The 57671-nt window shown below is 57.8% G+C and carries 49 protein-coding genes, 1 tRNA gene and 3 pseudogenes (1 of these 53 running past the window's edge); 36 read left to right on the top strand and 17 right to left on the bottom strand.

Annotation, left to right across the window (positions count from 1 at the left end; translation table 11 throughout):
- The 7 genes from TU80_RS26990 to TU80_RS32175 form a co-directional block, all read left to right on the top strand.
- Window positions 1-1235, top strand: partial view of a TolC family outer membrane protein gene (locus TU80_RS26990; RefSeq protein ID WP_046385019.1) — the 3' portion only. 118 nt of this gene lie to the left of the window's left edge; 1235 of the gene's 1353 nt are visible here — the last part of the coding sequence; its start codon lies beyond the left edge, outside the window; its stop codon occupies window positions 1233-1235.
- A gap of 46 nt (window positions 1236-1281) precedes the next feature.
- Window positions 1282-3435, top strand: a complete 2154-nt coding sequence (locus TU80_RS26985; RefSeq protein ID WP_046385020.1) for a type I secretion system permease/ATPase — start codon at window positions 1282-1284, stop codon at window positions 3433-3435.
- Complete coding sequence (locus TU80_RS26980; RefSeq protein ID WP_046385021.1) at window positions 3425-4801, top strand: HlyD family type I secretion periplasmic adaptor subunit; 1377 nt, start codon at window positions 3425-3427, stop codon at window positions 4799-4801. Before TU80_RS26985 ends, TU80_RS26980 begins: the two co-directional genes overlap by 11 nt.
- Window positions 4802-4931: 130 nt before the next feature.
- A tRNA-Thr gene (locus tag TU80_RS26975) sits at window positions 4932-5007 on the top strand.
- Window positions 5008-5179: 172 nt separating this feature from the next.
- The gene (locus tag TU80_RS26970) at window positions 5180-6502 is read left to right on the top strand and encodes a tyrosine-type recombinase/integrase (protein WP_057005793.1); all 1323 of its coding nucleotides are present in this window, start codon (window positions 5180-5182) and stop codon (window positions 6500-6502) included.
- Between the two features lie 910 nt (window positions 6503-7412).
- Window positions 7413-8393, top strand: a complete 981-nt coding sequence (locus TU80_RS26965) for an integrase domain-containing protein (RefSeq protein ID WP_057005792.1) — start codon at window positions 7413-7415, stop codon at window positions 8391-8393.
- 14 nt (window positions 8394-8407) lie between these two features.
- Complete coding sequence (locus TU80_RS32175) at window positions 8408-8707, top strand: hypothetical protein (protein WP_234427158.1); 300 nt, start codon at window positions 8408-8410, stop codon at window positions 8705-8707.
- A 37-nt stretch (window positions 8708-8744) separates the two neighbouring features.
- On the opposite strand, the gene TU80_RS32820 is transcribed toward TU80_RS32175, so the two are convergent.
- The 4 genes from TU80_RS32820 to TU80_RS26955 form a co-directional block, all read right to left on the bottom strand.
- Window positions 8745-10040, bottom strand: coding sequence for an HAD family hydrolase (locus TU80_RS32820; protein ID WP_134939836.1), 1296 nt, complete (start codon window positions 10038-10040; stop codon window positions 8745-8747).
- Window positions 10021-10899, bottom strand: a complete 879-nt coding sequence (locus tag TU80_RS32170; RefSeq protein WP_234427159.1) for a DNA-processing protein DprA — start codon at window positions 10897-10899, stop codon at window positions 10021-10023. Before TU80_RS32170 ends, TU80_RS32820 begins: the two co-directional genes overlap by 20 nt.
- Before the next feature lie 324 nt (window positions 10900-11223).
- Window positions 11224-13839 (bottom strand): DEAD/DEAH box helicase, encoded by a 2616-nt coding sequence (locus tag TU80_RS26960; RefSeq protein WP_057005791.1) that lies wholly within the window; start codon window positions 13837-13839, stop codon window positions 11224-11226.
- A gap of 1 nt (window position 13840) precedes the next feature.
- A complete protein-coding gene (locus TU80_RS26955) occupies window positions 13841-14782 on the bottom strand; it encodes a HamA C-terminal domain-containing protein (protein WP_057005790.1) in 942 nt (313 codons plus the stop codon).
- Window positions 14783-15169: 387 nt separating this feature from the next.
- Between TU80_RS26955 and TU80_RS32815 the strand changes: the two genes are divergently transcribed.
- Together TU80_RS32815 and TU80_RS26950 are read left to right on the top strand one after the other, a co-directional pair.
- Window positions 15170-15337, top strand: a complete 168-nt coding sequence (locus TU80_RS32815; RefSeq protein ID WP_090234743.1) for a YhfG family protein — start codon at window positions 15170-15172, stop codon at window positions 15335-15337.
- Window positions 15334-15957 (top strand): Fic/DOC family protein, encoded by a 624-nt coding sequence (locus TU80_RS26950; RefSeq protein WP_057005789.1) that lies wholly within the window; start codon window positions 15334-15336, stop codon window positions 15955-15957. The genes TU80_RS32815 and TU80_RS26950 overlap by 4 nt, the downstream gene beginning before the upstream one ends.
- Window positions 15958-16360: 403 nt before the next feature.
- Here the strand turns inward: TU80_RS26950 and TU80_RS33575 are convergent.
- Window positions 16361-16507: pseudogene (locus tag TU80_RS33575) on the bottom strand (phage portal protein); the annotation flags it as partial.
- Window positions 16508-16561: 54 nt separating this feature from the next.
- Here TU80_RS33575 and TU80_RS32160 point away from each other — a divergent pair.
- Window positions 16562-16711, top strand: a pseudogene (locus TU80_RS32160) (Arm DNA-binding domain-containing protein); the annotation flags it as partial.
- 93 nt (window positions 16712-16804) lie between these two features.
- On the opposite strand, the gene TU80_RS26940 reads toward TU80_RS32160, so the two are convergent.
- Both TU80_RS26940 and TU80_RS26935 read right to left on the bottom strand, forming a co-directional pair.
- Window positions 16805-17260 (bottom strand): hypothetical protein, encoded by a 456-nt coding sequence (locus tag TU80_RS26940; RefSeq protein WP_017848534.1) that lies wholly within the window; start codon window positions 17258-17260, stop codon window positions 16805-16807.
- 310 nt (window positions 17261-17570) lie between these two features.
- On the bottom strand, window positions 17571-18140 hold the full coding sequence (locus tag TU80_RS26935; RefSeq protein WP_046488718.1) for a TetR/AcrR family transcriptional regulator: 570 nt from the start codon (window positions 18138-18140) through the stop codon (window positions 17571-17573).
- Between the two features lie 146 nt (window positions 18141-18286).
- Between TU80_RS26935 and TU80_RS26930 the strand changes: the two genes are divergently transcribed.
- The 10 genes from TU80_RS26930 to TU80_RS26885 all read left to right on the top strand — a co-directional run bounded on the left by TU80_RS26930 (window position 18287) and on the right by TU80_RS26885 (window position 29660).
- A complete protein-coding gene (locus TU80_RS26930) occupies window positions 18287-19387 on the top strand; it encodes an alkene reductase (RefSeq protein WP_057005787.1) in 1101 nt (366 codons plus the stop codon).
- A gap of 66 nt (window positions 19388-19453) precedes the next feature.
- The gene (locus TU80_RS26925; protein WP_057005786.1) at window positions 19454-20242 is read left to right on the top strand and encodes an SDR family NAD(P)-dependent oxidoreductase; all 789 of its coding nucleotides are present in this window, start codon (window positions 19454-19456) and stop codon (window positions 20240-20242) included.
- Between the two features lie 47 nt (window positions 20243-20289).
- Window positions 20290-21159: an alpha/beta fold hydrolase gene (locus TU80_RS26920; protein WP_057005785.1), complete on the top strand. Its 870-nt coding sequence runs from the start codon at window positions 20290-20292 to the stop codon at window positions 21157-21159.
- A 68-nt stretch (window positions 21160-21227) separates the two neighbouring features.
- Entirely contained in the window at window positions 21228-22226 is a 999-nt protein-coding gene (locus TU80_RS26915) for an NADP-dependent oxidoreductase (RefSeq protein ID WP_057005784.1), read from the top strand.
- A gap of 331 nt (window positions 22227-22557) precedes the next feature.
- Window positions 22558-23544 carry an AraC family transcriptional regulator gene (locus tag TU80_RS26910; protein ID WP_057005783.1) on the top strand — a complete coding sequence of 329 codons (987 nt, stop codon included), beginning with the start codon at window positions 22558-22560 and terminating at the stop codon, window positions 23542-23544.
- A gap of 159 nt (window positions 23545-23703) precedes the next feature.
- On the top strand, window positions 23704-24738 hold the full coding sequence (locus TU80_RS26905) for a DUF1254 domain-containing protein (RefSeq protein ID WP_057005782.1): 1035 nt from the start codon (window positions 23704-23706) through the stop codon (window positions 24736-24738).
- 72 nt (window positions 24739-24810) lie between these two features.
- Window positions 24811-25653 carry a MipA/OmpV family protein gene (locus tag TU80_RS26900; protein ID WP_057005781.1) on the top strand — a complete coding sequence of 281 codons (843 nt, stop codon included), beginning with the start codon at window positions 24811-24813 and terminating at the stop codon, window positions 25651-25653.
- 37 nt (window positions 25654-25690) lie between these two features.
- Window positions 25691-26506, top strand: a complete 816-nt coding sequence (locus TU80_RS26895) for an acid phosphatase (RefSeq protein ID WP_057005780.1) — start codon at window positions 25691-25693, stop codon at window positions 26504-26506.
- 13 nt (window positions 26507-26519) lie between these two features.
- The gene (locus TU80_RS26890) at window positions 26520-27314 is read left to right on the top strand and encodes a hypothetical protein (RefSeq protein ID WP_057005779.1); all 795 of its coding nucleotides are present in this window, start codon (window positions 26520-26522) and stop codon (window positions 27312-27314) included.
- 216 nt (window positions 27315-27530) lie between these two features.
- A complete protein-coding gene (locus TU80_RS26885) occupies window positions 27531-29660 on the top strand; it encodes a M48 family metallopeptidase (RefSeq protein WP_057005778.1) in 2130 nt (709 codons plus the stop codon).
- Between the two features lie 73 nt (window positions 29661-29733).
- Here TU80_RS26885 and TU80_RS26880 read toward each other — a convergent pair whose 3' ends face one another.
- The 4 genes from TU80_RS26880 to TU80_RS26865 form a co-directional block, all read right to left on the bottom strand.
- Window positions 29734-31020: an OprD family porin gene (locus TU80_RS26880; protein WP_046385033.1), complete on the bottom strand. Its 1287-nt coding sequence runs from the start codon at window positions 31018-31020 to the stop codon at window positions 29734-29736.
- Window positions 31021-31607: 587 nt separating this feature from the next.
- Window positions 31608-31823: a hypothetical protein gene (locus TU80_RS26875; RefSeq protein WP_017848546.1), complete on the bottom strand. Its 216-nt coding sequence runs from the start codon at window positions 31821-31823 to the stop codon at window positions 31608-31610.
- Between the two features lie 234 nt (window positions 31824-32057).
- Window positions 32058-33164 carry an agmatine deiminase gene (gene aguA, locus TU80_RS26870; RefSeq protein ID WP_057005777.1) on the bottom strand — a complete coding sequence of 369 codons (1107 nt, stop codon included), beginning with the start codon at window positions 33162-33164 and terminating at the stop codon, window positions 32058-32060.
- A 120-nt stretch (window positions 33165-33284) separates the two neighbouring features.
- Entirely contained in the window at window positions 33285-36194 is a 2910-nt protein-coding gene (locus tag TU80_RS26865; protein WP_057005776.1) for an aminotransferase, read from the bottom strand.
- Between the two features lie 153 nt (window positions 36195-36347).
- Between TU80_RS26865 and rfbB the strand changes: the two genes are divergently transcribed.
- Genes rfbB through TU80_RS26830 form a run of 7 tightly spaced genes read left to right on the top strand, consistent with a single transcriptional unit; the run spans window position 36348 to window position 43434 of the window.
- On the top strand, window positions 36348-37430 hold the full coding sequence (gene rfbB, locus TU80_RS26860; RefSeq protein ID WP_017848549.1) for a dTDP-glucose 4,6-dehydratase: 1083 nt from the start codon (window positions 36348-36350) through the stop codon (window positions 37428-37430).
- Window positions 37427-38302, top strand: coding sequence for a glucose-1-phosphate thymidylyltransferase RfbA (gene rfbA, locus TU80_RS26855; protein WP_057005775.1), 876 nt, complete (start codon window positions 37427-37429; stop codon window positions 38300-38302). The genes rfbB and rfbA overlap by 4 nt, the downstream gene beginning before the upstream one ends.
- Window positions 38299-38844 (top strand): dTDP-4-dehydrorhamnose 3,5-epimerase, encoded by a 546-nt coding sequence (gene rfbC / locus TU80_RS26850; protein WP_057005774.1) that lies wholly within the window; start codon window positions 38299-38301, stop codon window positions 38842-38844. The genes rfbA and rfbC overlap by 4 nt, the downstream gene beginning before the upstream one ends.
- Window positions 38841-39722, top strand: coding sequence for a dTDP-4-dehydrorhamnose reductase (rfbD, locus tag TU80_RS26845; RefSeq protein ID WP_057005773.1), 882 nt, complete (start codon window positions 38841-38843; stop codon window positions 39720-39722). The genes rfbC and rfbD overlap by 4 nt, the downstream gene beginning before the upstream one ends.
- A gap of 36 nt (window positions 39723-39758) precedes the next feature.
- Entirely contained in the window at window positions 39759-41567 is a 1809-nt protein-coding gene (locus tag TU80_RS26840) for a sensor histidine kinase (RefSeq protein WP_046385040.1), read from the top strand.
- Window positions 41564-42949 carry a sigma-54-dependent transcriptional regulator gene (locus tag TU80_RS26835; RefSeq protein ID WP_046385041.1) on the top strand — a complete coding sequence of 462 codons (1386 nt, stop codon included), beginning with the start codon at window positions 41564-41566 and terminating at the stop codon, window positions 42947-42949. Before TU80_RS26840 ends, TU80_RS26835 begins: the two co-directional genes overlap by 4 nt.
- Window positions 42950-42975: 26 nt before the next feature.
- Entirely contained in the window at window positions 42976-43434 is a 459-nt protein-coding gene (locus TU80_RS26830; RefSeq protein ID WP_057005772.1) for a YiiD C-terminal domain-containing protein, read from the top strand.
- 60 nt (window positions 43435-43494) lie between these two features.
- Here the strand turns inward: TU80_RS26830 and cysQ are convergent, their stop codons facing one another.
- Both cysQ and nudE read right to left on the bottom strand, forming a co-directional pair.
- The gene (gene cysQ, locus TU80_RS26825) at window positions 43495-44331 is read right to left on the bottom strand and encodes a 3'(2'),5'-bisphosphate nucleotidase CysQ (protein ID WP_057005771.1); all 837 of its coding nucleotides are present in this window, start codon (window positions 44329-44331) and stop codon (window positions 43495-43497) included.
- Window positions 44328-44894 (bottom strand): ADP compounds hydrolase NudE, encoded by a 567-nt coding sequence (gene nudE / locus TU80_RS26820; RefSeq protein WP_017848557.1) that lies wholly within the window; start codon window positions 44892-44894, stop codon window positions 44328-44330. Before nudE ends, cysQ begins: the two co-directional genes overlap by 4 nt.
- An 87-nt stretch (window positions 44895-44981) precedes the next feature.
- Between nudE and yrfG the strand changes: the two genes are divergently transcribed.
- The gene (gene yrfG, locus TU80_RS26815) at window positions 44982-45644 is read left to right on the top strand and encodes a GMP/IMP nucleotidase (RefSeq protein ID WP_017848558.1); all 663 of its coding nucleotides are present in this window, start codon (window positions 44982-44984) and stop codon (window positions 45642-45644) included.
- 42 nt (window positions 45645-45686) lie between these two features.
- On the opposite strand, the gene lysM is transcribed toward yrfG, so the two are convergent.
- Entirely contained in the window at window positions 45687-46130 is a 444-nt protein-coding gene (lysM, locus tag TU80_RS26810) for a peptidoglycan-binding protein LysM (RefSeq protein WP_046385045.1), read from the bottom strand.
- Window positions 46131-46261: 131 nt separating this feature from the next.
- On the opposite strand from lysM, the gene TU80_RS26805 reads away from it, so the two are divergent.
- The 4 genes from TU80_RS26805 (at window position 46262) to TU80_RS26790 (ending at window position 51107) form a co-directional block, all read left to right on the top strand.
- On the top strand, window positions 46262-47149 hold the full coding sequence (locus TU80_RS26805) for a LysR family transcriptional regulator (protein ID WP_017848560.1): 888 nt from the start codon (window positions 46262-46264) through the stop codon (window positions 47147-47149).
- A gap of 97 nt (window positions 47150-47246) precedes the next feature.
- Window positions 47247-48086, top strand: coding sequence for a formate dehydrogenase accessory sulfurtransferase FdhD (gene fdhD / locus TU80_RS26800; protein ID WP_046385046.1), 840 nt, complete (start codon window positions 47247-47249; stop codon window positions 48084-48086).
- Window positions 48083-50431: an FdhF/YdeP family oxidoreductase gene (locus TU80_RS26795; protein ID WP_057005770.1), complete on the top strand. Its 2349-nt coding sequence runs from the start codon at window positions 48083-48085 to the stop codon at window positions 50429-50431. Before fdhD ends, TU80_RS26795 begins: the two co-directional genes overlap by 4 nt.
- A gap of 199 nt (window positions 50432-50630) precedes the next feature.
- The gene (locus tag TU80_RS26790; protein ID WP_057005769.1) at window positions 50631-51107 is read left to right on the top strand and encodes a glycine zipper domain-containing protein; all 477 of its coding nucleotides are present in this window, start codon (window positions 50631-50633) and stop codon (window positions 51105-51107) included.
- An 86-nt stretch (window positions 51108-51193) separates the two neighbouring features.
- Here the strand turns inward: TU80_RS26790 and TU80_RS26785 are convergent, their stop codons facing one another.
- From TU80_RS26785 to TU80_RS26775, 3 genes are all read right to left on the bottom strand, one after another.
- Window positions 51194-51625 (bottom strand): acyl-CoA thioesterase, encoded by a 432-nt coding sequence (locus TU80_RS26785; protein WP_046385048.1) that lies wholly within the window; start codon window positions 51623-51625, stop codon window positions 51194-51196.
- A gap of 23 nt (window positions 51626-51648) precedes the next feature.
- Window positions 51649-53586, bottom strand: a complete 1938-nt coding sequence (locus TU80_RS26780; RefSeq protein ID WP_057005768.1) for a RecQ family ATP-dependent DNA helicase — start codon at window positions 53584-53586, stop codon at window positions 51649-51651.
- A 286-nt stretch (window positions 53587-53872) separates the two neighbouring features.
- A complete protein-coding gene (locus TU80_RS26775) occupies window positions 53873-55048 on the bottom strand; it encodes a tetratricopeptide repeat protein (protein ID WP_057005767.1) in 1176 nt (391 codons plus the stop codon).
- Between the two features lie 160 nt (window positions 55049-55208).
- Here TU80_RS26775 and TU80_RS32155 point away from each other — a divergent pair.
- The 4 genes and pseudogenes from TU80_RS32155 to TU80_RS26760 all read left to right on the top strand — a co-directional run.
- A pseudogene (locus tag TU80_RS32155) lies at window positions 55209-55367 on the top strand (cell filamentation protein Fic); the annotation flags it as partial.
- A 365-nt stretch (window positions 55368-55732) separates the two neighbouring features.
- Window positions 55733-56215 carry a hypothetical protein gene (locus TU80_RS26770; protein ID WP_046385050.1) on the top strand — a complete coding sequence of 161 codons (483 nt, stop codon included), beginning with the start codon at window positions 55733-55735 and terminating at the stop codon, window positions 56213-56215.
- A 212-nt stretch (window positions 56216-56427) separates the two neighbouring features.
- Window positions 56428-56856: a DUF1493 family protein gene (locus tag TU80_RS32150; protein WP_231590006.1), complete on the top strand. Its 429-nt coding sequence runs from the start codon at window positions 56428-56430 to the stop codon at window positions 56854-56856.
- A gap of 269 nt (window positions 56857-57125) precedes the next feature.
- Window positions 57126-57482, top strand: coding sequence for a DUF1493 family protein (locus TU80_RS26760; RefSeq protein ID WP_017848567.1), 357 nt, complete (start codon window positions 57126-57128; stop codon window positions 57480-57482).
- The last annotated feature ends 189 nt before the right edge of the window (window positions 57483-57671 follow it).

Raw genomic sequence — 57671 nt, 5'->3', positions numbered from 1 at the left:
GTGTCAATGCGCGCATTGCTGCTGACTACCAAGTCGACGCAGCCAAAGGCGGCTACTTGCCTAAAGTCGACTTGCTGGGCGGTTATGGCCGTGAAAGCTCGGACAACACCACCACCCGCGCGGCCAGCAACAGCCACGATTGGAAAACCATGAACCGCGGCGAATCGACCATTCGTCTGCAGCAAAACCTGTTCCAGGGTTTTGGCACCCAAAATGAAGTAGGCCGCCAACAAGCCACCGCCAATTCCCGCGGTTATGCGCTGCTCAACACGACCGAGCGCACCGCCCTGACGGTCGCCCAGGTTTATCTGGATGTCTTGACCCGTCGCGAGATGGTGCAACTGGCAGAAGAGAACCTGAAAAGCCACGAACGCATTTTTGACCAGATCAAATTGCGCACCAGCCGTGGCGTCGGAAGAATGGCGGACATGGACCAGGCCGAAGCCCGTCTGGCTCAGGCTCGAAACAACCTGATCACCGAACAGACCAACCTGGCTGACGCCAATACCAACTACATGAGCGTTGTCGGCCAAGAGCCTGACCAACTGGAAAAGCCAGCGGGCATCGTTACCTTGCTGCCAGCCAGCCTGGATGACGCACGCCGCCAGATGATTGCCGACAGCCCGGTATTGCGCTCTGCCGAATCGGATATCACCGCCGCTGAAAAGCAGTACGAATCCGCCAAGTCGACCTTCTACCCGCGCTTCGATGCGGTACTGCAACGTTCAGCCAACGACAACATCGCCGGCGACCCAGGCCATGACAACAGCTATTCCGCCATGCTGAACATGCAGTTCAACCTGTTCAACGGCGGCACCGACAAGGCCAACCTGCAGTCCAAGGCTTCCCAGGCCTCCCAGGCGCTGGACATCCGCAACAACGCCCTGCGTCAGCTGAACGAAGAGCTGGGCCTGGCGTGGAACGCCTACAACAACGCCACCCAGCAGGTGCCGATCGCGCAGGAATACGTGGACCGCAGCACGCGAGTACGTACCTCGTATCAACAGCAGTTCAGCCTCGGTGAGCGTACACTGCTCGACTTGCTCGACAGCGAGAATGAACTGTTCACCGCTCAGCAGCGTCTGGCGCAGATCAAAAACCTGCAGATCTACACGCAGTATCGAATCAAGGCCGACATGGGCCAACTGCTGAGAAGTCAGGGCGTGGTAGCGCCGATGGCATCGGTTGTGCAGAACGATATTAAACCGTCGGTAAACCTGCCAGGGATGAACTGATTCTTGACGGCGTTGGACCACTCAACTGCAGTAAGAGAGAGTCAGCTTGGATTCTGAAATAGGTGTGGCGCAACTCAACCATGACCCGCGCAGTCAGCATGACGACCCCTTGCTGGACGGGTTGTTGACACTCTGCTCACTGCATTACAAACCCGCCAGCCGCGCAATGCTGACCACTGGGCTGCCACTCGCGGCCCAGCGTCTGAGCGCCGAGCTGCTGCCGCGTGCAGCCGCTCGGGCGGGTTTGCAGGGGCGGTTGCTGCAGCGCAAGCTGGAACAGATTCCATCCATCGCACTGCCCGCCATGCTGCTGCTCAAGGAAGGGCGCAGCGCGGTGCTGTTGGGCTGGGAAGGCGACACGGCGCGACTGCTGCTCAGCGAAAGCGACGGCGGCGAAGTACAGGTCAGCCGTGAAACCTTGAGTCAGGATTACAGCGGTCGGGTATTTTTCGCCCAACCGCAGCATAAATTTGACATCACCAGCGGCACGCTGATCCCGCGCGCACGCTCGTGGTTTCGAGACACCCTCAAGCGCTCGCGCTGGCTCTACGCCGACGCAATCGCCGCGAGCCTGGTGATCAACCTGATCGCCCTGGCCGCACCACTGTTTGTGATGAACGTGTATGACCGCGTGGTCCCCAACCAGGCCACCGCCACCTTGTGGATGCTGGCCATCGGTATCTGCGGCGCGTACCTGTTCGATCTGCTGCTCAAGAGCCTGCGCAGTTTATGCCTGGACCTGGCGGGCAAAAAAACCGACCTGATCATCTCCGCGACGCTGTTCGAGCGCATCGTGGGCATGGCCATGAAAGTGCGCCCGGCGCGGGTCGGCAGCTTTGCGCAGAACATCCATGAATTCCAGGGGATGCGCGACTTCCTCACCTCGCTGACCCTCGCGAGCCTGATCGACCTGCCCTTCACCCTGATCATCCTGGTGGTGATCGCCATGCTCGGCGGCCACCTGGTGTGGATTCCGATCATCGCCTTCCCGCTGGCCCTGGGTATCGGCCACATGCTCCAGAAACCGCTGACTGCGACACTGGAGCGCACCATGGCCCTGGGCGCCGAGCGTCAGTCGAGCCTGATCGAAACCCTCGCCGGGCTCGATGCGGTCAAGGTCAATAACGCAGAAAGCGAGCGCCAGTATCAATGGGAACAGACCATTGGCACCCTCAGCCGCCTGGAACTGCGGGTCAAGGTGTTGTCCGGCCTGGCCATGAACATCACCTTGCTGATCCAGCAAGTGGCCGGCGTGGCGATGATCATTTTCGGCGTGTACCAGATCATTGATGGCGCCCTCAGCATGGGCGGCCTCGTTGCCTGCTACATGCTCAGCGGCCGCGCACTGGGCCCGTTGGCGCAACTGTCGGGGCTGCTGACGCGTTACCAGCAAGCCAAGGTGACGATGGTCTCGGTCGACCAGATGATGGAGTTGCCGCAAGAACGCAACTACGACGAACGCCCGCTCAGCCGCAAGGCGCTGCAAGGCGCGATGACGTTCCGCGAAGTCGACTTCACCTACCCGAACCAACAAAACCTGGCGCTGCGCGGCATCAACCTGAATGTGCGGGCGGGCGAGAAGATCGGCATCATCGGGCGCAGCGGCTCGGGCAAAAGCTCGCTGGCCAAACTGCTGGTCGGTCTTTACCAGCCGGATTCGGGCTCGTTGCTGGTCGATGGCGTGGACATTCGCCAGATCGATGTCAGCGAATTGCGCCACAACATCGGCTACGTGGCCCAGGACATCCAACTGCTGGCCGGCACCTTGCGCGACAACCTCGTCTCGGGCGCACGCTACGTGGACGACGAAATGGTGCTGCAAGCCGCAGAACTGGCCGGCGTGCATGAATTTGCCAGACTGCATCCGCAAGGTTACGAACTGCAAGTGGGCGAACGCGGGCAAAACCTCTCCGGCGGCCAGCGACAAAACGTCGCCCTCGCCCGTGCATTGCTATTGAACCCACCGATCCTGCTGCTGGACGAACCGACCAGCGCCATGGACAACACCGGCGAAGAGCGCCTGAAACAGCGCTTGCAGTCGGTGATCGAAAACAAGACGGTGATTCTGGTCACCCACCGCGCCTCGCTGTTGAGCCTGGTGGATCGCCTGCTGGTGATCGACCGTGGCCAGATACTCGCGGACGGTCCAAAAGCGGCCGTCATGGAAGCGCTGAAAAAGGGGCAGATCAGTGTTGCTTAAATCCGGCCCACGCCGCTTGAAAGACGTCATCTTCGGCTATTTCAGAGGCACCGACTCGCTCGAAGACCAGCCCTTGCCCGAAGTCGAAAAAGCCCTGGTCGACGACGCCCCGCGCATCGTGCGCCTGACCATTTGGGGCGTGATCGGCTTCTTCGTGTTCCTGATACTGTGGGCGCACTTTGCGATCATCGATGAAGTGACCAAAGGCGAAGGTAAGGCGATCCCCTCCTCGCGCATCCAGAAAATCCAGAACCTGGAAGGCGGCATCGTCGCCCAGATCTACGTGCATGAAGGGCAAATCGTCGACGCCGGTGCGCCGCTGGTACGCCTGGACGACACACGCTTTGCCTCCAACGTCGGCGAAACCGAAGCCGACCGCGTGGCCATGGAACTGCGCGTGGAGCGCCTCAGCGCCGAAGTCGAAAATCGCCCGCTGAACATTACCGAAGACGCGCGCAAAGCCGTGCCCAACCAGGCTTCGAACGAAGAGTCGCTGTACCTGAGCCGACGCCAGCAACTGTCGGACGAAATCGGCGGGCTGCAACAACAACTGCTGCAACGCCAGCAGGAACTGCGTGAATTCGCCTCCAAGCAGGACCAATACCGCAACAGCCTGAACCTGCTGCGCCAGGAGATCGGCATGTCCGAACCGCTGGTCCAACAGGGCGCGGTCTCGCCGGTAGAAGTGCTGCGCCTCAAACGCTCCGAAGTGGAAACCCGCGGCATGCTCGATGGCACCACCCTGGCCATCCCCCGCGCCCAGGCCGCCATCAACGAAGTGCAACGCAAAATCGACGAGACCCGCGGCAAATTCCGCAGCGAAGCCCTGGCTCAACTGAACGAAGCGCGCACCAACCTGAGCAAGGCCCAAGCCACCTCCAAAGGCCTGGAAGACCGCGTCAGCCGCACCATGGTCACCTCCCCCGTGCGCGGTATCGTCAAGCAAATGCTGGTCAACACCGTAGGCGGCGTGATCCAGCCCGGCAGCGACATCGCCGAAGTCGTACCGCTGGACGACACCTTGCTGGTAGAAGCCAAGATCCGCCCGCAAGACATCGCCTTCCTCCACCCCGGCCAGGAAGCAATGATCAAATTCACCGCCTACGACTACACCATCTACGGCGGCCTCAAAGGCAAACTCGAACAGATCGGCGCCGACACCGTGATGGATGAAGAGAAGAAAAACACCTTCTACGTCATCAAACTGCGCACCGACCGCAGCCACCTCGGCACCGACGACAAACCCCTGCTGATCATCCCCGGCATGGTGGCCTCTGTGGACATCATCACCGGCAAGAAGAGCATCTTGAGCTACCTGCTCAAGCCAATCATCAAATCCCGCGCAGAGGCCATGCACGAGCGCTGATCGGGGCATTTGGCTGCGGGAGAAGCAGGTAAATGCAGGGCGAAGGGCGAAAACTTGGGTTTTCGCAAAAATAGTCAGATTTCAGGGGTTTACAGAACTTTTTCAATCGCTATAATCGTCGCCCTAACACGCCGGTATAGCTCAGTTGGTAGAGCAACTGACTTGTAATCAGTAGGTCCCGGGTTCGACTCCTGGTGCCGGCACCATACAAGGTTCCAAAGAAGGCTTTCAAAATCTCTGGAACCCCCGAAAAACCCGCCTTCTGGCGGGTTTTTTCGTTTTGGCGTTCCATCGGTTTCCGTCAGAAACTGGTAGATTCCAACCGTTTTAAGGGTAGAGTTTGGGATACAGGTCACTTCGATAAAAGGGAGTACCCTTATGTCGCGCACCACAGCTCCGCTCTCCGACGCAGCTTGCCGCTTGGCAAAACCTACAGACCGCGCCTACAAGCTTTTCGACGGCGATGGCCTCTACCTCCTAGTCCAGCCCAATGGCCGCAAAGGCTGGCGGCTCCGTTACGTCAAACCTGACGGACGCGAAGGACTGACCTCGTTCGGCAACTACCCCGTCATTGGCCTCGCCGATGCGCGCCGCAAGCGCTTGGAAGTTAAGCGAATGCTGGCGGATGGCGTTGATCCTATAGAGACCAAGCACCAAGCCAAGGCGGAAGCCGTAATCAAAGGCAGAACCTTTGAAAGCGTTGCGCTCGACTGGCATACGGAAATGTCGGCCAAGTGGGCACCAGGCCATTCCAAGACTGTGATGAGTCGCCTCAAAACCCACGTGTTCCCGCTGATCGGCACCCGCGCCATTGTCGACCTCGACACCCATGACCTCATGCAGCCCTTGGAAGCGATCAAGAAGCGCGGAACGATAGACGTAGCTTTAAGGGTACAAAACTACCTGCAGAGCATCATGCGCGAGGCAAAACGCCTCCGGCTTATCACCGCCAACCCTGCATACGACCTCGAAGGCTTGATCAAAGCCCCGCGGGTGGTACATCGCCCCGCTCTACCCTTATCGCGACTGCCGGAACTACAGGAGCGGATCGACACCTATAAAGGCCGCGCACTTACCCGCCTGACGGTGATGCTATCGCTGCATGTGTTTGTACGCTCCAGCGAACTGCGTTTCGCCCGCTGGAGCGAGTTCGACCTCAAGCGTGGCACCTGGGAGATACCGGACACTCGACCCGCGTTGGAGGGAGTACCCTTTTCCACAAGGGGTACGAAGATGGCAGGGGATATCCATTTAGTACCCTTATCGCCGCAAGCAGTAGCGCTACTCGAAAAAATCCATGCACTCACAGGCAAATTCGCATTGGTCTTCGCAGGGGATGCCAAACCCTGGAAGCCCATGTCCGAAAATACCGTGAACAACGCGCTTCGGACGATGGGATACGACACCAAAACCGATATCTGCGGGCATGGATTTCGTTCGATGGCCTGCAGCGCACTGATCGAGTCAGGATTGTGGTCGGAGACAGCCATTGAACGGCAGATGAGCCACAAGGAGCGCAACAACGTCCGCGCCGCTTACATCCACAAGGCCGAGTTCATCGAGGAGCGCAGGCTGATCATGAACTGGTGGAGCCGGTACCTAGAGGCCAACCGGCAGGAGCATGTCACTCCGCACGAATTCGCGAATCAGACAGGAGCGAACGTCACTCGCCTAAAAGCAAAACGTGGCGCAACCGAGTAAGCGCTCGGTCTTCATATCTCAGCGATCCGCTTGTCCACGCGGGTCCATCCAAGCAGGGCTGCAAAGCCGCCCTGCTTGGATGGACCTCACTTAAAAAATCTAAAGCCCACACAACTGTCTGTGGAAAACCACTGATTTCCACCGGTGGATAATTTCATCCACAGCCGCAGAGCTCCCGAAAATTGGAGTCTTGACCCGAATTATCCACAGGCGTAGAAAAGATCGGGCAAAGCGCTGTCGTCGACAGCAACCCAGGTAGCCAGAACCTTTAAGGCTACGCCACACGGTGGTGGTTCTCCCAAAGTGCGATTAGCGTCCGGCGGCTCGCACGGTCACAGCGATGTGATGGATGCCTACTTTTACCAGTGCGCCCACTGCGGCAACTCATCCCCTTTCATAGCTGCCCTGCAGCAACCTATCCGCTTGGCCATTTCATTGCGCCAACCTGCGCCCGTCTCTTTCTCCCGGAAAGAGACGGGCGCTCCTACTGCTGCTGCAGGCCACCTCGTACAAGGCTTTGCGGCATTCCCCCTCGTGACAATCGACGTGACAAACACCGAAGTCACCAGCAACAGCGATGCCGATGATGGTGCCGCAGCCCACGGAATGGACTGCACCTGACTGACAGTCAGGCATGCCCCGATCATCGCTTCACTGCCGTCACCCGACTCAGGATCTCGCGGCGTTGGTCTCGTCAGCCAGCGCAGCCTCTACCCGCCCACTTCTTCGGAAGTGTTCAGGAGGCCAGATCATGAGGTGCCCAAGCTCCCGGCCGTAAAGAGCCGCCAGTCCCGCGTCAGTGGACAACCCTCACAGGCCGCAGGGGCCTTGATCCCTGATAACACTCAGCATTCTTGGCGGGATGACGTGGGGATGGTTTCAAAGGTTTAGCTTCGAGAGGAGTTTGATCATGACACTGGTAGGTAGACGCAACGGACGCAATTTTGGCTATGGCCGACAACTGAGTTATGCCGGCCCGCAGGCGCTCCGCGACTTGTTTGGCGGGGGGCATTACGGCACGGTCAAAGCGCACAGTGATCGCTGGCTGGCGTTTGTGCGGTGGTGTCGGTCGGAGGATGGGCCAGGATTCAACGATGCGCGGCAGATTGATCGGCAGACCTTGTTGGACTATGCCGAACATCTGCGTCAGCAAGTTGAACAAGGTGAGCTCGCCATAGCCACTGCGCAAAACCGATTGTGCAGCGTGAACCGAACCATGGCTGCGCTTCGCGGTGATCAGTATGTGAAGGTGCCGAGTCCGAGCAAGGCGCTGGGAATGCGGCGCACCAGTATCCGCACCGTGCCGCCGCAAGGCCAAGACCGCGAACACGTGAAGCGGATCGTCGAGGCGCTTTACGAACACCAACTGCCGCGTGCGGCGGCCATCGTGCAGTTGGCGCGAGCCACCGGCATGCGATTACGCGAGGCCATCTTAGCCGACCTTCCGCGCCTAAAACGCGAAGCCGAACACTACGGCAAGATCAACATCCAGGATGGCACCAAAGGTGGCCGATCCGGCGCGTCGGCACCTCGCTGGATCACGGTGGATGATCATATTCACGAAGCACTGAGATTCGCCAAACAGGTCTCACCCGACGGCAGCCACAATCTGCTTGCGCCGAACGAAAGCTACCTCGATTTCCAACGGGATATCGTCCGCGCCGCACGGGACCTCCTCCATCAGCAGAACCTCAAAGGCTTTCATGAATTACGGGCGGCCTTTGCATGCGAACGCTATGAGCAAATCACAAAGCATCCCGCGCCTATCAACGATGGCCATTGCTACCAACTCGACCGACACCTCGATCAGGAGGCCCGAGTGAAAATCAGCTATGAGTTAGGGCATGGTCGCATAGAAGTAGTATCAGCTTATATTGGTGGTCGAGCATGAGGGAGCCTTTCGATATGGAGCTTTTTTTGGCGGGCATAATGTCAGGGGCGAACGCAACGAAGAAGCGTCATGTTCATCAAGCAGCGATTATTCAGCAAGAAATAAACAAACACTGGAAAGAGTGCAACCCATGGAGATGGAAGAAAAAACACTTAACTTGGTTTATAAACGAAAAACTAAAAAACCATAGCAATTATACCCGCTACCACTACGGACTAACGATGAAGCTAATTATCAAACGACTTGAAAGAAATTGGCGCATCAAATTAAAAACAACACCTCCGAGCAATACGCAAAAAAATCCAGCCTCCTAGAAGCTGGATTTACTAAAGAAAACCGATCAAACATCCATTAAAAATCGCCTAGATCAACAGCCTCAGGATGGACAGTTCTGTATAGCGCATAACCGTGAATAACTGCCGTAGCTGGAACAAGTCCAACCGCTCGTATAAATGTTGCCATCGCATCTATATGCGATCCGGAAGTCACAACATCGTCAACAATAACAACGTGATTAACATCGTCAATTGAATCCGTACCCTTGAATATTCCGAGAGTATCAAAATGATCGTCCATGTCCCTTCTGCCGCCGGTCAAGTGCGAAGGCGATCTCGGCCAAAAACGTTCGAAAGAGCTACACACCTCGATATTCAACCCGGCTTCATTTCCGTTAATCCAAAGTTTCCACCAATCACAAATCAAATCCATAGTGTATGTAAGATTGCATTCCCTTGGTACTGATGAAGGCACCGGCACAAGTAAAATCTTCCCTTGTATATTTCTCGAACGGCACCATTCGACGAAACTTCTTTTATAATGCCCTGCCTTACTCATTAACGGCGCTGTTTGATAAAGACCATTCACACCAAATGACGGAACTCCACGCTTGGCGTTATGGTGGCTGATAGGCAAATCTTTTGCGCGCTTGACGATAGATCGAAGATCTAATGACGCATATCTATCGGTATTATTACGGTACTGTGTTCTGTCTGGAACATATTCCTGGCCGTGTCCAATATTTTCGGGGGGCACGTGGATTCGATCAACAACATTTATATCGATAGTATGGTAGTCAGAATCAAATGCATAAGCCGTATGGGACATATGACCATTTAAAAAATTCGTTATATGACTCTGAAGCTCTTCAAACGTCCGGGCAACAACCGTAGGCCTTGACCATCGAGTTACTACATCAATATCATGTCGAGAACCCCATGCAGCCAAGATCGAAGGTACGCCTAAAGCGTGAGCCATATATATGTCTTTAGGACTGTCCCCAACAACTAAGAACTCAATATTCGCAAAGGCAAAAAGTGCCGAGATTTGCGTTCTAAGGTTAAGTATATTGGTGATGGGCTTCGATTGTGATCCGAAAATCAACCGATTATCAATATTGTAGCCCGCTTGTCGTAACACATGAGCGCAATATTCAGCAGGAGAATCGGAGACGATTGCCACTGCGAGGTTCGGAGTCTCAGCAAGCACATTAATATACGCAGGAAGCCGAGTATCATAAACTGGCAAGCCAATCCTGCCACTTGCTATTTCTTCTAAAACCGCCTGCCTCCCAGCACTTGACCGCATATAAGCCTGGCAGTCACTGGTATTTACAAGTGTAAGATCCAAATCAAGAAGTAGTACCCGCATCAAAATTCTCCCTTATAACCTTAATTCTATCCTTATATTTCAAAACCCAACTGTATGTGCTTTCGCGAATGTTATTCTCAAGCACATAAAGTTGCTTATTTTGCTCTAAACAAATTCTAATAGCATATTGGGTACCGCTTTTATCACCGGCGCGAGCAACAACAACTCCGTCAGTAGATAAAGCGACAGTTGTTCTATTTCGATTCGCAAAGTACGATCCAAATGAACCTACACCTATAGGGTATTCACTAACCAATAGATCGCTTTCTGCAATTTGCGATTGAAGCTCTCGATTTTCTTTCGGGTAAAACATATCGAGTGGCGTACCTAATACCGCGATAGTTCGACCTCCAAAGCGAATCGCTGCTTTATGTCCCAGAGTATCTGAGCCGGAAGCCAAGCCACTAACTATCGCGTCAACTCCGGAGCTCAATAGTCTTTTAATCACACGTGTTCCGTGATCAATATGATTAGAGTCTACTAACTCCCTAGTCCCTACAAAAGCTATTGATTTTTTGACATCAAGGAGAGAAATATCGCCCAACGTGTAAACTATAGGTGGAGTACCTGGATGCGCACCAAGTTTAATTGGATATATAGAATCAAAAATAGTTACAGCTTTAAAAACCCCAGAAAACTTAATAAGCTTCGCATACACTTTCTTTGCTATATCTTCATCTACTGCAACTAGAGCAAATATATCATTATATAAATTTTCAACCGAGCCAGCTTGCTCAAGCATTTTACGAAAATCATCATTTCCCTTCGCACTGCCAATGGTGATTTTTTTGGAAAGTGCGAGCACCGCATGAATCCATGCCGTTCTCAAGTCAGAGGAGTCGAGATTTTCGAGATACACAGTAAAATCCTTAACAAACCAATGATCACCGGACAATCCGGGTTTTGCTCCAATCGAAAGACCAATGGTGCAGCTCCATATATGATGGCACATTAACACCATTATAGGCACGATAGGAAGTTATACGTTGGTATAACATGGCGTCAGCCGTGCAGCCACTCTGAACCGCGCTCAGCAACTCGTCGCTGAACGGTGAGCGGCTTGTAATCCCGGTCGCCCAACAGGCCATCACTCCGCAGCTCAAAGGTTTTCATAGATCAAAACCTTTCCTTTAAACCGCGGCATAAGCTCGCAAAAAGGGCGATTATGGGTTAGCCCATAGCATTAGGTTCGGTACCCACTACGCTTCAGATACCTAGAAAACAGTAGAGGTAGTCCACGAAGTGGCGCTCTTTTCACCCACTCCTCTAGGTCAACGACCTCGCTAGGAATCATTTTTCGCAACCTGAGCGCAATACTCCTGTTGATACCAAGCGACATGAGCTCAAGAACCTTAGGATCAAAACTGCCAAGTTCAATCATCGCAGGTAAGCTTAAGGAGTATGCGTTTTCCTCTTTTTGCTCTTCCGTAAGCGTGTGACTAACAATATCAGACCACAAAGAAAAATACTTAACCATAATAAATGTAATATTTCTACTTATATGATCCGTAACAAATCGCGCAGCACTATCCACCTTTGGGTCTTCTTGTTCATCTTCTCCGACCGCCTCATTTAAAATTCTTTCGATAAAATACCTATGAGACTTACCGGCCATCCAATAATAAGCATCATAGACTAAACGCCTAATCGATATATATGATCCCCACCGATTCGAATTAATCTCGTGCTCAATATTAAAAACATCATTCAGCTTCTGCGCTATAGATTCAAACTGTGAATAAAATGTTGGCTCGTCAGAACTGTCAACTCCCCCCTTAGATTTACGACTGACGGCAAATTTTGTGGTAATCCAATCTTCCAGTGGCTCAGCAACAATTAGCTTATAAAGCTTATTTTGCAACAATGGATCAATATATGGATTCCTTTGCAACAGTTCAGAAGGTATTGATAGAGACGAACTAACAGGCGCTAGTTTTTTAGCGATAGCATCTCTGTACTTATCGGGAATCTGTGCACTTTCAAGTATGCGCTGATAATGCGTTGAATCAGCAGCATGGAGTTGACGTATGTAAGAGATTGTAGGGTAAAGCTTTTCTCCATTTTCAACCTCCACAATATGAGAGCGTTCCTTATCAACAAGCTGATAAATTCTTTCAAAGTTATCTTCTAATGCAGACACTACCGAAGGACGTATCGTTTTCTGTTTATTGTCGGTTATACGTCCAGCAGCCCACTCTTCATCGATAATATCTAAACAATAAACTTCACCATAAAGATTGGTACTCGCTCGCCCGGCACGCCCAATGAGATTCATGAACTCAAATTGAGTAAGTGCCGTAGCTCCCACCTTAGGATTTATAACTATTAATTTATCTGCAGGAAGATTGACTCCCTGAATCAACGTGGAGGTACAAACCAAATTCTTGATGTGATTATTTGTATATAACTCCTCGATTTCCATTCGAGCGATGTCAGGGAGTCCCGCATGGTGAAACCCGACACCAAGACGTAAAGTTTTTATTAGACAATAATCAGGATGAATTTCGTCAGCCAAATACTCGAGCAAATCTTTTATATCCTGTGATGCTCCCTCGGTAATCGACGCATTAGACATACCAACTATGGGAGCAATTTTATTAGCCCACTTCTCTGCGGAGCTTTTACTAGGTGAAAACACAATACAACTATCATTCTTGTCAATATTATCCATGAACGCGGCAATTGCTTCGCCGTGGTTGTTTTTTGCTTTAGAGTATATAGACCTTTTAAGCTTCAACTCCCCTCCAATCACCTTACCGGTCTGGCTAAACAATCTGTAGCTGGCTATTTTTTCCCTCGGCTTAAATGTAATTGAGGCCTTGATCTGAAATACAGGACTAGAAATTGTTGCTGCCTCAACAAGTTTAATCTTAGCAACCTTTTTTATAGGGTCTGCCACATTATGAATGAAAGGTCCTGCAAACATAAACTGAGTATTGCGCCACTTCGTAACCATTCGGTAAAGCGCATTCTCGAACACGATACCTCGGCTGGCATCTTCTAAATTGTGAATCTCATCAAAAAACACAATTTTTGGAGGCTTAGACATTTCATCTTGAAGGGTCTTAATACAGCGTTCCGGAGTAAGTACAAACACCACTGATTTATCGAATTTTTCCAGCTCTCTATATGTAGTATAGATGTGAGCCGACTCACCCAGCGCGATCTTAAGTTCGGAGCTAGCCTGATTAATCAACGCTTTAGTAGGAACTATATAAAAAGCAACGGATGGCTTCTGCAGAAGCATCTCTACTATATACTTCTGAATAATAAACGACTTTCCCGCTGAGGTCGGTGCCGATATAGCTGTATTATGTCCAGCTATCAATGTATCCCACAATTTCCGCTGAAAATCAGTAAATGTTGCAGTGGTGCTATCAAAAAACTCCTGCGTCAAATAACTCCGCTTAGCCGACAGTTCAAAATCAAGCACCGTGCTGAAATTACTTTGATATTGTCCGCTGCTAAATATATTCGGAACATGCTTGCTGGATAATAAATTTCCAGTTCTAGATTGAAGTATGTAGCAAGCTTTACGGTAGACTTCGTTACCGGGGTCATTTAGAAACAGAAGTGCCCCGTAAGAATTTGCTAAATTTTTAAGTGCCTCTGAGCTTCCTGTTGCGACTATTGATGCCAACCACGTCGCTTTTCGTAGTTGCTCTACCGATAACGAAAGGTGCTCAGGAATGCTGATACCTTTCTTTTTCAAAAATAGGCTTTCTAAAAGCGTATCATATACTGAACAGAAACCCGGGTGCTTAGAGGCATCCTCCGATAGCTTTGTACTCTGGCTCATATTATTTATCTTCCTTGAACTCTATATTATGAATTGCCTTGTACAAGGACTTCTTAAAACCTCCAACATCTGACATTGGAATAAGAAAAAAATCTAAATGAACTTTTTTTAGCTTCTTATAGCCGTCCACCTTTCCATTAATAGACTCAGACAGCTTCAACCCATTCTTAGAAATCCATTTCTCCACAAGTTGTTCCGCGTGACTTTTACTTGTGCATTCATCTTCAATTTTTGATATTCCTGCATCATCGTATACAAGAAGAACCGGGTGAGTTTTGATACAGCTTTGATATTCATCCGTCCCTGGCAAAAATGCATTGTAAATTGTCTCTAACTGATCCAACGAGAAATTTTCAGATATATTTGAACGCGCGATAAACAACTCATGCGACAGGGCGCTAGAGGAGTAATTTTGGTGAAACCGATCTAGCGATTCCAAGGAACTATCCGTGGCCTTACTAAAACTCTGATGAATTTTTGACTCTCCGATGAAGATTGACATTTCATCACCATACTTGCCAAAAAATACACCATCACCGCCTTTTACTTGATCATTGACATTGGTCAGAAGCCTCAATTTATGAGAGACCATAGGAGCTTTAAGAACAGCCTCTACCAACATGTAGAGCATCAATTCCCCGTACTTCCCATCCATCACGGGATTAGTACTACCAAAATGGGCCGCCGCGCGTCTAAATGGTTCAACGCCCTCAAGTTGAAATTTCTGAATTTCCGAACGCCCAAAGATAAAGTGCTTGATAGAGTCAGCCAAATACTCGACAAGAGCTAAAGTTTCTTGTTCAGTACCAGAGAACTTCACTGAAAGGACTCTAACTTTCGTCTTTATTTTCTCTTGAGATGGATGCTGGATAAAAAACTTATCAACCCATTTTAGGTCCGTTGATATGTATTTTTCCCATTTTTCGGACTTCAGATCTTCCATTTTTTCCTTCCCTGAACAAACGCGACAAATCAAACCGCAAAGAGTGGTCTAGCTCGTGACGCCATTATGCCACCACTCTTGAGAAGGTAGGCACTGGTAGTTTGGGTAAGGCTGAGAAAGCTCATTAGGGTAAGTGAAGAGGTAGAATTGAAAGTAAACTTCAATAACGTATTGATTATAAAGAATTTTATTTCAGATTCGACTCCTGGTGCCGCACCATATTAAAAAGCCTCGCAGCGATGCGAGGCTTTTTTTTGCCTGACGAAATGTCCTTCCAGCCCGGCCTTCGGTGGGAGCATCTCCCAAGGCGACGAGTAGCGCTGATGCAGAGCCAAACAGCTAGTTGAATAAGCTATACTCTCGGGCACACATCCGTGGAGAGCAGACGTGGAAAAGCTGAGTTTTCAAGCCAAAAAAGCCTACTTCGCCAAACACCGTAAATCCAACTTCGCGGCCAGCTTGCGCCTCGAGGGTTTTACGACCTCTCCAAATGACGATCACAAGCTTCCCACTCGCGAAGCTGCGCTCATGGCCGTTCGGCAAATCAAAGCTTGAGTAGTAATGACAAATACGGGGTCGATCAGGATCCCTACTGTTACCGGGGAACAGGTACCCTCAAAAACCTACTTGATTTGCATGATGAGGACGACCTCAACGAGGCCGAACGCTATCTCACCGAAGCTGCCGCAGAGCGGCTTGAGTTCATAGAGCCGCCATACAGCCTGGATACTCTGAAACAAATTCATCGTACCCTATTCTCGGCTATCTATAGTTGGGCCGGCGAGATCCGGACGGTAAAGATCAGCAAAGGTGGAAATCAGTTCTGCGTCCCTGACCGCATAGAGCCGGAAGCCGCCAGAGAATTCCGAAAAGTCGAGTCCAACGGCTGGTTTGAAGGCTATTCACGCGACTTACTGCTCAAAGCCGTCGCCGAGTCCTACAGTACGTTGAACGTCGCACATCCCTTCCGAGAAGGTAACGGACGAGCCCAGCGGATGCTGTTCGAATGGATCATCATCAACGCGGGTTACGAGATCAATTGGTGGGAAGTCGACAAACAAGAATGGATTAAAGCGAATCATCAGTCATTTCATGGCGACGATGGCCCGCTGATCCAGATATTTGATCGTTGCATTGGTCTGCCGATCATGGAAGACAATGCAGACGACGCCTGATGGGGAGTGAACAAGCCCCATGAAAAAAGACAGGACAGCGTTTCCCCCGGCGACCAGCTATACAAGCGCTACACACTTTTGTGACAGGTAAAGAAAAGGGCCACCATTGCCGGCAGCCCTTGAAAGTACGCTTGATATTCATATACACACCCTCAAGCAGGGGTGTGGGGGTCTCACCCTACGCTGATGATCCAACCATCGACGGGGTTCCTACGCCAGTTATAGCCGCTGGATGGCAACTGGTTTCGCGCTCACGGCTAAATTAGGAAAATAGGGGTCAAAGCATGTTTTCAATAATGGTGGTCTGACCCCTGTTTCCCGACAAATCATAAAAATCAGGCCTATACTTTGGCAATTGAAAAACACACGCGCACACTTCTACCTATATATGCCCCCTACGAGCTCATCTATCAATCCATTCTATGCCTCGATCCATACGCAACCGCCCATTCACCTGTAAAAACAACTGCCTGATCGACCGTATTTCATTATTCATATACACCCGATCAATCTTTTCCACATCCCCAAACCCCGCCGCATTTTCCGGCATGGAAAATAGGGGTCAGAGCATGTTTTCAATAATGGTAGTCTGCCCCTGTTTCCCAAACTGTTCGACGGCGGCGGCATGTACCTTTTCGTCAAACCCAATGGCGTGAAGACCTGGCGCTTGAAGTACACCAAGCCCAGCGGCAAGGAAGGTACGCTCATCATTGGCAATTACCCCATCGTTACCGCCAACCTCTCCCGGTCGCGGCTCATCAGCGACCGAGGCTAAAAACTCCATTAACTCAGAGAATGCCGCACAGTTTACGTAAATGTTCACGCGGCTCACCACCGGCAAGTATCATTACTCACCCTGAATTATTTTTGCTCCGTATTGAAACTGAGCCTCATTAACTCGGATCATCTCTCCAATGAAGGTTACAGACTGCCCAACGTGTAATGGACCTCCAGACACCACGTCCGAGTCGGAAAAGGTATAGTGATTGAGATTTTTTGTGTTCTTATCTGCAATTACCCCCCCCGAGCGCTCAGAACTATATGACAGTACCGTACCGGAAAGTATGGTCATTCCCACCCTATACGGCCTACCTTGAACCAAGGTAGCTCTATATCCAGGGGTCCCGCCACTTAAAGATACTTCTTCAGTAAAAAACACAAGCTGGTCTTTTTCCAACGTCTCACCAGATACCACGTCCGAGTCATGAAAAACATAACGTTTCATGCTTCCCGCCTCGTCGCCTATCGTCCCCGTCTGGTACTTGGGATCATAAAATAAAACCTTTCCATTAAGAGTGGCCATGTGCACGCCTCCGAATAGTATGTTTGAAATTGCAAACATTTAAGCAAATTCACTATCACGAACCCGTGTACTATTCCACAGCATCAAAATGGCCAACACTGTTAGAAACAACAGGAAGTTAGATTAATTTGAATTATCCCTTATCGCCGGTGGTTTACTCCGTGAAGGCGCCTGCTCTCAGTGCTGCGTGTACAGGTCAATTGCTTGGAGAACAGCGGTCAATAGGGGCAAGGCCATATTTTCAATCAGATAACGAAAATCATGTTCTTCCCCTGACTCCCCCTAACGCCCAAAACCATCAAACCCCCAACTACTCCGACAACGACTCGATCATCTGCCCATGACACACCGCCAAAATCTCATCCGCCAGCGCCGAGTCGTCAGGGCAGGCGCGCGATAGCGTGATCGCGCCGACCGCGCGTGCCAGCAGGTCGATCATTTTCTGCCTTGCCTCACCCGGCGCCGCATCCGGGCCGGTCGGGTATTTTTCGCCGAGCGTTTGCAGCATGTGCTCGATGCCTTCAGCGAATGCCGATTTCAAGTCGCCCGATTGACGCGCTGCGTCACCGCACAGCGCTGCCATGGTGCAACCCGTGGCGCGTCTGTCGCGATGCTCCCTGGAGACGTACAGATCGATGAAGTCCTTCACGCTCAATGCTTCGGCGTTGGCCAGTGAGTGCGCAAGGCTGTTGGCCGAGGCTTCGGCCATCAGGTCGGCCTTTGAAGCGAAATGTTTGTAGAAACCGCCATGGGTGAAACCGGCGGCGGCCATCAGGTCGGCCACGCCGACTCCGTCAAAGCCGCGCTCGCGAAACACGACTGACGCCGTTTCGACGATGTGCTCCCGATTTGCCTGGGCCTGAGCCTTGGACACTCGCATGTTCGATACCTCTCTACCGCTGAAATTCATCGGCTGATGATACATAGATGTCGACCATAATCAAAACCGTTGACAGTTTAGATTTCGATCATCATCCTAATCGCAAGCAAGATGACCATTTACCAACGGGCACGGAACACACACCCATGAGCGACTTGAACCTGTTTACCCCCTACACACTGGGCGCTCTGACGCTGTCGAACCGCGTGGTTCTCGCGCCACTGACGCGCAATCGCGCCGGAAAGGGTTTTGTACCGAGTGAATTTGCTGCGGCCTATTACAGCCAGCGGGCCAGTGCGGGGTTGCTGATTTCCGAAGCCTCGCAGATCTCCCAGCAGGGGCAGGGCTATCAGGACACGCCAGGTATTTACACAGCGGCTCAGATAGAGGGATGGCGCAAGGTGACCGATGCCGTACACGCCAAGGGCGGGAGGATTTTCCTGCAGCTGTGGCATGTGGGCCGTGTTTCCCACGTGGATCTGCAACCGCACGGCGCGGCGCCGGTAGGCCCTTCCGCGCTGCGTGCGGCGACCAAGGTGTTCGTCAATAATCGCTTCGAGGACGTTTCCGAGCCGCGCGCGCTGGAAATTGACGAGCTCCCAGGCATCGTCAACGATTTCCGCCAAGCGGCGGCAAACGCCATTGCGGCAGGCTTCGACGGCGTGGAAATCCACGGTGCAAACGGCTATTTGCTGGATCAGTTCATCAAGGACGGCGCCAACCTGCGCACCGATGCCTACGGCGGCTCGATCGCAAACCGTGCGCGCCTGCTGCTGGAAGTGACGGCCGCGGTGGCCGCCGAGATTGGTGCTGATCGCACGGGGATTCGCCTTTCGCCGGTCTCGCCGGCCAATGGGGTATCGAGCAGTGATCCGCAGGCTCAGTTCGATTACATCGTCGATCAACTCAATGCCCTGGACGTCGTTTATCTGCACGTCGTCGAAGGCGCAACCGGCGGGCCACGCGATGTGGCGCCCTTTGATTTCGACGCCTTGCGCCAGCGCTTCAAGAATACTTACATCGCCAACAACGGCTATGACCTGGATCTGGCCACCGCACGCCTTGCGCACGACAGGGCCGACCTGATCGCCTTTGGCCGCCCGTTTATCGCCAACCCCGATCTGGTGGAGCGGCTCAAGACCGCTGCGCCGCTGTCCGCCTTCGACCCCTCCACGCTCTATGGCGGCGGCGCGGCGGGATACATCGACTACCCAACGCTTGCCGAATCCAGCACCCGCGCGAACTGAGCACTGGCTGATCGAGCCCGGTTTTATTCGTGCATCAATCCATGTTCCCGATAAAGAGCTGACATCATGACAACTTACCCTGCTGTTCTCATCACTGGCGCTTCCACTGGCATCGGCGCGGTTTACGCCGAGCGTTTTGCCCAACGCGGGCATGATCTGGTGTTGGTTGCCCGCGACCACGCGCGCCTGGAAACGCTCGCCGCAAAGTTGCGCGGTGAACACAACGTCGCCGTTGAAGTGCTTGCGGCCGACCTGACTCAACTCGGCGACCTGCACACAGTCGAAGCGCGCCTGCGGGATGACGCTCGCATCGGCATCCTCGTCAACAATGCCGGTGCCGCGCAGTCCGGCAGCTTCATCGAGCAAAGCACCGACAGCGTGGCGCAACTGGTGGCCCTCAACACCACTGCGCTGGTGCGACTCGCCAGCGCCATCGCGCCACGCCTGGCCAAAGCCGGTGCAGGCGCGATCATCAACATCGGTTCGGTGGTGGGCCTGGCGCCTGAGTTTGGTATGTCGGTCTACGGGGCGACCAAGGCGTTTGTGCTGTTCCTTTCCCAAGGCCTGAGCCTGGAGCTTTCGCCTCAGGGTGTTTATGTGCAGGCCGTATTGCCCGCGGCCACCCGCACGGAGATCTGGGATCGCGCCGGTATCGACATCAACACCTTGAGCGAAGTCATGGAAGTGGCTGACCTGGTCGATGCCGCACTGGTCGGCTTCGATCGCCGCGAACCGGTGACCATTCCGCCGCTGCAAGAAGGCGAGCGCTGGGATGCCCTGCAAACCGCACGTCAGGGTCTTTTGTCGCAGATCAGACAGTCCGTCGTGGCGCCGCGCTATTTGACTCAAGTCTGAACCCTGTCGAGCAGGTCGGCCTCGCTCCGCAATCGCACGGAATAAACATGACTCTTTTGGCTAGCAGCAATCATCCCGGTTCACCGTCGTCATTTATCCACGCGGCGAACCAGTCGGTTCTGGTGGGCGGGATACCTTTTGCCTACCGCGATCTGGGCCCCAGAACGCAGGTTCCGCTGGTCATGTTCAACCATTGGGGGGCAGTGCTGGATAACTTTGACCCCAGGATCATTGACGGTCTGGCGAAAAACCGGCGTGTCATCACCACCGATTACCGTGGTATCGGTGGCTCGGGTGGCGTCGCGCCGTTGACCGTCGGTGAAATGGCTGACGATGGTATCGGTTTTATCCGTGCGTTGGGTTTGGACAAGGTGGACCTGCTCGGCTTTTCACTCGGTGGCTTCGTCGCTCAAGACATCGCCCTGAAAGCCCCCGAACGCGTGCGCCGGCTGATCCTCACCGGAACCGGACCGGCCGGCGGCACAGGCATCGACAACGTCGGTTCGGTGACCTGGCCGTTGATGCTCAAGGGGCTGCTGACGCTACGCGATCCCAAGTTCTACCTATTCTTTACCGGCACGGCCAACGGACAACGCGCCGCGTCCGAGTATTTGCAACGGCTGAAAGAACGCCAGCAAGACCGGGACAAAGGCCCGACACCCCGTGCGTTTTTTCGGCAATTAAAAGCCATTACTGCGTGGGGCAGGCAGGCGCCGCAAGACCTCGGGCGCTTGCAGATGCCGACGCTGATCGCCAACGGCGACAACGACATCATGGTGCCCACGGTCAACTCGCTTGAGCTGGCAAAGCGAATCCCCGACGCGCAACTGGTCATTTACCCGGACGCCGGGCATGGCAGCATTTTCCAGCACCCTGGCGATTTCGTGAGCAAGACCTTGGCGTTCCTCGACGCCTGAACGTCTCATCGCATCAACGTTGCCGGGGCCGCGCCCCGTTCTCATTCCACCGACAAGAGCGTTGCAACATGAAGGCATTTCTTATCGACCGCTACGGCAAGCAGAACGGCATGCTTGGCGAAGTGCCCGACCCTGCGGTCGGTGTGCATGACGTTCTGATCCAGGTGCACGCAACAAGCGTGAACCCGTTGGACTCGAAGATCAGAACCGGCGAATTCAAACTGATCCTGCCTTATACATTTCCATTGGTCTTGGGCAACGACCTGGCGGGGGTGGTCGTTCGCACAGGCTCGGCGGTGACGCGGTTCAACCCGGGAGACGAAGTCTATGCACGCCCTCCCGAGGATCGGATCGGCACGTTTGCCGAACTGATCGCCGTGAACGAAAACGCACTCGCGCTGAAACCCTCGAACCTGGACATGGCCGAAGCGGCGTCCGTCCCCTTGGCCGCCTTGACGGCTTGGCAGGCGCTGGTTGAGACCGCCCAGCTGAAAAAAGGCCAGAAGGTGTTGATTCATGCCGGCTCCGGCGGTGTCGGCACGTTTGCCATCCAGCTCGCCAAACACCTCGGCGCTTTTGTTGCGACCACCACCAGCACGGCGAATGTCGAATGGGTAAAGGCGCTCGGGGCGGATGTGGTCATCGACTACAAGAAGCACGACTTTGCGAGCGAATTACACGATTTCGACCTGGTATTGAACAGCCAGGGCAAGGATGTGCTGATGAAATCGGTCGAGGTTCTCAAGCCCGGCGGACAGCTCATTTCCCTCTCCGGGCCACCGACGGCAGCCTTTGCCCAAGCGCAAGGCTTGTCCTGGATGCTGCGACAAGTCATGCGCCTGCTGAGCAGCGGTATTCGTAGAAAAGCCCGCAAGCACGGGGTGAACTATGCATTTCTGTTTATGCGGGCCAGCGGCGTACAACTGCAAAAAATCAGCTCGCTTATCGAAGCTGGCGTTATCAAACCGGTCATTGATCGTTCCTTCCCTTTTGAATCGACGGCAGAGGCGTTGCGCTACGTCGAGCAGGGCAGATCAAAAGGCAAAGTCATCATCACTCTCCAATAAGCGCACTCCAACAATATGTCAGTCGATAACGCGCACGTCGCCAAGTACCAGCCCCCAGCGCCTGAACCAGAGGAACCGCCACCGCACACACAGGCGCCGTTGCAACCGCAAGTTGCACCTGTGGAAGCGCCGATAATCATTTGGCGTAGCTTGATGCTTGAGCAGTAACGGGAAAGGGGGCGAATGTCGAAAAGCGATGATCTTGTCGCCGAATCGACCATCATGTTTACTGTGCTTTCAACAGCGCGACTTCAGCAGAAGTTCCACACGTATTTCCCCGCGCACCCAGACGGTTTCAAGTGGATTGCCTCTAAAAACAGGTGCGCCCCCCATGACGAATGCTGCGCCAGCCATCAAACTCAGCACTCTTCGACAAATAGCCCCCTATCTGAGCATGCGCAGCGTGTTGCCGCTGGAGTTCTTTCGGCGTTTTGGTATCTCTCCTCACGTGTTTCAAAACCCGGATGCCTGGGTACCACGAGCGGCCTGCTTTCATATCGCCAACGAAATGGCAGCTATCGCACAGGACCCCTTCGCCGGTGCGTCTGTGGGGCATTTGACCGACGTGCGCTCACTCGGTGCATGGGGCGAATTGATATTGGGTTCCACCAGCCTCGCTCAGGCGTGTGCAATGGCGGCAGTCCATACGCAATTACTGCATCAAGGAGGAGAAGTAAACATTGTCACCGAAGGGCGCACGACGAAACTCATCCACCACTTTAACGGGCAGCACGGGGCTGATCCGAAGCAAGTCATTACCGCCAGCCTGGTGGTGCTCAGAAAAGTGCCGCTCATGTCCGGCGAGCCCGGCGCCATACGCGTACATCTAAAGAACCCAAGAGAAAGAGGCGACGAGGCGCTTGAAGAATACCTGGGCCCGAATCTCCACATGAACGCTGAGTACAACATGATCGAGTTCGATCGTGAGTTGCTTGAAATTCCCCTGCACTACACTCGGGATATTGCCTGGAAAACCACTCAAGCCTTGAAGTCGACCACTGAAACAGCTGACGTGCTCGCCAAGCAGATAGCGGATCAGGAACTGTCCAAACTTGCGACTATTTCACGAACGATCGGGCTGTCGCCCCGAACGTTGCAGCGTCGCCTCGAACATTGCGGCATCGACTTTGACGCATTACGTGACGAGACACGTCGTAGCGAAGCATTTCAGTTACTGGCCAGCGGTAAATACAGCGCAACCGAGATTGCCTATATGGTCGGCTACAGCGATCCCGCGCACTTCACGCGTGCCTTCAAGCGCTGGACCGGGAGCCCGCCGTCGCGCTATCGCTCCATCTTGTTGAAACAAGATCGTTAACCTCCCCTCCTCGCCTGCTTGCCCAACTCTTTAGCCCCGTTCAGGGATGGCCTTCGCGTGCGCGCTCGCTTTGCTTTTGGCACCAAATGGCAAGTTTGTGCCAAGGCGTTCTTATACAGTCAAAAAATTAACGCCAACTTATAAAACCAAGAGGTTTACATGTCCCCTTCATCCACGGCCTGCATCTTCGCCATGGCGTTGGCAGCTTTTGGAAGCGCGAACGCCCAGTCATCCTCGGACGCGGCAATACCGGTGGGTGTAGATAACTTCGTGCGTGCCGAGTCCGATCTCTACTTGGGAAAAATGGTGGCGACTGGCAGTTTGGGCCGCTTTGTTCACAGCCGCGAAGCCGTGCCAATCGATGCCCAGAATGTGGTGCGGATGAATCGGGACACGCTCTATTCATCGGCGGTGTTCGATCTCGATGCAGGCCCCGTCACGATCACCTTGCCCGAGGCCGGGGGAAGGTTCATGTCGATGGCGGTGATCAATGAAGATCACTACGTACCCATCGTCACTTACGGCGCCGGTCGCCGGACGCTGACGAAAGAGGCTGTCGGCACACGTTATGTGTTTGTGGCGGTGCGGACGTTCTTCGACCCCTCCGATCGCAAAGACCTTGAAACAGTGCATGCACTGCAGGACGCAATCACGGTCAGCCAAGCCAAGGTTGGGGAGTTCGTCGTACCGAAGTGGGACCAGGCCAGCCAGGCCAAGGTACGTGATGCCTTGGCCGTCCTGGGCTCGACCATTCCCGACTACAACCAGTCCTTTGGGCCCAAGGGCGCGGTCAACCCGATCCATCACTTGATCGGCACTGCGACGGGGTGGGGCGGAAACCCAGCCAAGGACGCTATCTACCTGGGCGGGGTGATGCCAAAGAACAACGGCAACACTGTGTACCGGCTCAAAGTCGGGGATGTTCCGGTGAACAGTTTCTGGTCCGTGAGTGTTTATAACGCAGACGGTTACTTTGAGAAAAACCCTCAGGACGCTTACTCGTTGAACAACCTCACCGCCAAGAAAAGTGAGGATGGTTCGATTGTCATTCAGTTCGGTGGCTGCGACGCAAAGATCGCGAATTGCCTGCCGACTCCACCCGGCTGGAACTACACAGTCAGGCTTTATCAGCCAAGCGAACAAATACTGAATGGCCAATGGAGCTTTCCGAAGCCGCAGCCAGTCACGCGCTGATTAAAAATCTACAAACTTTATAACTAAATAAAAACGCCAATAAGTTTGGCTTTACCGCATAGGAGAGACGCAATGACAACCATCGGTGGTTCAAACTTTCTCAAGCATCCGGTAACGCTCATTACCGGTGCGACACTCGCACTTGCGATGGTATTGCCTGCACACGCGGAGGATTCAAACGAACCCTCCGTGACCGTCGGCGGCGGGCTGGCCGTCGGCCCGTTGTACGAAGGCGCTTCACACTATGCCGCATTCCCTTCACTGAAATTCAAAGCGGTCTTGCCTACCGAAAACTGGGGCAAATTCACCGCCGCTTTCCCGGACGGACTGCGCTGGGATTTGCCGGGGCTTTCTCCTTTTGGCGTGGCTCTGCTGATGGGTTACGACCCGGGGCGCAAGGAAAGAATCCACACCCTCGACGGTCGGGATAACTACCTGAGGGGAATGGGCAACCTGGACAGCACGGCCTTGGTCGGGGCGGAAGCGTATTGGGTGCTGCCGGCCGGTCGCCTGTTCGTTCGAGGCCTGCAATCAACCCAGAACCGTGATTACGGTGGGCAAAGCCTGGGGCGTACCGCGTATCTGGAGGCCGGGGTGGCCACTGCCTACGCACTGTCTTCGACATTGACCCTGGACTCGACCCTGTACGGCACCTGGAGCAACGAGAACGACATGATGGCGCGCTTCGGTGTCACCGCCCAACAGGCTGCACGCACCCGGTTCGACGAATACCACCCCGGTGGCGGGATGCGCGACGTGACCTTGAAACTGGGCCTCACCTGGCAATGGCAACCACAACTGGCACTGGAAGGCGGCGTCAAGACCTACGCCCTGGTCTCCGATGCCCGCAACAGCCCGCTGACGGGCGAAAAAGTGGGCGCAGGCGCCTATCTGAACGCCCTCTACCGGTTTTGATCAGCCGGCAATTCCGGGATAGATAAGGGAATCCTCGATGAAAACAATACAAAAGCAACTGGGGCTGGCCGGCCTGCTCTGCTCCGGGCTGGTGTTGGCCGACGATGCTGTCACCAAGGTCACGGACCCTCACTTCAAACTCGCCCCGGGCTATCTTGACTCGGCCGACTTGCCACTGCGCCTGGCATTGCTTGGCGCCCCGCCAAAGCCCGACTCTGCGGCGCTCGCGCGGGATGAGGAAGCACGCCGAGCGGCGCTGTCGCTGCGAGGTACGGCCCGGGAGAAACTCGCGGCAGCGGATGCCGAGCTGTCATTTCCGGGTCCGGCGAAAGCATTTTCCTGCGCGATGGGCACACCGATCACCGAAGAAAACACACCGCATCTTTATACCTTGATGCAGCGCACCCTGACGGATGCGGGCGGTTCCACCTATGCCGGGAAAAACGCCTACAACCGCACCCGCCCATTCGTGGCGCACAACGAAGGAACCTGTCGTAAAGACATGGAACCGTTGCTGCGCACGGATGGCTCCTGGCCGTCCGGCCACTCCGCTGCCGGTTGGGCCTGGGGGCTGTTGCTGGCCGAGATTCAACCCGCACGCGCCACTGAATTGATGACTCGCGGGCTGTCATTCGGCCAGAGCCGGGTCATCTGCGATGCTCATTGGCAGAGCGATGTGGACGCAGGCCGCATCATGGGGGCTGCGACCGTGGCGAGTTTGCATAGTAATCCGATGTTCCTGGCGGACCTGGCGGCCGCGAAGGAAGAGGTCAAGGCCGCTCAAAAAGCGGGGCTCAAGCCTACAGAGGACTGTGCGGCCGAGGGTGTGGCGCTCTCGCTGACTCAGCATTGACCGGAGAAACACCATGATGCACAGCGACAACCCACGCTCGGCGTTGCGGCGCAAACATGCACGCCTGGCATTGGTGGCTGGCGCCTTGGCGGTAGCCGCGTCCGGTTTGCCAACAAGGGCCATGGCGGCCGACGGCGATGGCTGGACCTTCAACGGTGGGCCTTACGTGTGGGGCGCCGGCATTCGCGGACATGTGGGCCATAGCAGCACCGGAACCCAGTTTATAAAGTCCGATTTCGCGGATATCGCACGCACTGTGGATATGTCGGCGATGCTGATGGGCGAGGCGCGACGCGGCCCATACAGCGTACTCGCCGACCTGATGTACATCGACACCGACACCCGCAACCGTCTGCCGGCGGACGCCCCCGCGTCCAAACTTGAGGTGGAAAGCAAGACCGCCTCCGGGTTCCTGGGAGGCGGGTACACGGTGTTGGGTGATGAAAGCCGTCGGTTGGATGTCGCGGGTGGCGTGCGCGTCTGGTACAGCGGCACCACCATCCGCCTGCATGGTGGGCCGGCTGGCGGTTCCTCTGGCTCTGACAATGCGACGTGGGCAGACGCCATGGCGGGCCTGCGAGGGCACTATGCAGTGAATGATCGATTCTGGCTGTCATCCTGGGGGATGGTGGGCACCGGGCAGTCCCGGGAAGACTGGGACCTGGCAGCGCTGGCAGGCTGGGAGTTTTCACCCGGGTTTTCAGCGGTGCTCGGCTACCGGGCCATGGGGGTTGATTATCGTCACGATGGCTTTGTCTACGACATTGTCCAGAAGGGGCCGCTGTTGGGTATCAGTGGGCGATTCTGAGGACAAATCATCGCCCATGGTTAACAGTCAGCAAGCCCCACGCCAAACGCCTCGACCGCTGACAGGTCAAAGCGTTTCAGAATTGACGATCTAGCCTACAGAGCCCTCCTCCTTCCCGCGGCGCTTTTTCCTAACGCCCGGGAAGACCGCTCCTCTCGCCCACCCCACCTGTTCTTCGGTATAAACGTTCGCTTTCTGCGTTGCGAACGGACTCCCATGAACGCCATAAAACTGATTTTCCTGCTGATCATTTTTCCCCTGCTGCTGGCCGGCGTTGGAACATGGCAATTGCAGCGCGCCACCGAGGGCGCACAGGTTCCCGACCAAGCCCAAGCCTATGTCAACGTGATGAAGCCCGTGCTGAAGAGGTGGGTGGAAGAAAATCCGACGGTGCCCATTACGGTGGGCAGTGACGCCCTCAGCCCGGAGCAGTTTCTCTCCCGACTGGCGCGAATCGAGGCCGAGCTGCCCACCGCGCGCCAACTCAATCGCGTCTTGCGCACGCTGGCACCCTGGGTGATGGGGCTCGGACTGCTCGCCGCGGCGATCGGCGTGGCCGCGCTGGCCGGTACGCAATGGGCGGGGCGGCGCGCGCAGCAGTCGCGAGAACAGTTGCTGCAGGTATTTTCCCTGGGCAGCCGGTTGTTGCCCTACGTACTGGTAAGCCAGGTGGTGGCGATGGCGGCGACGCTCGCCTTGGTGCTGAGTTATGAGGGCCTGGCGCTGTGGCATATCGGCCGGTTGGGCCGGGGCGAAGTCAAGCTGATGGGGTGGCTGGGGGTAATCGCGGTAATCTGCCTGTATTCGATCTGGCTGCTGCTCAAACAACTGCGGCACATGCTGGTGATGTTCGAGCCCACGCCACTCGAGATGTTCGGCCGGGTGGTGACGGCTGAACAGGCGCCCGGGTTATGGCGCCAGGTGCGCGAGTTGGCCGACAGACTGGGCGCGTTGCCGCCGGATCATATTGTGGTCAGCCTCGCCCTGGGCTTTTACGTGACCTCCAGCCCCGCCACGGTGCGGCCCGCTGAAACGCCGCTGCACGGGCGCACCCTGCATGTGCCGCTGCTGTACCTGGGGTTGCTGAGCCGCGAGGAAGTCGACGCCGTGATCGGCCATGAGCTGGCACATTTTGTCGGCGAAGACACCGAGTACAGCCTGCGCTTTGTGCCGATCTACGATGGCGTCAGCCGCAGCCTGGAGACGCTGGCGCAGACCATGATGAACAGCGATCTGATCCAGGGTTGGTTGATGCGCCCGTCGTTCCTGTTCGGGGTGTTTTTCATGCAGCGCTTCGATCATGCGGTGAACCGCTGGAGCCGTGAGCGCGAGTTGCTGGCCGACGCCGCCGGTGGCCGCTTGGCAGGCAATGCGGCAGTAGCCTCGGCGCTGTTGCGCATATCGGTGTTGCAGACGCCTGTGGAAGACGTGCTACTGGCCCATTGCGACACCCCCGTTGAGGGCGATGTGCTGAACGCCGCCCTCGCCGCGTTGCAAGGCCAAGAATTGCAGGCACCCGACGAAGCGCTGGAAACGCATCAACCCCACCCGACCGATTCCCACCCCTCCAACGGCGAGCGCCTGCACGCATTGCGTGTGCCCTGGGCCGACGCCATGCACAGCGCCACCCGTGGCGTGGACGCAGAGGCTGCGAGCCGGCAAATCGATGCCCTTTTCAGCGCGGCGCACCCGCTGCGTGAGCAACTGTCCCACGACCTGATCGCCGCAGCGGCCTGCGAACACAGCGCTCACACTCATCTGCTGGAAACCCTGGCCGCCTCGGCGCAAGGCGAACATGCCCTGCACGAAGGCGGTCGCCGACGTGCCGTGTTAATGGCGGTGTTGGCGCTGCCGTTTATGTTGCTAGGGCTGGCGATGATGAGCGAGCCCTGGCTTGCCCCGGAACGCTTGAAAGGCACGGTGCTGTCCGCCGTGGGTGCCGGGGCGGGGATTGCCAGCATTGCGCTGATATTTCTATGGCTGGGCATCCGCCGGTTCAAACGCGCGCCGCAGACCGCGTTGCGCCTGACGCCGGAACATTTTGTGTTCGCCAATCTGGCGCAACCGCTGCCCATCGAACACATCGCCACTGTCACGCTGCAGTTTATCCAAGGCATCTGGGTGACCGTCGAACTGACGCCCGAGGCGCCGTTGCCCGAACTGCGCAAAACCGCATTCGGCGTACCCGGTGCGCGGGTCAACCGCAAGAAACGTCAGGTGCTGTTGCAGATGGCGCAGTTGTGCATCGACAACAAGAAGATCGAACCCTATGAAGGCCTGACGCTGATGACCGACTACGTCAACGCATCCCTCGCCCGCAAGATTCTGCAAAACCGGCAGGACTGAACCCGCGACATAAAAAAACCCCGAACCAGTCGGGGTTTTTTATCGCCTGCAATCAGGCGCGACGCCGGATCAATTAGAAAACGTTGATCGGGTAGTCGGCGAACAGGCGGAATTCGTTACCGCCTACGTTGTAGTTGCTGGCGTTGTTGGAAACGCGCAACCACGAGGCACGAGCACGCAGGCTCAGGTCTTTGACCGGGCCGCTCTGAACGACGTACTTGAACTGGTTCCAGATTTCACGCTCGGTGCCATCGCCACGACCGCTGCCGTCGTCGATATTGGTACCGCGCACGTAGGCCACGTTGTAGGTCAGGCCAGGCATACCGAAGGTAGCGAAGTCGATGCCGTAGGCCGCTTGCCACGAACGCTCGTCCTTGCCGTTGAAGTCGGACCAGTAGGAGTTGGCCAGCAGGATGGTGTTGCCGCCGTCGCCGATGCCGCCATCGTTGCGGTAGCCGCCGTACAGGTAGCCGGTGTCGCCGGTGCTGCGCTGGTGAGCGACGGTGAAGCTGTGCGGACCAACAGCCCACGTGGCGCCCAGGCTCCAGATTTTGTTGTCGCGCGCGTCTGCATCACCTTGGTTTTCCAGGGCGAAGCTGCGATCCAGCTTGGTCTTGTAGCCGTTGAAGTCAAACGTCAGCGACTGCTTTTCCGGCAGGGCCAGTACGTAGTTGACGTTCACGTATTGCTTCTTCAGCACGTCCTGCATGTCGGAGGCGTACAGCGCTGCCGACAGGCTTTCGGTGAATTTGTAGCTACCACCGATGTAATCGATGCTTTTCAGACGGCCGCTGTCGGTACCTTCAGCGCTCTTACGCGCTTCTTTGGTGAAGTGGCCCCCATCCAGTTGCAGACCTTCGATCTCTTTGGAAACGATCGAGGTACCGGTGTAGGTTTCCGACAACAGACGAGAGTTGTCGTAAGCCAGCACGGGCACGTTCGGGAACTGGTCGCCGTACTTGAGCACAGTGTTGGACAGGCGGAACTTCACCGCCGCACCGCCTTTAGCCAGGTCGTTGGCGGCAGAGCCGCTGTCGCCTTGCTTGAAGAAGTCGATACCGCCCGCGCCGCTGCGGCCTTTACCGCCGTCCAGGCGAATGGCGTACTGGCCAATCACGTCCACACCCACACCGACGGTGCCTTGGGTGAAACCGGACTCGAACTTACCGATGAAGCCTTGGCCCCATTCGGCTTTGTCTTGCTTGCCGTTCTTGTAGTCACGGCTGATGTAAGCGTTACGTGCGGCGATGTTCAGGTGGCTGTCTTCAACGAAACCCTTGGATTGCTCCTGGTCGTTTGCCATGGCTGTCGATGCGCTCAAAATCCCCAGAGCGATCAGACTCATCCGTTGTTTCAACATTTCTTATATTCCTTATTACTGGTTGAGTACGCGCTATGACACCAGGCTCCGTATTGCTGTTTTGGTGTCGACTTTTTCCGAAAAAAACAAAGCCCGCGGACGACTGAACTGCCGCGGGCCTTTTCTTATTGGTTGAGTCATGGCTGTTAGCCACAGGCGTTGGACGCAATGCTAGTCTCGCGTTGAACTATGTGTCAATTTCGCTAATCGTCTGTATTTAGGCAAAAAAATTCTAAGCCACGGCCTACAGCGCTTCGGCCATCGCCTGGAAATCTTATCCATACAGAAAAAATACGGACTCACTAACATATTTTATAAGTCGAACGCGTGGGAACAGGCACGCGCACAAATGCAAATAATTGTCATTATTTTCAAGTAAGGTCTTATGCGCTTAAGCGAGCCATGTGACGCAGATTCAGCCCGAAGATCTGTCGTCACATCATGGTGAGGGGAACCTGCTGTTTCTAAGACTGAACCGACTTTAAACGGGGGCCTGCTCGCGACAGGTATAGCTCAATCACTTATTCAGTGAAGGGCACACCGCAATGGCGAACGTGCTCCCTCGCCGATGGTTGATCGGCGAGTTCTCAGTTATTCATCAATTCGCACAATGCGTGCATTTCTTCGTCGCTGAACAAGCCTGCCGGGTAGCGCTCACTCATCACACTGAATAAATCAGGCGGCTGCCTGACCTGCCGTGAGCCATGTGCCTTCAACCAGAGCGCCAGCGCATGGATTTCGTCACTGTTGACTCGCACGGGGTGGAACGTGCGCGTGTGCATCAAGTTGATATCGACATTCATTTCAGCGCTCTCTCCTACTGCGTGAGCCGCTAACTTACTCAAGGTTTATGACAGAACTGCGCAGTCATCACCGTGGGCCACTGTGACAATACCAATACAAAAGCTATGCCAATGTGCAGTATTTATAGGCAGTTGGACACAAAAAAGCCCACGGCCTTACGGGGCCGCGGGCTTGCTGTGAACGCTAGAACCGAGTGGCGCCCGGTCGTCGCTCCGACGTTGTTACAACCGCACTCAGTTTTTCTGCGGGGCAGGCTGTTGTTGGGTCAGGCAATGGATATTGCCCCCACCCAGTAACAGTTCGCGGCCCGGCACCATCACTACTTCGTGCTGCGGGAACAGGTTCTGCAGGATTTCGCGGGCCTGGTTGTCCAGCGGGTCGTCGAAGCTCGGCGCGATGATGCCGCCGTTGACGATCAGGAAGTTGACGTAGGAACCGGCCAGACGCACGGAAGGGTTGCGCTCCTGGCTGCCGTCCACCGGGTCCACACCCGCGCACTCTGCTTCGGTGGCATAAAGCGGCCCCGGAATCGGCATTTTATGCACTGTGAACGAGCGGCCCCGGGCATCGGTGCTGCTTTGCAGCACGTCCATGGCGGCATGGCAGCGTGAGTAGTTCGGGTCTTGCGGGTCGTCGGTCCAGGCCAGCAGCACTTCGCCCGGGCGTACATAGCAGCAGAAGTTATCCACATGGCCGTCGGTTTCGTCGTTGAACAGGCCGTCTGGCAACCAGATGATCTTATCCACAGCCAGGTTGGCGCTCAGCACAGCCTCGATGGCTGCACGGTCGAGATGCGGGTTGCGATTGCGGTTGAGCAGGCATTCTTCGGTGGTGATCAGGGTGCCTTCGCCGTCGACATGAATCGAGCCGCCTTCCAGCACAAACCCTTCGGTGCGGTAGCGCGGCGCACGCTCGATCTCGAGGATCTTGCCGCCGACCTGCGCGTCACGGTTCCACGGCGCATACAGGCCGCCGTCAAAACCGCCCCAGGCGTTGAAATCCCAGTTCACGCCGCGCACTTCACCACGGCTGTCGATCACGAAAGTCGGGCCGGTGTCGCGCACCCAGGCGTCGTCGCTGGACATTTCCACCACGCGGATATTGGGCACGTCGAGGCGGGCACGGGCGTTTTCGTACTGGCCGGCGGAAACCGCCACGGTGACCGGCTCGAAACGCGCGATAGCCTTGGCCACCGCCACGTGCGCGGCCTGCGCCGGCTTGCCACCCAGGCGCCAGTTGTCCGGGCGCTCGGGCCAGATCATCCAGGCCTGGGTCTGTGGCGCCCATTCGGCAGGCATATGAAAGCCATCGGCGCGAGGTGTGCTGTGCAGGGTGGTCATGGCGATCAGGGCTCCGAAAGGGTGAAGGCCGACTTTATAACCGATAAAAATCGGCCTTAAAAGCATCAAAACAACATAGTCGATAAATATGACAGCATTTAATCGATAACAATCGATTATTTACAACTGTTCGTCCAGCACCTTCGACAGCATGTCGACAAAGAAATCCACACTGCGTCTGGAGGTGACCATCGGCGGCTTGATCTTGAGAATGTTCAGGTAATCACCGGTCGGCTGCATGAAAATCCCCAGCTCACGCAAGCGGTCGCACAGCAGTGTGGTCTCTTCGGTGGCGGGTTCCAGGGTATGCCGGTCGCGCACCAGCTCCAGGCCCAGATAGAAGCCGGAACCATGAACCGCGCCGACCAACGGGTGACGGTCGATCAGGGCTTCCAGCCGCGCCTTGAAATGCGCGCCGACCACTTGGGCGTTTTCCCAGAGCTTTTCTTCCTCCATCACATCCAGCACCGCCATGCCGATCCGGCAACTGACCGGGCTGCCCCCCGATGACGAGAAGAAATACCCCTCGGCCTCCAGCGCCTCGGCAATCTCGCGACGGGTGATCACCGCCCCCAACGGCTGACCGTTGCCCATGCCCTTGGCCATGGTAATGATATCGGGCACCACGCCCTGCTCTTCAAAGCCCCAGAAGAAATGCCCCATGCGGCCATAACCCACCTGAACCTCATCGGCGATGCACACGCCACCTTGGGCGCGCACCAACGCATACACCTGCTGCAAATAGCCCGGCGGCAGGGAGATGCCCCCGGCATTGCCATACACCGGCTCACAGATGAAGCCGGCCAGTTGGCGCTGGCTCGCGGCGATTTTCGCCAGGTTGTGTTCCACACTTCGCACGTAATCCGGCGCGCTGTCCTGCCCGCGGAACTCACCGCGATAGGTATTGGGCGCGGTCACCGGGTGGACCCAGTCCGGACGACTGCTCAGGGCCTTGGGGTTATCGGCAATCGACGTGGACACCGCATCCGCCGCCACCGACCAACCGTGGTAGGCCTCCAGCACACTGAGCATGTCGCGCCCGCCGCTGTAGGCCCAGGCCAGGCGGATGGCCAGGTCATTGGCCTCGGTGCCGCTGTTGACCAGGAAGACCCGGTCCATGCCGTCCGGCGCCAGCGCCAGCAAGCGCTCGGAGAATTCGGCAATCGCCGCATAGTGAAAGCGCGAGTTGGTGTTGAGCAGCGACCACTGCCGCGCCGCCACCGCCGCCATGCGGGGGTGACCATGGCCGAGCACGGCGACGTTGTTGAGCATGTCCAGATAGGAGCGCCCCTGCATGTCGATCAGATGGTTGCGCCAGCCTCGTTCGATGCGCGGCGGATCGACGTAATAATGCTTCTGCGAGCGCGCGAAGCTGGCATCGCGTCGCGCCAGCAGGGCTTGGGGGTCGAGCTCGGGTTCGGCATCGCAGGCCAGCCCCAGCAGCGCCGAGGGTGACGGGCATAGCGCTTGCCACGCCGACGCCCGGCTCGGCGTGCAGAACAGCGGTGGCTCAACGTCGGCGCGGCACCATTGCACGGTCAGGGGAGCATGGACCTCGCCCAGTATTTGCCCTTCCACCACCGCCGCTCCCGCGCTCAACGAGGTGCTTACGCCCCACAAGCGCAGGCTCAACGGACCATCCTGCACGCACAGCAAGCCATCGGCACCGACACGCAGCACCCCAGCGAAGGGCGCCTCCACCGCTGTACCGTGGGGCAGGTGCAACTCGACATGCAGCGGGAACGTCTGCGGTTCCGTGGCGCTGTCCGGGCAGGTGCGCGACAAACGGTATTGGCCGTAGCGACTGGCGGCCAACCCGTGAACCGCCGCAGCCTCGTCCAGTAAGCGTCGGTCAATCCCCGGCTGTTCCCAATTACCCGCTTCGAAGTGTGGGCTGAGCACTCCCAGGTCGATCAGCGCGAACTCGCGTCCCACCAGCCCCGGCAAGAGCGGCGCGAACCCCTCGCTGGCGATCGGTGGCAGCGTCTGCCCGACACAGAGCAGGATCGCCGCCTCCATCAATTCAAACGGCACCGACGTTGCAACCTGGAAAATTTCCCACTCATGCTCGGCGTTTTTCAACAGGTAGTCGTTATCGGGGTCCAGGCGTTGCTGCTGTTCGCTGCTGAGCACCAGCACCGCCGCACGGGCGACGATCAGTGGCCATAGCGCCTGCAGTTCTTCACGCTGCAACGGCGTAACGGCATGACAGGCCTGGATTGCCGGCAAAATGGCAAAGGGATCGCCCTGGGCATGGTGCAGCAAGGCGGCGCAGGTCACCGACAGGTCGGCGATGCGCCAGGTGTGCACCAGATCGCCGAAATCGATCACCCCCTGGATCTGCCAATGACGCAGGGCATCGCGCTGCCAGACCACATTGTCATCGGTAATGTCCATGTGTACCGCTTGCCACGGCAAGTGATCCGCCAGGGGCCGAATGCGCTCACCGACCTGCTCGGCGACTTGCTCCAATGCCGCGCGGTGGGGCAGGTCTGGCAGGGTCGCCAGCAGGTGGCTGATCAGTTCCTGCGCGTGGCGCGGGTCCCATTGCTGGGTCCGTTCCAGGCCCGGATGCGCAAAATCGGCCAGCGCCTGGCTCATCCGCCCGCACAAGTCACCGAAGCCTGCGATGACCTCGCGGCCCACGTGAGGCAGGTGGGTCAAGGGCTGGCCGTCGATGTAATCCAACAGTCGCAGGTGCAGGGTTTGCCCGTCGACGGTCACGGTCAGCAGGTCCTCACCGGTCAGGGCCTTGATGACTCGGGGGACGCGCAACCCGTCCTGCGTCTGCAAGGCGTGGAGCGCGGCATGCTGGGCGTGCAATTCGACGGCGGCGTAGTCGCCCAGGCAGATTTTCAGAACAAAGCGGCCATGGTTGGTGTCGACGCTGTAGTTGAGGTCTTGTTGGCTGCCAAGTGATTGCAATGTGCCGCCAAGGCCATAATGCCGCTCAAGCAAGTGTGCAGCCTGATCGGGCCCCACTTGCGGGCAAGGCAGGCTGGTGCGATGGATCAACGTGGCAAGCAACATGATGAGGACCTCTGTTTTTATCAGGCGCCTATATCGCCATTGTAGATGGGGGTTAAGCAACCCCCCCAACGTGCCGCGCTTGCACAGATCCGCGTCACAACTCAAGCTATGCTCCGTTCGCTAAATGTCCGTCTAAGGAAAAGGCCCCCCGACATGCGTATTCTTATCACCGGTGGTGCCGGTTTCATCGGCTCTGCCCTGATCCGCCACCTGATTCAACACACCGAGCACGAAGTGCTCAACCTGGACAAACTGACCTACGCCGGCAACCTGGAGTCGCTGACCAGCATCGCGTCCAACAGCCGCTATGAGTTCGTCCAGGCCGATATCGTCGACCAGGCCACCGTCAGCGCCGTGCTCGCGCGCTTCGAGCCCCAGGCGATCATGCACCTGGCGGCCGAGTCCCATGTCGACCGTTCCATCGACGGCCCGTCGGATTTTATCCAGACCAACATTGTCGGCACCTACAGCCTGCTGGAAGCCGCCCGCGCGTATTGGCAAACGCTCGCAGAGCCGGCCAGGAGCGCGTTCCGCTTCCACCACATCTCCACCGACGAGGTGTACGGCGACCTGCACGGCGTAGACGATCTGTTCACTGAAACCACGCCCTACGCCCCCAGCTCGCCCTACTCGGCCAGCAAGGCCGCGTCCGACCACCTGGTTCGCGCCTGGCAGCGCACGTATGGCCTGCCGGTATTGCTGACCAACTGCTCGAACAACTACGGGCCGTTTCATTTCCCCGAGAAGCTGATCCCCCTGGTGATCCTCAACGCCCTCGCTGGCAAGCCGTTGCCAGTCTATGGCGACGGCTTGCAGGTCCGCGACTGGCTGTTCGTCGAAGACCACGCCCGTGCGTTGCTCAAGGTGGTGACCGAAGGCGTGGTCGGCGAGACCTACAACATCGGCGGCCACAACGAGCAGAAGAATATCGACGTGGTACGCAGCATCTGCGCCCTGCTGGAAGAGCTGGCACCGCAACACCCGGCCGGTGTCGCGCACTTTGCCGACCTGATCACCTTCGTCAAGGACCGCCCCGGCCACGACCAGCGCTACGCCATCGACGCCAGCAAGATCGAACGCGAGTTGGGCTGGGTCCCGCAAGAAACCTTTGAAACCGGGCTGCGCAAAACCGTGCAGTGGTACCTCGATAACCTGGAATGGTGCCGCAGAGTCCAGGACGGCAGTTATCAGGGCGAACGATTGGGCAATACCGACATGAAGGATCTGCTTGCATGATGAAGGGAATCGTATTGGCCGGCGGCTCCGGCACCCGTTTGCACCCCATCACCCTGGGCGTGTCCAAGCAACTGTTGCCGGTGTATGACAAGCCGATGATCTACTACCCGATCTCGGTGCTGATGCTCGCGGGAATCAAGGACATCCTGGTGATCTCCACGCCGGTGGACTTGCCGCAATACCGCAATCTGCTGGGGGATGGCAGCCAGTTCGGCGTGCGTTTCAGCTATGCGGAGCAGCCGTCGCCGGACGGTTTGGCTCAAGCCTTCATCATTGGCGAAGCATTCATCGGCGACGATCCGGTGTGCCTGATCCTGGGCGACAATATTTTCCATGGCCAACACTTCGGTGATCAACTGCGCACCGCGGCCGAACGCCCGTCCGGCGCCACCGTGTTCGGCTATTGGGTCAAAGATCCAGAGCGTTTCGGCGTAATCGACTTCGACAAAGAGGGCCGCGCCCTGTCGATCGAAGAGAAGCCGGCGAAGCCGAAATCCAGCTATGCCGTGACCGGTCTGTATTTCTACGATAACGACGTGATCAACATCGCCAAGGCGGTCAAGCCCTCGCCACGCGGAGAGCTGGAGATTACCGACATAAACAATGCTTATCTCCAACGCGGCGACCTGCATGTAGAGCGCTTCGGCCGTGGCTTTGCCTGGCTCGACACCGGCACCCACGACAGTCTGCTCGAAGCCTCGACCTATGTGCAGACCATCGAGCACCGCCAAGGGCTGAAAGTTGCCTGCCTTGAAGAGATCGCTTACGAGAATGGCTGGATCGATCGTGACCATCTGCTGGAGCGCGCCAAGTACTTTGGCAAAACCGGTTACGGTCAATATTTGTACACGCTCGCCGGGGATACTGAATGAATGTAACCGCCACTGAGTTGCCCGGTGTATTGATCATCGAGCCGAAGGTTTTTGGCGATGAGCGCGGCTTTTTCTACGAAAGTTTCAACGCCAGGGACTTTGCCCAGGCCACAGGTTTACAACCACAATTTGTGCAGGACAACCACTCACGCTCGCAAAAAGGCGTGCTGCGGGGCCTGCACTATCAGATCGAACACGCCCAGGGCAAACTGGTACGCGTGACAGCGGGTGAAGTATTGGATGTGGCGGTGGATATCCGCCGCAGTTCGCCTAATTTCGGCAGGTGGGCCAGCGTGCGCCTGTCTGCCGACAATAGCCGCCAATTGTGGATTCCACCGGGGTTCGCCCACGGCTTTGTGGTCCTCAGCGACTACGCCGAGTTTCTCTACAAGACGACCGACTACTACACGCCTGCCGCAGAGCGTTGCATTCGCTGGAACGACGCTGAACTCGACATCGATTGGCAGTTGGACGGCACACCGACATTGTCCGCCAAGGATCAGAACGGCAAAGACCTGAGGGACGCGGAGCTATTCCCTTGAGCAGCCGCCTTAAAATTCTGATCACCGGCCAACACGGCCAACTCTCCCAAGAGCTGCAACAACGACTCCTGGGCCTGGGCGAACTCATCGTGCTGGGCCGCGACAGGCTGGACCTGGCTCACGTCGACCAGATCCGCCAGCAAGTGCGCGCCCATCGCCCCGACCTGATCATCAACGCCGCGGCCCACACCGCGGTCGATCAGGCCGAAAGCGAGCCGGACACGGCCTTCGCGATCAACGCCACCGCGCCCGGCGTTCTCGCCGAGGAAGCCAAGGCCTTGGGCGTGCCGCTGATCCATTACTCCACCGACTACGTGTTCGACGGCAGTAAACCTGCGCCCTACACCGAAGCCGACACACCCAATCCGCTGGGCGTCTACGGCCAGAGCAAGCTCGCCGGTGAGCAGGCGATCGTGGCAGTGGGGGGCGAATACCTGATCCTGCGCACCAGTTGGGTCTACTCCCTTCACGGCAAGAACTTCCTGTTGACCATGCAGCGTCTGCTGCAAGAAAAACCGCAGATGCGGATCGTCGCCGACCAGATCGGCGCGCCGACCTGGGCCGGCACCATCGCCAACAGCACCCGCGCGTTGATCGAGCGCTGGCAGGCCGGGCAAGCGGGCGACTGGGGTGTCTATCACCTGACCGCCCAAGGCGAAACGTCGTGGTTCGGCTTCGCCCAGGCGATTGGCGAGCACCTGCGCGCCACAGGCAAACCCTGCGCCGACCTGGAAGCGATCCCGTCCAGCGCCTACCCGACGCCGGCCAGGCGCCCACTGAACTCGCGCCTCGATTGCAGCCGCCTGCAACAGCAGTGGCAGGTCAGCCAGCCGCTGTGGCAAGACGCATTGCGCGAGTGTCTTGCACAGCAGCACTAGGCATAATGCGCCTGTACCCTCAGGCGCATGACTCCCATGACCCCACCCCTCCCGCGAAGACCCCGCTGGCGCAGCCTCGCCCTGTTGGCGCTGTGCCTGGCGCCGCTGCTGTGGCCGCTGGAGCACCTGGCCGAGCGCTACTACCGCAGCGAACTGGCCGGGCAGAACCGCCAGACCCTCGACCTGTACGTCGCCAACCTGCTGGGCACCCTGCACCGCTATGAAGTGCTGCCGCAGATCCTCGGCGACTTGCCAGCCCTGCGCACCGCGCTGGCGGCACCGCAGGTCAGTACCAACCTGGCCAACGCCAACCTGTTGCTCAAGGACGTCGCCGCCCAGGCCGGGGTCGAAGTGATGTACCTGATGGACACCACCGGCAAGACCCTCGCCGCGTCCAACTGGGACAAGCAAGACAGCTTCGTCGGGCGCAATTTCTCGTTCCGCCCGTATTTCAGCGAAGCCATGGCCGGGCGCCTGGGCCGGTTCTTCGGCTTGGGCACTACCTCGGCCAAACGCGGCTACTTCTTCGCCGCCGCGGTGCGCGATGGCGAGAAAGTCATCGGTGTGCTGGTGGTCAAGGTCGACCTGGACCACACCGAAAGCCTGTGGGGCAACACCCCCGAGCAACTGCTGGTCACCGACCACAACGGCGTCGTGATCCTGACCTCGCGCCCGCAATGGCGGTTCCGCGCCACCCGGCCACTGACGGACGAAGAGCGCCAGGCGATCATCGCGATCCAGCCCTACCCGACCCGCGATCCGCAACCGCTGGCCTTGAGCCCGACGGCCTGGCTGCGCCAATCCACGGCCATCGCCGAAACCGGCTGGAACGTGGAGATCCTCGCGCCACAATCGTTGATCAACCGCCCGGTACGCACCGTGGTCGCGGTGGGCGGCGCCACGCTGTTGGTGCTGATGTTGCTGCTGGGCCTGATGATGCAGCGCCGTCGACACTACCTGGACCGCATCGCCTTCGAAGCCAAGGCCCGACGCGAACTGGAAATGCGCGTGGCCGAGCGTACCAGCGACCTGGAAGGGCTCAACCGGCGCCTGAAACAGGAAGTGCTGGAGCGCGAACATGCGCAGCAGGAACTGGTGCGCGCCCAGGACGACTTGGTGCAGGCGGGCAAACTGTCGGCGCTGGGCACCATGTCGGCGAGCATCAGCCACGAGCTCAATCAGCCCCTGGCGGCGATTCGCAGCTACGCGGAAAACGCCGAAATCCTGCTCGACCATGAGCGAACCGACGACGCGCGCGGCAATCTCAAACTGATCAGCGAACTGACCGGCCGCATGGCCTCGATCATCGCCCACTTGCGCGCGTTCGCCCGCCGCGATCGGCATGCGCCGGAAAGCGTCGCCCTGCAACCGGCGCTGGACGACGCGCTGGCGTTGCTGGCCAAGCGGCGGCGCGCGATGGAAGTCGAGCTGATCCGCGATTTGCCCGAGGCGACCTTGTGGGTCGAGGCCGGTGAAACCCGCCTACGCCAAGTGCTGGGCAACCTGCTGGCCAATGCCCTCGACGCCCTCACCGAAAAAGGCCCGCCGCGCAAACTCTGGCTGAGTGCCGAAACCACCGAGCAGGGCGTCAACCTGTACATTCGCGACAACGGCCCGGGGTTTTGCATGGAAGCCCTGGGACGCGCCAGCGAGCCGTTCTATACCACCAAGACCCGCACCCAGGGCCTCGGGCTGGGCCTGGCGATCTGTGACACCTTGATGCGTGCCTTTGGTGGCGAACTGCTGTTTGCCAACCACAAGCAAGGCGGCGCGCTGTTAACCTTGAAATTGCGTGCCGGCTCGCCGGGCGTCAGTCTGCAACCGTCCGAGGACCGCAGTGTATGAGTATCGATAACCAGATTCAGGTGGTGTTGATCGACGACGATCCACACTTGCGTCAGGCCCTGTGCCAGACCCTGGACCTGGCCGGGCTGAAAGTCCTGCCCCTGGGCGAAGCCACCGGCCTCACCGCGCAGCTGTCGCGGGATTGGCCGGGCGTGGTGGTCAGCGATATCCGCATGCCCGGCATGGACGGCCTGGAGTTGCTGGCCGAGCTGCACGGCCAGGACCCGGAGCTGCCGGTGCTGCTGATCACCGGCCACGGCGATGTACCGCTGGCGGTGCAGGCCATGCGTGCCGGTGCGTATGACTTCCTCGAAAAGCCGTTCGCCAGCGACGCCCTGCTCGACAGCGTGCGCCGCGCCCTGGCCCTGCGCCGGCTGGTGCTGGATAACCGCAGCCTGCGCCTGGCCCTCAGCGATCGCCAGCAATTGAGCACGCGCCTGGTCGGGCATTCCCCGCAAATGCTGCGCCTGCGCGAGCAGATCGGCGCGCTGGCGGCAACCAAGGCCGATGTACTGATCCTCGGCGAAACCGGCGCCGGCAAAGAGGTGGTCGCCCGCGCACTGCACGACTTGTCGAGCCGGCGCAGCGGGCCTTTCGTGGCGATCAACGCCGGGGCGCTCGCCGAGTCGGTGGTCGAAAGCGAGCTGTTCGGCCACGAGCCGGGCGCCTTTACCGGCGCGCAAAAACGCCGCATCGGCAAATTCGAATTCGCCAACGGCGGCACATTGTTCCTCGACGAAATCGAAAGCATGAGCCTGGATGTGCAGGTCAAGCTGCTGCGCCTGCTGCAGGAGCGCGTGGTCGAGCGCCTGGGCGGCAATCAACTGATCCCGCTGGATATCCGCATCATCGCCGCCACCAAGGAAGACCTGCGCCAGTCCGCCGACCAGGGCCGCTTCCGCGCCGACTTGTATTACCGCCTCAACGTCGCACCGTTGCGCATTCCGCCGCTGCGTGAGCGCGGTGAAGATGCGCTGATGCTGTTCCAGCACTTTGCCGACGAAGCCAGCAGCCGCCATGGCCTGCCGCTGCACGAATTGCAGCCGGGCCAACGCGCGCTGCTGCTGCGCCACAGTTGGCCGGGCAATGTGCGGGAATTGCAGAACGCCGCCGAGCGCTTCGCCCTGGGCCTGGAGTTGGCGCTGGACAACACCCCGGACAATCTCTCCGCCGGCCTGCTGACCTCCACCCCCGGCGGCCTGAGCGAACAAGTCGAACAGTTCGAAAAAAGCCTGATCGCCGCCGAACTGAGCCGCCCCCACAGTTCCCTGCGCAGCCTCGCCGAAGCCCTCGGCGTACCGCGCAAGACCCTGCATGACAAACTGCGCAAGCACGGCCTCAACTTTGCCGACAGCGCCAGCCACAGCAGCGACGACGAATAACCCACCCTATCCGCCAAGAGGCCGCCATGAGCCGCGACAGCCGTTACCTGGAATCTATCCTCCACCACGACATCCCCCTCACCCGGGAAATGGGCCTCAAGGTGCTCGACTGGCAACACGGCCAATTGCAACTGCACTTGCCCCTGCAAGCCAATATCAACCACAAGAGCACCATGTTCGGCGGCAGCCTGTATTGCGGCGCGGTCTTGGCGGGTTGGGGTTGGCTGCACTTGCAGTTGCGTGAAGAAGGCATTCTCGAAGACGGGCATATCGTGATCCAGGAAGGGCAGATCAGTTACCCGCTGCCGGTCACACGAGACGCGACCGTGATCTGCCAGGCGCCGGAGGAGAAAGTGTGGAAGCGCTTTGTGGCGACGTACAAGCGCCATGGCCGCGCACGGTTGACCCTGGAAACGTGGATTGTGAATGACGGCAGTGACGAGCGCGCAGTGGTTTTCAGCGGCCAGTACGTCCTGCACCGCTAGCCGCCGCGCCACAAAACAAAGTGGGAGCAAGCCCCCCCTACATTTTGATCTGCTGAGGCCTTAAGCGCGGGCCAGGGTGAGCAGGCGTTCGCGCCACGCGGCTTTGGCCGGCAGCGCCAGGAAGAACGGGTTCAGCAACGATTCCCGCGCCGGATAGCTGAACGGCTCGCCGCTCAACTCCAGCACTTCGCCGCCCGCACCTTCGAGCACGCCCTGGGCTGCGGCGGTATCCCACTGGGAGGTCGGCGCCAGGCGCGGGTAGCAATCGGCACTGCCTTCGGCCAACAGGCAAAACTTCAACGAGCTGCCGATATTCGCCAGCTTCAACTCACCCAAGCCTTCGCTCAAGCCCTGGAGCAAACGCTCCTGCTCAGGGCTGCTGTGCCGGCGGCTGGCAACCACGGTAAACGCCTCGCCGGCGGCCGGGGCCAGGCGCACCTGGATCGGCCTGGGCGCTGCGTTCACATCGGAGCGCCACGCCCCCAGGCCCGCGCCGCCAAAGTAGCAACGGCCGCTGGTGGGCATCGACACCACGCCAAACACCACGCGGCCCTGTTCGATCAACGCGACGTTGACAGTGAATTCATCGCTGCCGGAAATGAATTCCTTGGTGCCATCCAACGGGTCCACCAACCACCAGCGCTGCCAGCCGGCACGCACGCTCTGGTCGATATCGGCGTCTTCTTCAGAAAGCACCGGGATGCTCGGGTCCAGCGCGGTAAGGCCGGCGAGAATCAGATGATGAGCGGCAAGGTCCGCCGCCGTCACGGGTGAATTATCGGACTTGGACGTCACGGCCACATTGGCGCGCCAGAACGGCATGATGACTTCACCGGCCTGGCGCGCCAGCTCGATCACCGGGGCAATGAATGGGTGGCCTAGAAACAATTCGCTCATGCGCTGAACACTCCACGCTGGGTCAACAGGTCTCGTACCAGGTACAGCGCGGCCAGGGCACGGCCTTCGCTGAACTGCTCGTTTTGCGCCAGTTGCGCCAGCTCGCGCAGGTTGACCCGGTCTACACGCATCGGCTCGGGTTCATCGCCTTCCAGGCGTTCTTCATACAGATCGGTGGCCAGTACCACCTGGATTTTCTGGCTCATGTAGCCAGGCGACAGCGAAAGCTCGGTGAGGTGCTCCAACTGGCGTGCGCCATAGCCGGCTTCTTCCTTGAGTTCACGGTCCGCCGCCGCCAGCACATCCTCGCCCGGCTCGATCAAACCCTTGGGCAACGAAAGCTCGTATTCGTCGGTCCCGCCGCAGTATTCCTCCACCAGCAACGCATGCTCGGCGTCGATCATCGCCACGATCATCACCGCGCCGTAGCCGGCTCCGCGTCCCACCAGGCGCTCGTAGGTCCGTTCTACGCCGTTGGAAAAGCGCAATTGCACTGCTTCCACGCGGAACAAACGGCTACTGGCGACTATTTCGCGGGAGAGGACGGTGGGTTTCTGGCGCATAAGCGGCTCCTTGGGATGATCGGGTTACTATACCGTGGCTTTTCCGATTGTCTGTGTCGGATATCTTTACTTACGTGAGAACGCCCCATGCCCTCTTTGCCCTGGCACGCCATCGACACCGTCCTGCTGGATATGGACGGCACCCTGCTCGACCTGCATTACGACAACCACTTCTGGATGGAACACCTGCCCCAACGCTACGCTGAGTTGCACGGGGTGAGCCGTGCCATGGCCGAGATGGAGTTGCAGCCTCTGTTCGAGCGTAACGCCGGCCAGTTGCAATGGTATTGCCTGGATTTCTGGAGTGCCGAGCTGAAAATCCCGGTGCGCGAACTCAAGCAGGAAACCGCCCACCTGATCGCCCTGCGTGCGGATGCCGATACGTTTCTGGCGGCGATCCGACAGGCCGGCAAGCGCGTGATCCTGATCACCAACGCGCACCGTGATTCACTGTCATTGAAGATGGAACGCATCGAGCTGGCGCCGTATTTCGAGCGGATGATCAGTTCCCACGACTACGGTTTCGCCAAGGAAAACCCACAGTTCTGGGACGCCCTGCAGGCCGATATCGACTTCGACCCGGCGCGCAGCCTGTTCATCGACGACACCTTGCCGATCCTGCGCAGCGCCAGGGACTTCGGCGTGGGGCATTTGCTGGCGGTGAAAGAGCCGGACAGCAAAAAAGGGCCAAAGGACACCGGGGAATTTGCGGCAGTCGAGGATTACCGGGATCTCATTGTCGGACTCTGAACCCATGTGGGAGCAAGCCCCCACACAGGTTTACCGCGTGTACTACTCGGGAATGCGCAGCGTCTGCCCCGGGTAGATCTTGTCCGGATGCGACAACATCGGCTTGTTGGCCTCAAAGATCTTGTTGTACAGATTGGCGTTGCCGTACACCGCCAGGGAAATCGCGCTGAGGGTGTCGCCCTTTTTCACCACGACAAAACGCGCCGCCACAATCGGTGCGGGGTCGGTGACCTTGATCTGGTCATCCACACTCGCGACCCCGGCAATATTGCCCAGCGCCAGCAGGATCTTCTCTTTCTCTTCCTGGCTGGCAACTTCGCCGGTCACGGTCACCTTGTCGCCGTCAACCGTGGTCTGTACGTTCGGATTACCCAGACCGACCTTGGCCACATGCTCTTTCAACTGCTCGCTGGCGTTCGCATTACCCGGCGTCAACAGGTCGATCAACTTTTCGCCGGCTTCCTTAACAAAGCTAAAAATACTCATGCTGCTCTCTCCTTGGGTTTGAGTTCCAGATGCCAAAGACTAGACCAGCCCAACAGATCTGGGTTCCCAGCCGCCTAAAGACCCAAACACGCTAGAATCCCCCCGCCATTGGAATAAGCCCTGGAGCGAAGATGGACATCAAGCAACTGAAATTCCTCATCGCCCTCGACGAGACGCGCCACTTCGGCCAGGCGGCCGCGCGTTGCCATATCACCCAGCCGACCCTGTCGATGCGCCTGCGCAGCCTCGAAGAAGAACTCGATCTGCCACTGGTCAACCGTGGCCAGCGCTTCGAAGGTTTCACCGCCCCGGGTGAGCGCGTGCTGGCCTGGGCGCGCACGGTGCTGGCGGCGTATGACGGCCTGCTGGCCGAAGCCGCAGCCTGTCGCGGCAACCTGGTGGGGACGTTGCGCCTGGGCGTGGTGCCGCTGTCGAGTTTCGATCCGTTGGCGCTGATGCAGCAACTGCACACAGAACACCCAAGCCTGCGCTTTGAGCTGTCGGCCCTCAGCTCTGAACAGATCCTCGAACAATTGGCGAGCAATCGCCTGGACCTCGGCGTGTCCTACCTCGACCGCCTGGACAACGAGCGCTTCGACTCCCTGGCCCTCGGCGAAACCCGCATGGGCCTGCTGTACGACCAACGCTATTTCAGCTTCGGCGAAAAGCCCCTGAGCTGGGAAGCCCTGATCGAACTGCCGCTGGGCATGCTCACCAGCGGCATGCACTTCCGGCAGTCCATCGATCACAACTTCCATAGCCGGGGCCTGCACCCGCAACCGTTGTTGCAGACCGACGCGGTCCATCAGTTGTTACAAGCGGTCCACGGCGGGCTGTGCTGTGCGGTGATGCCCTTGGACGGTGGCCTGGATGCGCTGACCGAGCATCTGCGCCTGCAACCGATCGAAGACGCCCACACCCTGGCGCGCCTGGGGCTGATCATGCGCCGCAGCGCCCCGCGCTCTGCGTTGGCGGAAGCGTGTTTCGCGCTGTTTCAGAAATCGCAAACCGAGTCTTGATCGACGTCATCTATCGGTAGATCAGTACTGGCAATTAGACGCGACGCTTTGTCGCGCCTAGTCTAAACACTGACCCATCCGCCGTCGGTACTGCCTCATGAACGCCAAGCGCCCAGTCTGCGCGGCGCCCGCTGTTCAAACGCCCGCGCCCGCCGCCAGCCAGAGCTACCAGTTTTGCACGCTCGAACACACGGAAGTCGCCAGCACCGCGTTGGCGGAAGAAGTGGCGTTGGCGATTGCCTATAACGACATCAGCCAGGCCGTGATGCTGGTGACGCCGACGGACCTGGAAGACTTCATTGTAGGCTTCAGTATCGGCAGCGGCATTATCGCCGACGTTAGCGACATTTATGACCTGAAACTCAGCGGCACGGGCTCTGCCCAGTACGCTCAGGTGCAGATTTCCAGCCGCGCGTTCTGGAACCTCAAGCAGCAGCGCCGCCAACTGGCCGGTACCAGCGGTTGCGGGTTGTGCGGCGTGGAAGCGCTGGAACACGCCCTGCCGGACCTTGAGGTACTGCCCGGCGCGCCCCTGCCGCCGGCCGAGTGGCTCGACGGCCTGCGCCAGCGCATCAGCGCGTTCCAGCCTCTGGGCCAGCACAGCGGCGCGGTGCATGCGGCGGTGTTCATGAACAACCAGGGCGAACTGCTGCTGGGCCGCGAAGACATCGGCCGACACAACGCCCTCGATAAATTGATCGGCGCGCTGATCCGCCAACGGATTCCAAGCGAAGGCGGCCTGGCCATTGTTACCAGCCGTTGCAGCCTTGAGTTGATCCAGAAAGTCCTGCGCGCGGGCATCCAGACCCTGGTCAGCCTGTCGTCGCCCACCGGCCTGGCCCTGCAATGGGCACGCCGGCACAACCTCAATCTCATCCACCTGCCGCAGAAAAGTGCGCCGCGGGTCTACAGCCCTGCGATGGAGAAACAGCCATGAGCAATCACCACCAAGCCGACCAAACCCCAACCCCGCGCTACAAGCCTTACAAGGGTGCGGCGGGCGGCTGGGGCGCGCTGATCAGCGTGGCGCAGGCATGGCTGACCAGCGACAACGCGCTGAAAAACCTGCGCATGATGCTCAAGACCAACCAGAACGGCGGCTTCGACTGCCCGGGCTGCGCCTGGGGCGACTCGCCGGAAAGCGGCATGGTCAAGTTCTGCGAAAACGGTGCCAAGGCAGTCAACTGGGAAGCCACCAAACGCCGCGTCGATGCCGCGTTCTTCGCCAAGCACAGCGTCACCTCGTTGCTGGAGCAAAGTGACTATTGGCTGGAATACCAGGGCCGCCTGACCGAGCCGATGCGCTACGACGCACAGACCGACCGTTACCAGCCCATCAGTTGGGAGGCGGCGTTCGAGCTGATCGGCCAGCACCTCAACGCCCTGCCGAGCCCGGACATGGCCGAGTTCTACACCTCGGGCCGCGCCAGCAACGAAGCGGCGTACCTGTACCAGTTGTTCGTGCGCGCCTACGGCACCAACAACTTCCCGGATTGCTCGAACATGTGCCACGAAGCCAGTGGCGTGGCCCTGGCGCAAAGTGTCGGCGTCGGCAAAGGCACCGTGACCTTTGACGACTTCGAACACGCCGACGCAATTTTCGTCTGGGGCCAGAACCCCGGCACCAACCACCCGCGCATGCTCGAACCGCTGCGCGAAGCGGTGAAGCGCGGCGCTCAAGTGGTGTGCATCAACCCGCTGAAAGAGCGCGGCCTGGAACGCTTCCAGCACCCGCAACACCCGCTGGAAATGCTCACCAACGGCGACAAGCCGACCAACACCGCATACTTCCGCCCCGCGCTGGGGGGCGACATGGCCATCCTGCGCGGCATGGCCAAGTTCCTGCTGTTGTGGGAGCGCCAGGCCCAGGCCGAAGGCAAGGCAGCGGTGTTCGACCACGACTTCCTCAACGAACACACCACCCACGTGCTCGATTACCTCGGACAGATCGATGACACCTCCTGGGAAGAAATCGTCGCGCAGTCCGGCCTGCCCCTGGTGGAAATCGAGCAAGCGGCGCGCATGTACGCCAAAGGCAAAAACGTGATCATGTGTTGGGCGATGGGCATCACCCAGCATCGTCACTCGGTGCCGACCATCCAGGAAATCGCCAACCTGATGCTGCTGCGCGGCAATATCGGCCGCCCGGGCGCCGGCCTGTGCCCGGTGCGCGGCCACAGTAACGTGCAGGGCGACCGCACCATGGGCATCAACGAACGGCCGCCGGTGGCGTTCCTCGACGCCCTGGAGCGGCGCTTCCAGTTCCAGGTGCCGCGCACCAACGGGCACAACGTGGTCGAGGCGATCCACGCCATGCTGGAAGGCCGCGCCAAAGTATTTATCGGCCTGGGCGGCAACTTCGCCCAAGCCACCCCGGACAGCCCGCGCACCTTCGAAGCCCTGCGCAATTGCGACCTGACCGTGCAGATCAGCACCAAGCTCAACCGCAGCCACCTGATGCACGGCAAAGACGCGCTGATCCTGCCGTGCCTGGGCCGCACCGACATCGACATCCAGGCCGAAGGCCCGCAGGCGGTGACGGTGGAAGACTCGTTCAGCATGGTCCACGGCTCCAACGGCCAGCTGCAACCGCTGTCGAGCCTGATGAAATCCGAGCCGGCCATTCTCGCCGGCATCGCCGCCGCCACCCTGGGCAGCCAACCGGTGGACTGGAACTGGCTGGTGGGCGACTACGGACGTATTCGCGAGCTGATCGCCGACACCATCCCAGGCTTCAAGGACTTCAACGAGCGGATCAAAAACCCGGGCGGTTTCTACCTGGGCAACGCCGCCGGGGCACGTCGCTGGAACACGCCTTCGGGCCGCGCCAACTTCCGCCCGAACGTCCTGCCCAAGGACCTGATCCACGAACGCACCCACGCCACAGGGCACGTGCCGGACCTGATCATGCAGTCGATGCGCTCCCACGATCAGTACAACACCACCATTTATGGCCTGGACGACCGCTATCGCGGGGTCAAAGGTCAACGCGACGTGTTGTTCGTCAACGAAGCCGACATCATCCGCCTGGGCTTCAAGCCGGGGCAAAAGGCCGACATCGTGTCGCTGTGGGAAGACGGCCGTGAGCGCCGCGTAAAAGGCTTCACCTTGCTCGCGTTCGATATTCCGGCGGGGCAGGCAGCGGCTTACTACCCGGAAGTGAACCCGCTGGTGCCCTTGGAAAGCACCGGGGATGGCAGCCATACGCCGACGTCGAAATTTGTGGCGATCCGCCTGGAAGCGGCGAGCGACAATGGCCTGATCATGGCGCGCTCGGCGTAAATCCCGGGCACAAAAAAGGCCGCTTTTGCATAAAAGCGGCCGTTCCGAAGTAATTACAGACCCGCCAAAATTACTTAAGTTCCCTAGCTAAAACAGTAAGTTAGAGAATTGTGTACAAGTCGTGTTACTGGTCGGATTTCTATTGTCACAATGTCGACACAGCCTCAGGATCGCGCCGTCATCCTCTTGAGGTCTCTCTATGAAGTTCTCCTCGATTCTCTTGTTGTCCCTTGGCCTGGTCAGTGGCGCAGCCATGGCCGGCGGCACCACCGAAGCCGGTGTAGGCGGCGCATTGGGCGGGGTACTCGGTTCGGTTGTCGGCCAGCAGGTCGGCGGTAATACCGGTTCAGCCATCGGTGCAGCCCTGGGCGGCGCGGGCGGCAGTGCGGTCGGCGCTGACAAGCGCAGCCGCGGCGAAGCAGCCATTGGCGGCGCCCTGGGCGCAGCGGGCGGCAACGTGGTAGGCCGCAGCATGGGCGGCACCACCGGCAGCCTGATCGGCGCAGCCGCCGGCGGCGGCGCGGGCGGCGCGCTGGGCAACTACATGGGCAACAAGAGCGATGACGACGACCGTCGTTACCGTGGCCGTGACGACCGTCGCTACTACCGGGATGATCACCCTGGCCGTGGCCATGCCTATGGCCATCGCAAGAACAAGCATCACTACCGTGATTGATCAGATCTAAAGAACACTGAAGAAACACTGTGGGAGGGGCAGTCGAATCGTCGCACCGCCCCTCCCACATGGGTTTCTGTAGGAAGTCAGGCCAGCAAGCGCTGCAACGCCTCGCGCAACCGCTCCGGAATCGTCACCGGCTGGTTCGTCCCCCGATCCACGAACACATGCACGAAGCGCCCCGCCGCACAGGCGTCCTCCTCGCCTGCCTTGAACACCGCCAACTCATACTGCACCGAACTGTTGCCCAACTTGCCGACCCGCAGGCCTATTTCGATGCGTTCGGGAAAGGCGACGGAAGCAAAGTAATCACACGCCGAACTCACCACAAACCCCACCACCTCGCCGTCATGAATATCCAAGCCACCGTGTTCGATCAGGTAGGTATTCACCGCAGTGTCGAAGAAGCTGTAGTAGGTCACGTTGTTCACATGGCCATACACATCATTGTCGTGCCAGCGCGTAATGATCGGCTGGAAGTGCCGGTAATCGGCGCGTTGGGGCATGGAGTCAGGCATCGGCGCGTCTCGTCAAAGTGGGTTTACAGGTTATTCAAATGGGTTTCGGCCCACTCGCGTACCTCGGCGTAGGGGTAGTCCTCCAGCGCAGCAAAACCAGGGATGCCGCGTGCCTTCAATTTGGTGAACAGCGGCACGCTGATACCGCCCAGGAACCGCGTCAGCCGTTCGGCGCCGGGCAGTTGGCCGCAGTACTCATGATGCCTGTGGATAAAATCACCGCACAGCCCCATGAAGTTTTTATCCACAAGCGGCGCCAGGCTCGGCGGCGCCGGCAAATGCGCGACATGGCCGTGGCACACCGAACAATGCCCGCAGCGCTGCGGTGCATGTTCATCACCGAAATAGCGAGCCAGGCGCTGGCCCAGGCAGTGTTCGGTGGCGAACAGGTCGAGCATGGCGTGAATCCGCGCCACTTCCGTGACCTCGTGTTGCTTGAAGCCTGTGTATAACTCGGCGCTCAACACCTGCGGATCGAAATCGGTCTTCAGCAGGCTGTAGACCTCCGTCATCTGCTTGCTTTCCAGCTCGATCAGGCCCTGCTCCTGGAAGTAATCCAGCGCTTTCACCACGCGATTGCGCTCGGCCTGGTGCTGTTGATAAAGCGTGTCGAAATCCACTGTCGCCCAGGTCTTGGCCCGCTTGCACACCTGGACGATCGCTGCGACAAACGCCTGCCGCTCCCCGGAAAACCGCGCCAACAAGGCCTCGGGCTCGATCAGGTACTTGAACCGGTACTCGGCGTAAAACGCGTAGCGCGGCGCAATCACGCCTTTGAGTTCCAACTGCACCAGCAGCGTCTTGAGGGGCAGCTCGCGGATGTTGCTGTGGTCCGACAGCGAGCGCAGCAGAAACTCCCACTGCCCGTCCCCTCGCGCAGCCTGCAACTCGTCCAGCACACGGCGAATGCCTTCCTGCTCAGGCGTGTCGCCGTACACGAAGTTTTCCAGCACATTGAGGCTGTCGCGGTTGGCGAGCACCAGGCAATCCGAGGGTTGCCCGTCACGCCCGGCGCGGCCGATTTCCTGGCTGTAGTTTTCGATGGATTTGGGCAGGTCGAAATGCACCACGTTGCGGATATCGCTCTTGTCGATGCCCATGCCAAACGCGATGGTGGCGACGATGCAATTGGAGCGCCCACCCATGAAACGCTGCTGGATGCCCTCGCGTTTATCGTGGGGCAAGCCGGCGTGATACGCCTCGGCCTGGATGCCATGGCGATTCAGGTGCTCGGCGATCTGCTCGGCGGTTTTCTGCAAGGTGACGTAGACGATGCTCGGCTGGCCGGGCCGCTCGCTCATCCATTGGACCAGCCGCCGACGCTTGTCCGCGCCGCTCACCGGTTCTACCAACAGGTTGAGGTTCGGCCGGTAGAAGCCCGTGGTGATCACGTCGTCAGGCGCAATGGCGAACTTGGCCTGCATGTCGGCAATCACCTTGGGCGTCGCTGTAGCCGTCAGCAGCAGCGCTTGTGGGATCTTGAACTGACGCTGGTAGTCCGGCAGCTTCAAATAATCCGGACGGAAGTTGTGGCCCCATTCGGAAATACAGTGCGCCTCATCCACCACCAGCAATGAAATGGGTACGCTCTGCAGGAAGTTGCGAAAGCGCTCGTTCTTCAAGCGCTCCACGGAAATCATCAGGATTTTCAACTCGCCCGAGCGCGCGCGCGCCATCACCTCATTGGCCTCATCGCGGCTTTGCGCCGAATCGATACTGCCGGCCGAGATGCCATGGCGTTGCAGGAAACCCAACTGGTCCTGCATCAGCGCCAGCAACGGCGACACCACCAGCGTCAGGTGCGGTAGCAACACCGCCGACAGCTGGTAACACAGGGACTTGCCCGATCCGGTCGGAAAAATCGCTGCCGCCGAACGACCGGCCAGCACGGCGCTGACCGCGGCTTCCTGGCCCAAACGAAATTGTGGATAACCAAAGACCTGCTGGAGGGTGTCGTGCATAAGCTGTCACTCCATTGACCGCTGAAGGTGGCTCAAAAACATAGCCTGGGACGCTCAGCGAATCGAGATAGGTCGCAAGGAAAAAAGAGACAGGATGATACACAGGCTGGGGCAATGGCCTTGGGCCAAATATGACAAGTTCGACTGTGTAAGTAGGAACATCACAAACCAAATGTGGGAAGGGGATTGCTCCCGATGGCGGTGTATCAGTCAGAAATTAACCGACTGAATTACCACCATCGGGAGCAACCCCCTTCCCACACCTTAGAACGGCACTACAGCTAAATCAGCGGTTCTGCACACGCTCGATCGCCGTGTCATACACCGGATTGGCCTTCTGTTCCTTGGCCAACTGGTAGTGACGCAACGCATCCGCGAACTGCCCCGCCGCTTCGTAGATCCGCGCAATATTGTAGTAGGCGCCGGCACGCACGGTCGCGGCAGTGGCACCGTTCGCCAGGGCGATGGCCTTGCGGTTGGCCCAGATCGACTCGGCGGTGTTGCCGGCCTTCTGATACGCCAGGCCCAGGTTGCCGTAGGCTTTGCCGAAGCTATTGTCCAGGTCGATGGCCTGACGGAACAGGTCGATGGCTTCATCCAGCTTGCCAGCCTGGTAGGCCGCTTCACCTTGCAGGTTCAGACGCTTCGCATCGGTTTGCGCGGAAGAGCTGACAGCCACGGCCGCGACTGCAACGCTGTCATCCAGCAACGGTTTGACTTCATTGAGCACGTCCTTGGCTTCCACCTTCACACCGCTGAAGGTGTTGATGTCCTGGAAGTCACCGCTACCGGTCATGCGGAACACTGTCCACAGGTTACCGCTGCGGTTTTTTGGCACGTAGTAGGTACGCACAAGGGACTGGCCCATGTACACGAACACCTTGGCCTCGCTGTTGGACAGCTGACGCGAACCTGGGTTCTCGATGTTGGTGAAGTCATGCACGGCATACACGTAGCTTTCGCCGAAGTGTTTTTTCTGCAGGGTAATGGTTTCCGGACCGTAGCTGTCGACGTCGTCCACATCCAGCTCGGCATCGGCACCCTGCTGATTCTCGAAGTAGATGTTGTTGCCGGGGAAAATCATGTGGGAGTCGAGGTCTTCCGGGGTCTTGCCCCAAGTCAGCACCACACGCAGGCCGTCGAGGTTTTCCATCACCGGGCTGATGGCGTAGGTCATGCCGGCACAGGGGCACTTCACTACCAGGTTGGAATAGCCGGGCTTCTTGATGATCAACAGGTTGCTGGCATCATCGGCCGCTTCGCTGGTGAGGGTCACCTGGCCTTGGGCGTTGGTGCGGCCCACTACGTTCTGTGCGCCGTTACGTTGCAGCAGGACTTCGGCGTCGGCGATTTTCTGGTCCTTGACCACCGCACTGAGCACCTCGATCGGCAACTGCTCGGCCTGGATCGAAAAAGCCACTGCACACAATGACATCGCCGAAGCGACACGAAGCAAACCCATGCTTAACTCCCTTTAAGTAGTGGACGGGATCGTCCTACAAGATTTTGCGGTGAAACATACGCTGAATTTAGAGCCCTTGCGGACTTTTTATACAAAATGTGAGGTGATTTTATTTCGCTACAATCAAGCCTTGCTACCCCGGTAGCGGCGTCCTGCGTAACCGCCCTACGACCTCGACCGCCTGCAACACATCCACCGCACGCTGTTAGACGACATCTACGACTGGGCTAGCGAGTTGCGCAGCGTCAACATCCAGAAAGGCAGCACACTGTTCTGCACCCCGGAACGCATCCCGCCGGTAGCGGCGAAAATCATCCAGGGTGTATCAGTAGGCCTGTCAGTGCCTGATCGAACCACGAACGGCTAAACCAGCTATTAAGCAAACACAACCAAGCCAGCCACACAGCTAAAACTGTGGGAGTGGGCCTGCCTGCGACGGCGAAACTTCAGGCTATATTTCTATACCTGACCCACCGCCATCGCGGGTAAGCCCGACTCCCACAATTGATTGGCTTTGCCCTGCAAATCTCGGTGAAATTGAAAATGCGGGAATCCTCCGTAAGAAACTATCTATTACTGCGTAGTCCCCTTCCCAAACTGCTTAAAACACCCGGCCAATCCTCTACATAACCCCCCTTCGCATGGCCGAAACTATTGATCTCTCAACTGCCTCGGCAAAAATCCATGGACATCGAAAGGACTCAACACATCGGCCACTACGGCGTCACCTTCACGGTCATTCGCCTTACCGTTCTCCCCACTCACAAGCATGCTCTGGCAAACCTTTGCTTGTTAGAAGCCGGTGCTTCAGCAAACGAGGTGCGCTATCGACTGGTGGATCTTTATGAAAAGATGTTTGCTCGTGATTTGCCCTGCAAGATGACTGTCGCGATTTCCAAGCCGCTGACCCGGCAACAAGCCGATCTGCTTAACGAACGCGGGACCATCGTCGCCTTATTATTGGCAGGGGCCTTCGGTGCGCCCATTCACCCGCTTTCAAAACCTGTAGCACGCGTCGTTGGCACCACGGTGGGCTTAATCATCAAAAGCATCATCCGTAGCTACCCCGCTGGCGACGTGGTCATTGGAATTGAAGCCCAGGTCGAAGGCGGGATAGGCCCTCAACGCTCCATGTCTGCCATTGTCGTCCCGTTCCTAGGCGGTTAAGCCCAATGATTGAATATCTTCAATGGATCGTTTTTATCGTTTTGGACATTGTCCTTGTCAAAAAAATCAGATCCCATAACCTCAGGAAATACGCAGGCCTGTCCCTACTGGCTGCGGGGCTGATCTGTTCAATATGGCTCCCTTACTGGATAACTGAAATCCAACTTCCCAGCATCCCGATAGGCGCTATCCTAATAGGCTCAGGATTGTTCTTGGACCGCGACCGCTACAGTCGAATCAGGTCAACTCACCCGCTACTCGTCGCCCCAACGTTGAACCTGGCCCCCGGTTTTCCTGACGATCCTGTCATGCTCCATCTTCTGCAGCTAATTCATGAAGATGTAGGTCTGCCCAAACACCAAATCATAACCATCAATACCTCAATCAACCATGATCTCGGCTGTAACGGCGTCGAGGCAAAACAACTGATGGCAGCGCTGAAACAATATTTCGGCATAAACCTCGGCGACTATAAAAACAACCGCTACTTCAAGCACCGAGGTTTTGATGCGTACTTACGACTCGTGGAAAGAGGCTGCGAGGGAAAGATCCCGCTAACCATCCACATGCTCTATCAAGCCGTCAAAGCCAAACGCTGGGATACCCGAACACTCGAAGCGACGGGACCTCAGAAGCGATGAATTTCTACCTGCAATTAATGTGTTTCCTCGGGTTCTACCTTGTGCTGCACTACCAAATAACCGACTGCACGCTCAGAAAGCGCTTGGCAATCACATTTCTCGCAACCGGCCTGATTTTCACCTTCCTACTACCCTACGTAGCAGTAATCCTTAGAATGCCCTTCCTGCCTGTTTTTCTATTCTTGATAGGCTTGGCACTCTTCATCACCCGAAACAAATTTCGCCTCAAACGCGACCGTCCCCCTCATCCACTCCTGCGTGCTCCCACCATGAACCTCGCCCCCAACTTCCCCGAAGACCCGGTCATGCAGCAACTCCTGCAACTGCTGCACGAAGAAATCGGCCTGCCGAAACACAAGACCATTCGCCTGCAGACCTCACTCAACTTCGACCTGGGCTGCGACGGCAGTGAAGCCAAGCAACTCATGGAAGCGCTGGAACAGGAATTCGCCCTCGATCTGGGCGACTACGACACTTATCGTTACTTCAACCCACCGGTGTTTGATGTGTTCCTCAAGCGGCGGGCCAAGGGGCGTGGCGAAAAGGTGCCGCTGACTATCGGCATGCTTTATCTGGCGATCAAAACCCACAGCTGGGACACGCAGACGCTGGAAAACTTGAGCTAACCGGCAAAACAGCGGCAGGCGCCAACTGACCGTTCGCGCACAAAAAAGCCGCCCACAAGGGGTAATGCCAGTCAGTTAAGCTGACTGGCATTTTTATTTCTGATCGGATACTTCGGTGATTTCAGCCGAATCGCCCGAGGATAAACGCGCTCCTCACGTCGATGCGGCAGCACGTAGTGCGGCGCTGAA

Origin of the sequence: Pseudomonas veronii (assembly GCF_001439695.1) — a bacterium.
GTDB lineage: Bacteria > Pseudomonadota > Gammaproteobacteria > Pseudomonadales > Pseudomonadaceae > Aquipseudomonas > Aquipseudomonas veronii.
The sequence above is the reverse complement of the archived record's forward strand: the minus strand, read 5'-3'. Positions and strand labels throughout refer to the sequence as shown.

Coding starts and splice junctions, on each gene's coding strand:
- TU80_RS26930 (WP_057005787.1), top strand. CDS start 18,287: ATGAGCGACTTGAACCTGTTTACCCCCTACACACTGGGCGCTCTGACG.
- TU80_RS26885 (WP_057005778.1), top strand. CDS start 27,531: ATGAACGCCATAAAACTGATTTTCCTGCTGATCATTTTTCCCCTGCTG.
- TU80_RS26940 (WP_017848534.1), bottom strand. CDS start 17,260: ATGGCCACTCTTAATGGAAAGGTTTTATTTTATGATCCCAAGTACCAG.
- TU80_RS26830 (WP_057005772.1), top strand. CDS start 42,976: ATGAGCCGCGACAGCCGTTACCTGGAATCTATCCTCCACCACGACATC.
- TU80_RS26835 (WP_046385041.1), top strand. CDS start 41,564: ATGAGTATCGATAACCAGATTCAGGTGGTGTTGATCGACGACGATCCA.
- TU80_RS26895 (WP_057005780.1), top strand. CDS start 25,691: ATGAAAACAATACAAAAGCAACTGGGGCTGGCCGGCCTGCTCTGCTCC.
- TU80_RS26935 (WP_046488718.1), bottom strand. CDS start 18,140: ATGCGAGTGTCCAAGGCTCAGGCCCAGGCAAATCGGGAGCACATCGTC.
- TU80_RS26785 (WP_046385048.1), bottom strand. CDS start 51,625: ATGCCTGACTCCATGCCCCAACGCGCCGATTACCGGCACTTCCAGCCG.
- nudE (WP_017848557.1), bottom strand. CDS start 44,894: ATGCGCCAGAAACCCACCGTCCTCTCCCGCGAAATAGTCGCCAGTAGC.
- TU80_RS32820 (WP_134939836.1), bottom strand. CDS start 10,040: ATGCGGGTACTACTTCTTGATTTGGATCTTACACTTGTAAATACCAGT.
- TU80_RS26790 (WP_057005769.1), top strand. CDS start 50,631: ATGAAGTTCTCCTCGATTCTCTTGTTGTCCCTTGGCCTGGTCAGTGGC.
- TU80_RS32175 (WP_234427158.1), top strand. CDS start 8,408: ATGGAGCTTTTTTTGGCGGGCATAATGTCAGGGGCGAACGCAACGAAG.
- TU80_RS26905 (WP_057005782.1), top strand. CDS start 23,704: ATGTCCCCTTCATCCACGGCCTGCATCTTCGCCATGGCGTTGGCAGCT.
- TU80_RS26780 (WP_057005768.1), bottom strand. CDS start 53,586: ATGCACGACACCCTCCAGCAGGTCTTTGGTTATCCACAATTTCGTTTG.
- TU80_RS26970 (WP_057005793.1), top strand. CDS start 5,180: ATGTCGCGCACCACAGCTCCGCTCTCCGACGCAGCTTGCCGCTTGGCA.
- yrfG (WP_017848558.1), top strand. CDS start 44,982: ATGCCCTCTTTGCCCTGGCACGCCATCGACACCGTCCTGCTGGATATG.
- fdhD (WP_046385046.1), top strand. CDS start 47,247: ATGAACGCCAAGCGCCCAGTCTGCGCGGCGCCCGCTGTTCAAACGCCC.
- cysQ (WP_057005771.1), bottom strand. CDS start 44,331: ATGAGCGAATTGTTTCTAGGCCACCCATTCATTGCCCCGGTGATCGAG.
- TU80_RS26915 (WP_057005784.1), top strand. CDS start 21,228: ATGAAGGCATTTCTTATCGACCGCTACGGCAAGCAGAACGGCATGCTT.
- rfbC (WP_057005774.1), top strand. CDS start 38,299: ATGAATGTAACCGCCACTGAGTTGCCCGGTGTATTGATCATCGAGCCG.
- TU80_RS26965 (WP_057005792.1), top strand. CDS start 7,413: ATGACACTGGTAGGTAGACGCAACGGACGCAATTTTGGCTATGGCCGA.
- TU80_RS26925 (WP_057005786.1), top strand. CDS start 19,454: ATGACAACTTACCCTGCTGTTCTCATCACTGGCGCTTCCACTGGCATC.
- TU80_RS26880 (WP_046385033.1), bottom strand. CDS start 31,020: ATGTTGAAACAACGGATGAGTCTGATCGCTCTGGGGATTTTGAGCGCA.
- TU80_RS26775 (WP_057005767.1), bottom strand. CDS start 55,048: ATGGGTTTGCTTCGTGTCGCTTCGGCGATGTCATTGTGTGCAGTGGCT.
- TU80_RS26795 (WP_057005770.1), top strand. CDS start 48,083: ATGAGCAATCACCACCAAGCCGACCAAACCCCAACCCCGCGCTACAAG.
- lysM (WP_046385045.1), bottom strand. CDS start 46,130: ATGAGTATTTTTAGCTTTGTTAAGGAAGCCGGCGAAAAGTTGATCGAC.
- TU80_RS26770 (WP_046385050.1), top strand. CDS start 55,733: ATGGACATCGAAAGGACTCAACACATCGGCCACTACGGCGTCACCTTC.
- TU80_RS26865 (WP_057005776.1), bottom strand. CDS start 36,194: ATGTTGCTTGCCACGTTGATCCATCGCACCAGCCTGCCTTGCCCGCAA.
- TU80_RS26890 (WP_057005779.1), top strand. CDS start 26,520: ATGATGCACAGCGACAACCCACGCTCGGCGTTGCGGCGCAAACATGCA.
- rfbA (WP_057005775.1), top strand. CDS start 37,427: ATGATGAAGGGAATCGTATTGGCCGGCGGCTCCGGCACCCGTTTGCAC.
- TU80_RS26955 (WP_057005790.1), bottom strand. CDS start 14,782: ATGGAAGATCTGAAGTCCGAAAAATGGGAAAAATACATATCAACGGAC.
- TU80_RS26900 (WP_057005781.1), top strand. CDS start 24,811: ATGACAACCATCGGTGGTTCAAACTTTCTCAAGCATCCGGTAACGCTC.
- aguA (WP_057005777.1), bottom strand. CDS start 33,164: ATGACCACCCTGCACAGCACACCTCGCGCCGATGGCTTTCATATGCCT.
- TU80_RS26760 (WP_017848567.1), top strand. CDS start 57,126: ATGAACCTCGCCCCCAACTTCCCCGAAGACCCGGTCATGCAGCAACTC.
- rfbB (WP_017848549.1), top strand. CDS start 36,348: ATGCGTATTCTTATCACCGGTGGTGCCGGTTTCATCGGCTCTGCCCTG.
- TU80_RS26960 (WP_057005791.1), bottom strand. CDS start 13,839: ATGAGCCAGAGTACAAAGCTATCGGAGGATGCCTCTAAGCACCCGGGT.
- TU80_RS26875 (WP_017848546.1), bottom strand. CDS start 31,823: ATGAATGTCGATATCAACTTGATGCACACGCGCACGTTCCACCCCGTG.
- TU80_RS26920 (WP_057005785.1), top strand. CDS start 20,290: ATGACTCTTTTGGCTAGCAGCAATCATCCCGGTTCACCGTCGTCATTT.
- TU80_RS26805 (WP_017848560.1), top strand. CDS start 46,262: ATGGACATCAAGCAACTGAAATTCCTCATCGCCCTCGACGAGACGCGC.
- TU80_RS26840 (WP_046385040.1), top strand. CDS start 39,759: ATGACCCCACCCCTCCCGCGAAGACCCCGCTGGCGCAGCCTCGCCCTG.
- TU80_RS26910 (WP_057005783.1), top strand. CDS start 22,558: ATGACGAATGCTGCGCCAGCCATCAAACTCAGCACTCTTCGACAAATA.